Origin of the sequence: Fibrella forsythiae, assembly GCF_017353175.1 — a bacterium.
Lineage (GTDB): Bacteria > Bacteroidota > Bacteroidia > Cytophagales > Spirosomataceae > Fibrella > Fibrella forsythiae.
Genome location: NZ_JAFMYW010000016.1, coordinates 1 through 45,637 on the forward strand (window position 1 = coordinate 1; position 45,637 = coordinate 45,637).

Consider the following 45,637-nt stretch of genomic DNA (forward strand, 5'->3'; position numbering starts at 1 on the left):
GGCCAGCGTGGTGAGCTCACCCTGCCACTTGCGGGGCGCTTTCAGGGTATTGACGCTGGTAATGGCCCTATCGATCAGCCGGGTGTGATCCTGCAAAAGGGCCGCCTTCTGATTGGCCAGCAGCCAGGGCGTGGTGTGGTGGAAGTTGCCCCTGGCCCCGCTTTGCAGCTGGCCCTGGTAGTGGGCGTAGCTGAAGAAGCACTTGGGCGGCATAAACGAGGCCCACTGCTGACGGTGGCCGAACTTCTCTACCAGCTCCAGCTGGGTGATGCGCTGGGCGTACAGATCGTGGCAGGCCTCGGGGCTGGGGCACTTCATGCGCCCGTAGAGCACATCCCGCCAGATCAGGTTGAGAATGTCCTTGGTGTGCTGGGGCGAGAAGCGCTGGGCGGGCCACAGCTTCTCTCTGGCCACTTCCCAGAACGCCTTGGTCAAATAGCGCTTGGTGGCCTCCAGATCAGCAGGGGCGCTGGCTGATGCTGCCGTAGCCGCTGAGCCAGGCGCGCTGGTAGTTGGTTGAGAGAGCCCGCCAGTGGGCTCGGCAGTTCCTACGTGCCTCGCGCCACTGGCCAGGTCACCTCCCGTATCGCTAGAGGCCCCTACAGGCCCGCCCTGACTCGTTATCTGGGCAATGAGTGTGGATAAAGGGCCAGCCGCCCCGCCCCCCCCAGCCCCTTTTAAGGTGGCCCTACCGGGGTGGTGAGCCTTTGGGTCCGCCTCCCGTTTTAATGTCAGAATTTCAACGTCACATCGCACGCCCCGTGGAGACGGTGGCACCGGACTCAACACATCACCCAGATACTTATCCACCGTCTCCACACCGCCTTTAGGATAGTTAGTATTCCCTTTAAATGTGTTCTTATCCGGCGAAGTCTGCCGCATATGGGGGGAAAAGCCCGGGTGGGAGGCCCTGGAGAGGTCAATCAGGGGGATCGGCTCAAAGGCCTCGCCCAGCATAATCCACGGGCTTATCCACAGGGTAAAGTCGTGGCGGTGACCCCGAAACTGCTTGCGGACCAGGCCTGCTGCGATGAGCTTTTCCAAATGATCGTAGATGGTGCGCGTGCCCGCTTTGGTCAAGGTGGCCAGCAAGCGACGATTGGTGTAGAGCGGTGGCAGCTCAGCGGAGTCGATGGCCAGGGGGCTGCGCAGGTAAACCCGTAGCTGCTGGCAGTAGATGCTCACCAGAGCGTTAAGCGTAAGCAGCGAGCCGTGGCGGATTTTGTGAAGCAGATTGGCCTGAACTTCATTATGGGCCTGCACGTGCTGGTTGAGGCGGGTAAAGACGGCTTTTTCGGTAATGCTAAGCATAAAAGGGGGGCAAGCGGTTGGGGCGTAGGGGATGAAACGTTGGCGGGCCACAGGTGCAGCCCGCCAATCGCGGTTTCTGTCTAGCTGAAAGGGGCAAAACGCAGGGGGCAATGATCGTGCTGACCCGTCGGCTTGGACAGGTCACCACTGAATCTTGGACAAAGCGGCACTTTAGGTCATAAGCTGTCGAGGTACGTGCCGCACGCAGGCCAGGTGCCTGAGAATGACAGCAGGCTCCCCGCCCTCCAGGATGGGCACGCTCCCCAGCTGCTCCTGGACGATCTCGTAGGTGATCAGGGCGTGGGAGATCGTCACCCAGGCCTCATGGGTGAGCACCACCATACCGTACTCATGAGGGACCAGGCGCTCCACCACGGTAAGCAGCCTGGGGGGCACATACGTGGGCTGGCGATCCAACCAGCGCAGCATATCCTGATCGATGAGGCGGCGAACGGTAGCCAGGGCCTGCCCGCACACAAAGTGGGTCTGCCAGCGCTGGGCAGCATCGATCACCGTAGGAGCAATGGGGGAGGCCAGGGGGCCGGGGGCAGCGATGTGCTGCCTCACAAAGGTTTTTAAGAGCGAGTGGAAAGTAGCCATCACTAGAGGCGGTTAGTCGAGTGGAGGAAGTCGATCAACTTAGTTTGCACCAGTAGCCGATGGAAGCTGGCCGCTAGGAGCATCAAGGGCGGCTCCTGACTCCCAGGGGGCCAGGCGTGGACGTAGCCAAGGTACTGCTCCATAGCGGGGTCGTACTGGATCATACCCAGTAGCTGGGTGGTAGGCTTGCCAAAACCGTCTAGCTGGGGCTCCTCCGTTTGCCTGCGCAGCTCGCAGGTATGCTCGTCCAGGTGCAGCCAGTGCAGGGCCTCATGGGCCACAGCTTGGAGATTCGGGTCCACGGCTTCTACGTAAGGGCAGATTGAGCTCATGGCAGGTGCTTGTCTAGGGGGTTAGTGAAGGCCCTCTTGATGCGGGGTATGACCAGGGAGGCCACCACCAGTCCGATTACGGTAAGGGCTAACTCGTTCATAGGGTAGGCAGGGGGATCTTGGCCAGCCACAACAGCTGCTCGTAGTAGCTGATCAGCTCGTTTAGCGGAGCGGCCAATAGATGCGCCTCGGCCTCCTCACTAGAGCCGATCCAATGTTCGACTAAGCCTACCCCGGGGCTAATGCTCTGGTAGGGGGCGATGTAAATGGCCAAGGCTTTCCCAGACTGCCAGTGCTGGCGCTGGGCGTAGAGATCGCGCAACCGGTGCAGAATCAGCCGAATATCGGGGTCTTGCGGGGAGGGGTGTAACCGCTGGTTACTCCCGGTGTTGGCACTTTGCTTCTGGCTCTGATTAGGCATGGCGGTTGTGCTTGATAGAGGTGAGCTGATCCCGCATCAAGAGATCATACAGGGCAGCGCTGGTGGGCGAGCCCGAGAGGCGCTCTTTGAGGCGCACCCGGGCCAGGATCTGGTAGTCCTGAATTTGCTTAAGGCGGCCCAGGGTGACTTTTGTGGGGGGAGGGGGCGTGGCGCTTTGGCCAGGCTTGACTACATTTGTGCGATTCATGATCAACTTCGGTTGGTTTATAGCCCTGGCTCTGTCTGATACACAGGTCGGGGCTTTTTTATTGGGAAATGGGTAAGCTCTTTTAGATGGGCTTGTTAGCGAATCGGCCTGCTCAATCTATTTTGAGAGTAAGACCTCTGTGGCAGCCTCAACCAACTCAGTTAACTCAGGATCGGCTACGTGTAACGAATAGGCATTTTTCCAGCGAAACCAGTTAAGAAGGGTGTCAACCTTTGGTTGCAAACGAACAACCTCCTGTATTACCGCTAACTGACCAACATCTTCGGGAAGGCGGGCTTTGGCGGCCCTCATTCGCTCTTTATACATCCTTGAGGCGCTTACCTTTTGCATCATTTTTTTAGCCTTTAATTGAAAAAATGGGCCGATCAGGCATTGCTTGCTTGTAAACGAACGCCTTCGTAATATTTTTGTCATAACCCGAGGCCTCAAAAACAGAGACCCTTGTAATGACATCTCAAATATACAGGAGTGACTTGTAATTTTACAAGCAACTCTGTGTAAAATATTTACTTGTGACCCCCTTAGCACAGAAGATTAAAGAGCTTAGAAAAAGCAACGGTCTGAATCAGACACAGTTAGCTAAGAAACTAGGGATAACCCCCCAGTCTGTCTCCGAGTGGGAGAGTGGTAGAACAAGGCCAGACATCAGCAAACTTTTGGAGCTAGCTCATGCGCTGGACACTACAGTTGATGAGTTAGTACCATCAACCACCCAAAGTCAAGGCCAGTCCAGCAATAGAATAAAGCGAGTAATGGTGGATATAGGCATGTCTAAGAAACTGCCTTTAATCAGTATAAAAGGCCAAGCTAACGTCATTGAAAATAGCTTGGAAGGATGTCAACTCAAGTTTATCGAAGACTATTATCAACTCTACATTCCAGGCGTCGATCTAGACGAAGACAAACATGTTATAATTGAGATAGAAGGGGACTCGATGGAACCTGAAATCAAGAACCGGGCAATGGTGCTAGGAGAGCACATAACTACTGATAATGTCCGCTACGAGTCCAATGGCGTGTACGCGGTGCTATACGCTCACCGATTTGTAGTTAAGCGGATCAAGACTAATGACATTACTCAGAAAAAGCAGTTGATTTTATATTCAGATAATGACCGTTATGGACCCATGACCGTTGAGGCCACAGATATCAAATGTCTATGGAAGATTTCGCGGATTGTGGATTCATTGGTATATTAAATCAATCCTTCGTTGCTCCAAATCTCAATGCGACATACTAGACTAGTCATTCGTCAGACTGAGCTTCACTACGAGTTGACGTGTACCCTGATCCCAGAAACCGAACGCGAGCAACAAGCCATCACCCACTCAGAAGCAGGACTAGGTACAGAGGCTGAACAGGAGCTACTGGAACGCTACGTGGCTTTTATCCGTATGCCAGGCTATGAAGTCATTGAAGGGCAGATAATGGGCAGCACTTACCAGGCTAAAGTCAGAAACCAGCTTACCAGGTAGTCTACGTAGCCTGTGTGGTGCCTCCTTATATCTTTGAAACTTAGATAACCAATTATATGTCAGCGGAACAACAAGATATCAAGCGGCAGGTGGCCAACCTGATCCGGGAGGCTCGCAAGGCAAAAGGATTGACTCAAAAGGAATTAGGAGATATGATTGGTGTTGCCGAGTCAACCTTCAGTAGGTTCGAGAAGGGTGGCCAAAACCTGACTTTAGATACCTTGCAACGGATTTCGGTGGCGTTGGGTGTCAGCTTATTCATAGATTTCAAATAAGCTATTTTTTTGCCCCAATACTTGTATTATAATACAAGTATCTGTATATTTATAGAGTTGAAAGTCAACAAAAAAGCCCCAACGCTCAGCATTCGGGAAGATCGTAGCGAAGGGGCAGAAATCAATCACTTAACATCACTGTCAAATGAAGACCGTGCAAACTTACGCCCAATCTACGGGCAGAGCAACTCCCCTTGAGCCTACTGCTCAAACCTTATAGCAGCAAATAGAGATCCTGCAAAACGTGGTGCTGACCTTGAACAACCCGACATTTCGATTGAAGTATAGTTACGTGGCCACGGCCAGTGAGCAACAGTTGAGCCAGGCATTGACCCGGGTGATCGGAGAATTAGATCCGCTGCTGATAGAGGCGCTGGCCTAAGAAGCTATTCAATCGATTTACCTTATCAAGCCAGCTTATCACGGGATAGGCTGGCTTGTTGATTATAGAAAGCTGGAGAGGCAGTTCTACAGACAAGCGATCAATGTCGTACGCGCGTAAATCGTCTCACGAACTCAACGGTAACGCTGAAATAGGATGTTGATTTGCGAAATGGCCATTTGAGACGGTTGAATAAAGCTGACAACCGCAGCCAAGCAGGACAAGGTAATGTCTCGGAGAAACGGGCGTTTTTATGAGATGGGTATACTGTCAGTTGAAGTCATGACTATCACAATTTAATTTAGTCGAAGTAGTTCAATAACTTGCGGTATAATACCTAATCAGACTCAAAAAGCCCTAAACCCTTACTATACGTTGAGAGCTTAGGTATACTCCTATCTAATTGATTTTGACACCAACAGCTAGCTTCGGCCCATATCCTTTTTTACGGAATGGTGGCCAAATGGGAGCACTTATCCGTGCCTATGATTGGGCTGCATCTCCCCTGGGAGTACCCGATCAATGGCCTTCTAGTCTACGCGCATCGGTCAGCAACATGCTGAATACGGGTCTGCCGATGTTAGTCCTCTGGGGGCCAGATCTAATTTGTCTCTACAATGACTATGTCATTCCTAGTCTAGATCCCGCTACCCAGCATCCTGCTATCGGCAAACCTTCTGCCCAAATATGGCTACAAGCTTGGCCTGTCGTTGGCCCACTGTTGAAAGGTGTTTTGCAAAGTGGTGAACCGGTGACCTTTCAGGACGTACCGATGGTATTTTACCGCCACGGAAACACAGAAGAGGTATTCTGGACCTTCTGTTACAGCCCAATAATGACCGAAGACGGTCATATCGAGGGTATTCTTGCCACCTGCCTGGAAACCACCCAAGGTGTTCGGGCGCGACAGCAACTGGAACAAAATCAGCAAAAATTGCTGGCTTCATTCAATGAATCTCCTGTGGGCATCGCGATTATTAGTCGTGAGAAGCTCACGTTCCGGATGGTAAACCCATTCTATGGACACCTCGTTGGACGTATGCCTGACGAAATTATGGGTAAGCCACTGTTAGAGGCTTTGCCTGAACTAGCCGGGCAAGGTTTTGATCAGTTATTACAAGAAGTAATCACTACGGGTAAGCCCTTTATTGCCAACGAAATAGCCGTTGACATCGTCCGTAACAATCACTTGGAGACCATTTATGTTGATCTGACCTATCAGCCCCAGCGTGAAGCTGACAATCACATTTCTGGTGTCCTTATCGTTGCTATCGATGTTACTGAGCAGGTGAAAGCTCGGCAAAAAATTGAAGCAGGCGAAGCGTCATTACAGAGAGCCATTGAACTGGCTGAGTTGGGCACTTGGCACATCGATACGGTAACCGGGATAATTACTTGTTCTGAACGCTTGCGAAGCTGGTTAGGCTTAGAAGGCGCCATACTAAGAGCCGAAGCCTCTCCCCGCATCCATTCTAGAGACCAGGTGCGAATTCGACTTGCGATGGAGAAGGCGTTGGAAAGAGGGAGCCCTGGCCTTTTTGATGAGGTGTATACGATTACCAACGCGATTACGGGGCAGGACCGGATCATCCATGCCAGTGGGCAGACCTTGTTTGATACGGATGGCAATTCGCTTTCTATATCCGGCACGGCTCAGGATGTGACGGTCCAACAGCAGTTACAATTGGCGTTGGAGAATGAGGTACAGATACGGATAGAAGAATTGGCAGCTATCAATGAAGAGTTAAGGGCCACCAATAATAGGCTGGCCACCACCAATGACGAGTTGATTGAATCCACTGCCTTGCTTGTTCGCTCGAATGAAAACCTGCAAAAATTCGCTTATGTAGCCAGCCACGACTTACAGGAACCTTTACGTAAAATTCAGCAGTTCGGGGATCTGTTACAACGGCAGTATGCTGACTCAACAGGTGAGCAATTGGATTATCTACAGCGCATGCAGGGGGCTGCCAATCGCATGTCGATGCTCATCAAAGACCTGTTGAACTTTTCCCGCATCGCTACCCAGCGCGACGAGAGTGAAGTGTTGTCACTCAGTGACGTACTCGGTAGTGTTTTAACCGTCTTCGAACTTGTGATTGCGGAAACGAATGCTCGGATTGAGGTTGATCCATTGCCACAAATAAAGGGAGATCCTACTCAACTAAGTCAACTTTTCCAGAATTTGCTGAGTAACGCCCTGAAATTTAGTCGGGTTGATTCATCAGGAAGGCCTAGCATTCCCCAAATCGCTATTCGATATAAGTTGGTTAATGCCAATGATTTACCGCTTTCCGTAAAACCAGGTCGGTTCACAACTCAGTATCATTACATTGCTGTCGTTGATAACGGCATTGGCTTTGATGAGCGGTATCTGGATCGTATCTTTCAGGTATTCCAGCGGCTGCATGGCAAGATGGAGTTTACTGGTACAGGGATTGGTTTGGCCGTCGTTGAAAAAGTAGTCATTAATCACGGTGGAGCCATTACCGCCAGCAGCAAGCCAGGGGGAGGATCTACCTTTCAGGTTTACTTTCCTACTGGCTGACAACTGGGGAAATGGGCTCGTTTTAGACTAGCTTTACTTAACAAAAAAAAACGATGCTCACTGGGCCAATTATTATTATTGAAGATGATGCCGATGATCAATATATCTTTCAGAAGGTTCTTGGCGAACTGAATGTACCAAATACCATTCGTTTCTTTGATAACGGGCAGCTTGTCTTGAATTACTTGCAAGAAACGGAAGAGCAGCCGTTTCTAATTATCTGTGATATCAACATGCCCTTGATGAATGGGATGGAACTACGGCAGTATATTGAGACGGATGCACAGTTGAAAAAGAAGATAATCCCCTTCATTTTCATAACAACGAATGCTTCACCGGATCTAATCAAGGAAGCCTACCAAGTAACTATCCAGGGTTTTTTCAAAAAAGCCAATGGGTACGAAGAGACTAAACGCCAGTTAGAGCAGATCATCGGCTACTGGTCTCTGTGTCTTCATCCCAATAGCGAATGGTAAGATTAAGTATCATTAGCGGCTCTTCGGCGCTATAAAGCGATTTGACAGTTAAGAATTACAGTGTCTTAGTAAATGCTCCATTTTTGAGCCTATAAGCACTTCATCAGTCCTGTTTGTTAATCAATAAACCTTCACTTGCTTGTTAACGGCCTGTCTTGTCCCAATATGAACGAACGTTTATAGTGTGACAAGCATTGGCTGTGTCAGCTTATGGTCAGATAGAGGCGCTGCAAAACGTGGTGCTGACGCTGGATAATCCGACGTTTCGACTGAAGTATAGCTATGTGACTACGGCAAGCGAGCAACAGTTGAGCCAGGCGCTGGCCCAGGTGATCGGGGAGTTAGACCCGCTGCTTGTGGAGGCGCTGACTTAAACAAAACAACTTGATGTCTTTACTGCAAACCGGCTTATCTGACGATAGACCGGTTTTGGCGTGACGGCAGGATCAACTCTACAGCTGACTAGCTTGAAAGAGGGGTAACTAATTCGGATACGTGGCAACGCTACTAGGAGAAAAATATTATCAAGTCACTATATCCTTGCGCCCTTACATAGGGTTGCCAACCCTTTCAAAAATGCATTTTCTCACCGCCCAGTATCCGGAGGATGATTTACTTTGATTCTGATATCACCAGGCAACTGTATACGTGGCGCAAGTATAGAAGGGCTAGTAAATGTGTTCAGCAAACTACTTTACCAACCATTGACGCAGTAAGCCGCTAGCAATTAGATCGTCTAGTCAAGCAACGCAGTATATTTAGCCATTGATAACCCATACGCAGCAGTTCTAGGATGATACTGACAAATCACCTGTCTGCCGGGTCAACCAATCACATTTGCCATTGCTTTCTAGATTGAAAAAGGGTAAAACGATGTCCAGTTGAAGGGTAGTCAATGGCTTCTAGCATTTTCATGGCTTTGTAGATTGATGACCAAAAAGTTGACCCGGCTCTTAACCATTAGTAAGTACCTGGGCGCGCTTCAGGAGACAAACACCCTTGTGGAAATAAAATGGATTCTTTCATAAAGTAACCTTTAACCAAATTGAAAAAACCGCTACCCAATCAGGGTGATCAACCTAGTCATGAATCAAGCTTGAGTGAGCTCTCAATCGATGAATTTGATCTTCATGAGATAATGGAATATGTAACTGCTGCTACGTGTATTATCGCGATAATGAGAGCACTTTTCTTCACGTTTGCCCAACCATAGATCGATTAGATACCTGTCTTATCTATACCCCTCAATTCAAAATCAACGGTTAAACGCAATGGCATCAAAGCAGGAATTCGTAGACTTTGTAGTTGGGCAAATTCAACGAGTTGGGACGATAAGCACTACGAAAAGGCTTTATACATAGCTGGGGCTAATTCACTTATCTTAAAGAAAGACATCCATTCCACGTTAATCGATGCACTATCGTTGATGAGCAGCTACTGGCTGAATCTAAACCAGTGTGCTGTTTGACCAATGTACAATTGAGGTCTACCAGTCAAAGAACAGACTTCAAAATAGTTAGGCTATCTTTAGGCTTGCCATTTTGGCATTCACGCTTCAGCTTACAATTCATTTGACGCCCACTGAGCTACCCCTTGTCTGGATCGTTGACGATGATGATGACGATCAGTATTTCTTACAATATGCTTTCAAACAAGCATTGCCACACATCAAAACAAGGGTGTTGACGGATGGCTTGGAGCTGATAACGGCTTTGGAGCAAGAAACGATATTGCCAAAACTAGTCCTGCTTGACCTGAATATGCCTCGTAAAGATGGCTTTGAAGCGTTGCAGGAGTTACGTAGCATCCCCGATTATCAGCATTTGCCGGTCGTTGTCTTGACGACTTCTAATCGTCAGGAAGACAAAAGCAAGGCACTGCAATTAGGGGCTGATGACTTCATGACCAAGGCAGCTATTCAAAAAGAAATCCTTCAAATGATCAAACAATTAGCGGTCGATTGGCAATTAAACGAATAGCACTTTAAAGCTTATCGACTATTCGATGTCCGTAATTAATAGGCAATATCCTGAAACGAGGGAGGCCAATTTCAACCATGCTCGCGTTTTAGTTATTGAATCTAACGATACTTGTTGGCAACGCATTCAAAAAAGCATGGCAAAACTCTTGCCAAACGTGTTGCTCATCCGGGCCATTAACCGCGAGCAAGCACTTTCGTTGATACCAGAATGGCTGGATGACGAAAGAACAGTACCGAAGCTAGTATTGCTTGACCTCTACGTCCCAAATCGTGCGCAGGGTTTTCAACTATTGAATGACATTAGAAATCTGGCTGAACCACTCAACTGGATACCCGTGATCATATTCAGCAAATCTGATTTGCAAGCTGACATCAATGAGGCTTACCAGCGGGGCTGTTCCGCTTACCTAATTAAGCCTGCTTGCCTTCCTGAATGGCATGACTGCTTTAAACAGCTGCGTATGTTTTGGTGGGAAACTGCTGCACTTCCGCTAATACGACACGTATTTTAAAAGATTTAGCTTTTACGAATTGATAGGCGTTATTTTAAGCGACTAGCCTTTACAATCAAGGCCATGTTTCCCCGATGCTTTGCCGCGCACGTTAGCCGCCGTCAATGCCTCTATAGTTCGTGTGCTGATCTGCTCCCGCTCGTGTTCAGAGAGTACGGTGAGCATCTTAACCATCATCTTAGTAAGGTGGAGATCGTCAACAGCTCGGAAATTGACCTTGCTAGCCAATAGCCTAGATATAAACAACACGTGGCAGATTAACTTATCCAGCTTCGCTATGATAAGCGTCAAGGCTTTAACTTGACAGTTGAAGCCCATAGAGCTACCTACAGAGGCGGTGGTTTATAGGTAAACAAAAGACGGTAAATAGCCAAGCTGCGGGCCCGTATACAACAATCGTTTGTATAACAATCTGTTATGTAATCAAATCCTCCGGGAAAAGACTACTCCACCGGCAAGTAAACACTAAAGGTGGCTCCCTGATTAGGCTGGCTGGTAGCAGAGATGGCTCCGCCGTGGTTGGCGGCTACCTTCTCACAGATGGCCAGCCCAATGCCCGTCCCCCCGTAAGCGCTACTCTTGCCGTGCAGTCGCTGAAAGACCTGGAAGATGCGATCCACGTATTTCTGATCGAAGCCAATGCCCTTGTCAGTCACGTCAATCCGGTAGTACTGAGGAGCTACCTGCAAGGGCCGGACCGCCACCGGCAGGTCGCTAGCGACCAGGCGCTGACAATCTACCCGAATCAGGGGGCGGGTGTTGGGCTGACTGAACTTGAGGGCATTGCTCAGCAGGTTCTCAAAGAGCTGTTTTAACTGCGAGATATCACCCGAGATGGTAGGTAGAAACTCCACCTCTATCTGCGCCCGCGTCTCCTCAATCCGCATGTCCAGATCCGAGAGCACTTGCCCAACCACCTCAGCAAGCGAAACGGATGCGGTAGCCTCCTGCTGGGTCGAGATGCGCGAATAGGTGAGCAGATCCCGGATCAAAGTGGCCATTCGGCTGGCCGCCGACTGCATCCGGTCCAAATGAGCCATCCCCTCGCCCAGGGCCTGGGCGTGGTGGTTTCTTAACAACTCCCCAAAGGACTGAATCTTGCGCAGGGGCTCCTGCAAATCATGAGAGGCCACATAGGCAAACTGCTGGAGGTTTTCGTTGCTCCGGCGCAGGTCGGCCACCGATATCTGGAGCTCCTGGGTGCGCTGCTCCACCTGTCGCTCCAGTTCACCCTGCATAAGACGCCGAGCCGTAATATCCTGGGTGACCCCGGTTATACGAACCGGCTGACCGTCCGCCTCGTAGGCCGGTTGACCCGATATTTTCACCCAGTGCAGCGTTCCATCGGGCCAGGTAATCCGATATTCGCCCGTATACACTGTCCGGGCATCAACGGCCGTCGTCATCGCCTGCTGCGCCCGTTCCCGGTCATCAGCCACCATAATCGCCATCAGATCCGGGAAGGAAAAGGGCGTTTCGGCCGGTTGTCCATAATTCGCCCGGCCCTGCGCACTGATCTCCATGTTGCCCGTGGCCAGATCGAGCGTATAGGCTCCCAACCGACCCGCATCCATCGCTAAACTCAGGCGCTGATTGGCCCCCAGCAACTCCTGCTGAGCGGCTTCTGTCTTCTTTTTTGCCTTCACGATCTCCGTCACATCAGTAGCCGTAATCAGGATGGCATAGACGGTATCGGCCGCGTTACGAAGCGGCGTGTAGGAAAAGGCTAGATAGAACGTCCGTAGCACGCCATCAACGACTAATTCGGCCCGGTCGCTGTCGGTACGGTAGGCTACCCCCGTGGTGTACACCTGATCCAGGAGTGGTAAAAACGGCTGGCCTACCAGCTCTGGCAAGGCCTGAGCCAGCGGTTTACCCATCACCGAACGGTCTTTGCCCCAGATCGTTAGAATGCTCTCGTTGACCCGCTCGACAATCAGTTCCCGGCCTACCAGCAGACTAACGGCGACGGGCGACTGCTCGATGAGCTGCCGAAGCTGCTGTTCGCTTTGCTCCAGCTGCTGGCGGGCCACTACCTGGGGCGTGACATCAGTTACCACTTGGATCATCCCCGTTATGTGCCCATCCTCTCGCAGCGGGCGATACGAGAGGTCGTAATAGTAATCCTGACGGGCTCCGGTTCGGCTGTGCGGTATGAGGACTTCATGGCCATCAAAGTCAATACCTTCATCATAGACCTTGCGAGCCTGTTGCAGCGCGTATTGGCCCGCTAGTTCCGGTACGGCGGCCAGTAGCGAGTGGCCAATGACCTCCTCCCCCAGGCCCATGAACGATAACATGGGCTGGTTGATCTGCTCGATGATGAACTCATCTCCGCGTAGCACTAGCGTGGCGGCGGGCGACTGCTGAACAACGCTACGGAAGCGGGCTTCGCTTTCTTCCAACTTCCGGCGGGCCTCCACTTGCGCCGTTACGTCGGTGGCCACCTGGATCATGCCGGTTATCTGCTCGCCCTCCCGCAAGGGGCGATAGGCTACATCATAATAATAGTTTTTAAGAACCCCCGTCCGGTTATGGGGCACGGCGAGTTCAAGCTGGTCAAAGGAAACGCCCTCTCGGTACACCCGCTGCACCTGTTGCCAAACTACCTGTCCGTCCAGTTCGGGCATGATCGCCAGCAGCGGCTGATTAATCACCTCTTCGCTCCGGCCCATGAAGGCCAGCATGGACTGGTTGATCTGCTCAATGACGAAATTATCCCCGCGCAGCACTAGGGTGGCCGCCGGTGACTGCGCAACGATGCTGCGGGCGCGGGCCTCACTGCTCCGCAGGGCTTCTTCGGTCCGCGCCCTGCTCACAGCTTCCCAGGTCCGCTCGGCCGTTTCTTCCAGCAGGCTTAGTTCATGTTCGGTAAAGGCGTGGGACCCCTCAAAGTGTACAAACAGGACAGCCACCAACTGCCCAGCCTTGATTAAGGGCTTGTTAAGGGTGGCCCCCAATTGCAGCCGGGCGTGAGCGAGCTTTTCCGCCTCCGTCAGCGTGGGGTCTTGCGTAATGTCGGGCCGGATCACCGTGTAGCCAGCCTGCAAGCGGGTCATCAATTCAGCGCCGTAGTCTTCGTAGCGATAGCACCCCTCAATGCCCCGTACCCCATTGATGTAGTTGCGCGTGACCACGATGGTCTGCTCATCCTGCATATCTTCGGCGTAGCCCACCCGGCTGGCCCCGATGTACTCCCCCAGCGCGCAGGCGGCCTGGTACTGAATATCGGCCGGGTCACTCAGCAAACGTAGCCGGTCGCTGAGCGCTAGTAGAAAGGTCTGCTGCGGTTGACTAGCCAACCGGCCAGCTTCCCGAAGCTGTACGATCTCGGTGATGTCGTCGACGGAATGAATAATGTAGCTAACCTCACCCGCCGAATCCAGCACCGGCTGGTTAAAGAGCTTCCAGATTTTAATGTCTAACTGGCCCGTTTGCGGATTGATCAAATCGTAGCGCAGATCAGCCGTTTCGTGCAGGCGTTTGTCGTGCAGCACCTGGCGCAAGGATGCCTCTAGATTGCCCCTCTCCGACCGCTGCTGATTCTGGGCGTTGTCAAAAAAAGCCTCAAACACCCCTTTCCCCAGGAGCATCTCGCGCTGGGTGTAGGTGGCCTTCAGGTAGGCATCCGTTACGCCAACGATGGTAAAGGTTGGCGCATCTGGTAATAAAATCAGATGGTTGCCCGGAATGGCGTTCAGCACACTAAGGGTATCAAAGGGTAAAGGTAGCATGGGCAAAACGGGCAGGTAGGCTTACCCCAAATGTACATAAATCGGTGAAGCCCTTTTTGTAACCTACGGGCAAAACCAATATTTAGGCATTAATCTGTACCCTGCTCGTAGTGGGCTCATCCATGGTAGCAGCGGCAGCAACTCTCAAGAAAGAGCAACCTGGCGCAGGCTTTGCATACAGGCTCTGTAATGACTGCCATTACCGTCTTGTCTATCAACCACTTGAGAAATCATAGTTCACCAGTAAAATTGCCGTTCACAGGTAACAGGGTTTATTCAATGGCTGTAATGTTGCCACTGGAGAATACTATCTCATCAAGAGGCACCTATTCCTTTTTGACTACGCCTTTGAAAGTCTAAGCCAGATGGTGGTGCGATAAACTTTTCCTTAGTCTAAATCAGATTTCTAGGATCAATTCTACGAACCGCAGCAAGTAATCTCTCGTAAAAATCATAGCTAATGATGACGGCCATCATAGCCAGCTGACTTAAGAACTGCCAATTTTACAAATTGGCAGTTCCCTTTCCCCGCCAATACGATATAACTTACTCGTCTCGGTATGAAGCGCTTTTCGGTCTTGTATCTGCTCAAGGAGGACTTTCATCAGATTGGCTGCCAGACCCAAGCCGGGGCTGAATCCCTGTTGCAACGACTTTTAGCAGACCCCAAACGAACCCCAGTGGGCATTTACGATGCCAAAACTGAACTCTTCGCGTGGGAACCCTTTCGCCAGCGGGTTTACAATCAGTCTACTACCGGTGAGCAGGGAAAGCTGGGGGAGCAGATCATTACCATTGCTGAAGCCTTACGTTTTAGCGGTACCGGCGAGCAGCGTTCGCGACAACCAGAGTAATATGGAAGACGATTTACGACAGATTATCCATAATTTCAGGAGCATTTCTGGCCTTATTTGTTGCGCCATAGACCTGCTGGAAGGCAAATTAACGGAACCGGATCGGAAGGAATTTCGGGACATGCTAGGTCGTAATCTGCTCTACGCTCAGTCGATGTTAACGGATTTGAGCTCCAGTAAGTGGGCAGCGTCTGCTTTCTACAGGTCTGACGAACTGCTTATTGAATCAAGCCGCTTGCTGAATTATCTACACGCTAAAAATCGAAACAACCTTCCCGATCATCATCAAAAGCAGATGGCTTCACTCATTCAGACATTGCTATTTATAAGAAATTGGCAAGCTGAGGTAGAATTGAGGCAATTTGTTTAAGATCGTAACCGTTCGCAACTATCTATCCGTTCTAGCTTTCATTGCGGGATATAGAAGGCAGAACAGATAGATACCTTGTTCACAGGCAACCGATCTTTCAGATCGAAGGAAGCAAGAACAAGCTGTTTATCACCTATTCTAATAATCAATCGATAAAAAAGTAAAAGCAAATCAATCACCCTGGTTTCCGAGTTCGATTTGTATAAGCAGAAGTCGACTGACCTCTGTAGGTTTAATTAGCCCGTCTACATGCTCAACCAACCACCCTCTGCCTGGCCCTTTCTACCGCAGGGCGGCGAAATGGGGGCGCTCACCCGGGCTTTTGACTGGGCTCGCTCGCCGGTTGGACCGCCCGAGCAGTGGCCCCAAAGCCTGCGCACAACGGTCAGCATGATCTTGGCCTCCCGCTTTCCTACGTTTCTGTGGTGGGGACCAGAACTCATCCAGTTCTACAACGATGCCTACCGGCCCAGCCTGGGAGGGGAAGGGGGTAAACACCCCGCTGCGCTGGGTAGGCCAGGGGTCCAGACTTGGCCGGAAACCTGGCCTATCATTAAGCCCTTGATTGATCAGGTATTACGGGGCGAGGAGTCTACCTGGAGTGAAGATCAACTTATCCCTATGGAGCGAAATGGCCATTTGGAGGACGTGTACTGGACCTTTAGCTATAGTCCGGTCCGGGATGATCAGGATCAGATTGCGGGCGTACTGGTTATTTGCCAGGAAACCACCCAGCAGGTGGTCCGGCAGCGGGAGTTGACCCTGAGTGAGCAGTGGTTTCGGCACGTATTTGAGCAGGCCCCCGTAGGAGTGGCCTTATTCAGTGGACCCCACTATGTCATCACCCTGGCCAACCAGCGGGTCTTGGCCTATTGGGACCGCCCCTCAGATCAGGTAGTAGACAAGCCCTTATTTGAGGCGTTGCCCGAGACCAGGGGACAAGGTTTGGAATCCCTTTTACAGGGAGTGTACCAGACGGGTAATCGGTTTGTTGCCAAGGAAATGCCCATTACCCTAACGCGCCAGGGCCAATCAGCGCTCACCTATACTGACTTTGTTTGCGAGCCTGTCCGCGACAGGGAACAAGCTATCACCGGAATCCTGGTAGTATGCACGGAAGTGACCGAGCAGGTCCAGCAGCGACACGTTATTGCCACTGCCAACGAGGAACTAGCCATCTTTAACGAAGAATTGATGGCCAGCTACGAGGCCATGGCGGCAGCCAACGGCCAGCTCAGGGAGGTAAATGGGCAACTTAACCGATCTAACGAAAGTCTCCAGCAGTTTGCTTACGTAGCCTCCCATGATCTCCAGGAGCCCCTACGCAAGATTCAGGCATTTGGGGCCCTTCTTCAGGACCAATATAGTTCTCAACTGGGCGAGGCGGCCGACTACGTTCAGCGCATGCAGGTAGCGGCGGCCCGCCTGTCTAGGCTTACCCATGATTTGCTAAGCTTTTCCCGCATCTCCACCCAGCAGGATAGTCAAGAGCTTACCCCACTAAACAAGGTAATCGATCTAGTGCTAACTGATTTGGAACTACAAATCGGAGAGGCGCAGGCCGATATTGAGGTGAACTTGCTTCCCTCCGTACTGGGTGATGCCCGGCAGTTAGGTCAATTATTCCAGAACCTGCTTAGCAACGCGCTCAAGTTTCGCTGTTCCGCCACAAGGCCTTTAATTACGATCCGGTCTACCCGGATTGCGAGTACCACCCTACCCGGGCGGGTAAAACCAGTCCGGGTAGCTAAATTTTACTACCGGATTGATGTGACTGACAATGGCATCGGGTTCGATCAAGACTACGCGGAACGCATCTTCCAGGTCTTTCAGCGGCTGCACGGCAAGAGCAGCGCTTACGGGGGGACGGGCATCGGGCTGGCCATCTGTGAGAAGGTAGCTGCCAACCACGGCGGAGCCATCACCGCTACTAGCCAGCCCGGTCAGGGGGCTACATTCAGTGTATACCTGCCGATATGACTATCGGCTAGGTGACCTGGCTCCTTTGGTATGAAGCCAAAAAGTCGCTGAAGTCGCCCTCATACTCACACAGCAGGGTCATCAACGATTTGATGGCCATCAGATCCATCGGTTTAAGGACAAAGGCGCTGGCCCCTAGCTGGTAGCTCTGTTGCTGGTAGTCCAAATCCGTCCGGTTGGTCATGATCACCACGGGAACCGATTGCCACTGCGGATGGCGCTTCAACTGAGCCAGGGTTTGAAACCCATCTAACCGGGGCATATCCACGTCCAGTACGATCAACCCTGGCAGGTCATCCACTGACGTAGCTACTCCATCCAGCACGTCCACCAAATCGGCTCCGTCCCCAAATAACCGAACCCTGTACTGGGGAAGAAACAGGTCGAATACCTGTTGAACTAAGAATTGAAAGTCGGCGTCATCGTCGACCAGGTAAATCAGGCGGGGTAAACGCATGTAGCGGGGTAAAAAGTGAACGTCAGCATAACTTTTTTAGGCCCGCTCCAACAGGCATCAACTACTTAAATTGAGGCAGTGGGCCCTATTTCAAAGCGCACAACAAACAGAGTGCCAACCGCTGGTGTACTCTCCACCAGCAACCGGCCACCCAGCAGCGTACACAATTGCTTGACAATCGACAGGCCAATGCCTTCCCCCTTTGGCTGAAGCACCAGGGGTTCATCATTAACTGGTCCGCCTGCCTGACTGGCGGGTAACTTACCCTGCAACCGGTCAAGCAACTGCGGCGAAAGCCCGGGACCCGTATCACCTATACTGAACTGCCAGCCAGCGCTGTCGGCCAAAGGCTGCCAGCTCACCGTCACGCCCCCCGCCTGGGTGTATGTCAAGGCGTTGAACAGTAAGTTCTGCACCATTCGGCGCACCTGTACCACGTCACTTTCTACCTCTAGTTTAGCCAGCCCATCCGTTTTAAGCCACAGTCCACGCTCCTGGGCCAGGGGCTGGGCGTTCTTGACCAGCTCCTCCAGCAATTCAGCCACGTCAAAGCGAGCCAGTTGAGCCGTTTCCCGCCCGGCCTCCAGGCGGGAAAAATCCAGCAGGTTCGTCATCAGCTGGACCATCTGCCGAATGTTGCGCTGGATCATCTCGATCATCTTGCTCCGGTTGGCTTCATTGTTGGCCAGGCCCAGCAGCTGGGCAGCCGTAGCAATAACGCCTACCTGACCGCGCAAATCATGGGAAGCGGACCGGAGCAGTTCGCCCCGCTGTTGAAGGGAATCACGGAGCTGGGTCAGCCGGTGGGCGCTTTGCGAGGCCTGCTCCAGGGCCGCCAGCCAGTACTGCTGTTGCCCCTGCGTTTGTTTAAGCTCCGTAATGTCGAGCCCCGTCACGACCAGCCCGTCATCCTGCCGACTAACGGCAACGCCTACCCACCGCTCGTGCGGAGCGGTGGCCAGGCATTTTTCATCGTAGCGGGGTTGATTGGACTCGTAGACCTGCCGCAGCAATTCCAGGGTCTGCCCATCCCATAGCAGCGAACTGAACTGGGCAGCCGATTGACCCAGCAGCTGCTCTAGGGGCTGATCAAAGAACTGCGCTATTTTAGTATTGCCTACTACCAGCCTGAAATCTACGATCAGGTTGGGGTCAGTCGCATCGTGAACCGCTTTGAGGAGTCCAATAGAAGCTGGTGAGGCGTTCAGAACGGCTTGCAGGCTCTCCGCACTTTGCCGGCTCTGCTCCTGGGCCAGCACCTGCTCGGTGATGTCCCAGGCGATGCCTAAGAGACGGCCTGAAGCGGCATTCTCACCGGGCAAAGAGACCCCCGTGATTTTAAGGGTCCTTACCTGGGCATCAACTTGAATGCGTAGCACCTCCTCAAAGGGCTCATCGCTGTGCTGAAACTGCTCCAGGAGCCGCTGGGCGACGGCCTGATCAGCCTTTAGGGCCAGGGCCGGAAAGATGTCAAGCGTTATGGGCTGGTTGTCAACCAGGCCGAACAGCTGGTACATACCCTCCGACCAGCTAAAGTGGCCACTCTGCTGATTGTACTCCCAGCTACCGGCCCGGGTGAGCGATTCGGTCTGATGCCGAAGTGTCAAATTTTTAAGAGACGCCTCCCGTTCGGCCTGCTTGCGGGAGGTGATCTCCCGTCCCACCGTGGAAACGCCAATGACCCGCCCCCGTTCATCGTTTACAGGCGAGAGGACCAGTTCCAGACTTATTTTCCGTCCGGCCTTGCTGAGCCGCTCGGTTTCAAAAATAGCTACCTGCTGCGCCTGTTGAATTTTATCGATGTTGCCCAGGGCCTGGGCTAAATCCTGGGGCAGCGTCAGCATGGTCACTGGCTGGCCAATGACCTCCCCGGCCGAATACCCATACAGCGCTTCGGCCGCCCGGTTCCAGCTGGTAATAATGCCATCAAAGTTGGTGGTCATGATCGAATCCTGGGAGGATTCGACAACCGAGGCCAGAAAATATTTAACCTCCTGAGCCGCCCGGTACTCAGTGATATTAACAAAGGTAAAGACCACGCCATTGATGTGGTCTTCGGCCGTCCGGTAGGGTAGCACCCGCATCATAAACAGGTTCCCATCCCTGGTTCTTACCTCGCGCTCCAGGGGTTGCAAACTAGTCAGTACCCCTTCTGCGTCAGTTAGCAGGTGGGGGTAGTCCAGCCGGTTGGTAATGTCGCTCAGGGGCCGACCCAAATCGGCTGGAATCAGATTGAAGATCGTCTGCGTGGCGGGCGTAAAGAGGTTGACCCGCAGGCCCCGGTCCAGAAACAGCGTAGCCAGATCGGTCGAGTTGATCAGGTTCTGGAGATTGTTTCCCGTCACCGATACTTCCTCCACCTTTATTTTCAACTCCTGGTTAACCGTTAGTAGCTCCTCGTTGATGGATTGTAATTCTTCCTTACTGGTCTCCAGCTCCTCGGCCGCCGCGCGCAGCTCCTCGTTGATGGCTTGCAGCTCTTCATTGGACGCCTTTAGCTCCTCAGCCTGGATTTCGTGCTGCTCACTGGCAGCCCGCAGCTGAGCTTTCACGCGAATCAACTCATCTTCGAGTTGATAGGATACCGGATCCCGGACCATCAACTGGCTGGAGCCGTCGGTGGTTGGCTGGTTATCTGGTTCAAACAAGACCAGGATAAATCCCCGACCCGGATCCGTAGCCCCCAGGACCGGGCGCACATGGATGGTCAGGGTTTGCAACTGGTCTCCCAGCTGCACCCTTAAATTCCGGGCCTCCACCGGCGTTTGTTGCTGGGTAGCCTGGTAGAAAGCCGTGCGTAGCGCCAGGCGCAGTTCGGGCAGAATAAGCTGGAGCAAATTTCTGGACAGCTCCCCTCCGGCCAGGTGCAGGTAGCGCCCGGCCCGCGCCGAGACGTGCAGAATGTCGTACTCCTCATTGACGATCAGCGAGGGATGAGCATACTGTTCCAGCAGGTGCAGGTGCAAATCACCCAGGCTCAGCCGCCCGTTTCCCAGGCCCTCTTCCAGAGTAGGTGGTGGCGGGCCGGGCGGCATATCGGTGGACAAGCGGGCGGGCAATTCCGGTATGGGGTAGTACCGCGTGCTGACAGGTCGACTCTGATAGAGGTGCGTCTCCCGGTTCAGGGGAACAAACAGATCAGGGGCTCCATCGGGGGTCTCAGCCAGACCCAGCAGCAGGAAACCACCCGGCTTTAGGGCAAAGTGAAAGCAAGTTATTGCCCGCTCCTGAGCCGACCGGTTAAAATAGATCAGCATGTTGCGACAGCTGATTATATCCAGCCGGGAGAACGGGGGATCCTTAAGCACGTTGTGCTTGGCAAAGAGGATCATCTCCCGAATCTCCCGGCGAATGCGGTAGCGATCGCCCTCCCTGGTAAAGAAGCGATGTAACCGCTCGGGCGCTACATCAGCGGCATCATTTAGGGTATAGAGGCCTTCGCGAGCGATCGCAATGGCCGCCTCGTCAAGATCGGTCGCAAAGAGCTGCACCGCAGGCGCATCCGCCAGTCCCTGAATACGCTCCACGCAGAGCATGGCCAGTGAGTAGGCCTCTTCACCCGTAGCGCAGCCGGCTACCCAGATACGCAGGGTATCTTCCGCTCCCCGGTCGCGCAGTAGCCGCGACAAGGCTTCCTGATCCAGGGCCGTAAACGCCTGGGGGTCCCGGAAAAAATTGGTTACCGAGATAAGCAGATCTTTCAGCAGTACCTGGTTCTCACTGGGGTTCTCCCGCAGGTAAAGAACGTAGGCAGGCAGATCGGGTAGATTCAACAGCTTAGTGCGGCGGTCAATGCGGCGCAGCAGCGTTGGTCGTTTATACTGGGAAAAGTCGTGACCGGTTCGTAGGCGCAGCTGGGTGAATACCTCGCGCAGGGCTTGCTGCTCGTCCAGCTGCGCCGCTTCGGGTTCTGAAGGAAGTTGGTCAACGCCGCCTGGGTTGCGGTGATAGGCCAGTAGCCGGGCCGGAATTTGAGCAACCGGCAGAATGGCGTCAACCAGCCCGGTAGCGATGGCCAGGCGAGGCATTTCGGGAAAGGCCGCTTCACGGGGATTCTGGACAAAAACGGTCCCGCCCTGCTCCTTAATGCGCTTAAGGCCCATGGATCCGTTGGCCCCGGTGCCTGAGAGAATAACGGCAAATGACCTGGATCCCTGCGTGTCAGCCAAGGTGCGCAGGAACATATCAAGCGGGGCACGCTGGTCTTCGAGGCGGGCGCTGGCTAAGACGGCGAGATACCCATCACTCATGACCAACTGTCGCTCCGGCGGTATCACGTACACCTGGTTAGCCATCACCCAAACGCGTTCTTTTACCTGACTGACCGGTATCTGAGCCACCTCCTGCAACAGCTGGGTTATTTCCCCCTCGTAGCCGGGCAACAGGTGCGGCATCACGACGTAGGCCAGGCCCGAATCGGGCGGCACCTGTTCAAAAAAGGCGGTTAGGGCCTGCGGGCCACCCTCCTCCGCGCCGATACCGACGATAAACACCTCACCACTATCGGGCAGAGCGGAAGGTACTAGGGCTGAATTTGTCTGGCTCACAAGTAGGGTATCTATTTAAATACTGACCATTTAGTGGGCTGGTGCCAGATCATCGCTGGGTACCTGGTCTTCTTCGGCCAGCAGCGTGTCCTGACTTAGTACCTGATGCATCTGCACGGCCTGGCGCACGAGCGCATTGCGGGCCTGGGCCTCACCCGCTTTCTGAAAATAAAGCGCCGCCAGCTTGGGTTGATTGGCCTCAGCGAAATGGTCGCCCAGTTGGTTAAGCAGCATCATGCTCTCATCAGCGCCGCGAATGGCTTTGTAGAGGTTATCCTCCACGTTTTCGGTCAGAGCGGCTAACAGCGTACTGGCCGAATAGGCATGGCCGGTATGACACCGGTAACGAATGATGGTTTCCTGGGTCAGTTTTGTCAGTACACCGTGACATTCTGGGCAGCTAAAGGAACTGGGTGAGCCAAATTGGGCCATCAGAAGTCCCGCAGCCGTATCATCGGCCGCGATGCAGATTTCTTGTTTTAGTTGTTCATCGTCTTTCATAGCTGGCTTAGCGGCTGGTCCTATCTGCTGCTCCACTAGCTGAGTCAGCCGGGCGGCTAGTTCGACCAAAGACCCCTTATAATCAATGGCTACATGTTGAATGGCACTGTTGGGCATGGAAGGCACCTGGGCCTCACTAGGATCCTGCACCAGGGCTAGGCCACCCAGGTGCTTGATGGTCCACAGCCCGGCGGTGCCGTCGTCGAGTGCACCGGACAGAATCAGCCCAATAACCCGGTTACCATAGGCGTAAGCCGCCGAGCGGAAAAGCGGATCCACCGCAGGGCGGAAATGGTTTTCTTTAGGACCGTGAGTCACCCGGATACGGCCCTCTTCCACAAGCAGATGCTGATCGGGTAGGGCTACATAAATTCGGTTGGTCCTGATGGGCTCTCCATCTTGGACTAAGGCCACGGGAATGGTGTTCAACCGGCTCAGCACCTGAGGGAGCATGCCCCGCACCGAGGGGGCCATGTGCCAGACAATGAAAATGGCCGCCTCCAAATCAGGGGGCAAGTTAGCAATAAGTGTTTGCAGGGCCTCAAACCCGCCCGCGGACGCGCCAATGACAATAATGTTTCTTTTTTCCATATGCTAGCAGGGCCTTGTGCCTTTGACTTGTATTCTCCGTGGTCAAGGGAGTTCTACTTCTTTAAGGCTATAATATAGTGACCCTGCAGCGGCCGGGCCTTTTCAGACACTGGCACCGCTAAGTAATCGCCTAAAAAGGCCTGGCCGCCGCTGACACCTTGCTGTAGTGACCTCAACGGCAGGCTTGGTAAACAAATTTAAGAAGAATAGTTCAGGAATAACCGGTTGCGGCCGCAGTCCTATTGCGCGCACAGTACCCCGTAAAAGCGAGCCATACCAACGTTATGGCTCGCGGTAAGGTTATAGCCTAACTTTAACCAAAAATCACCTGTCTGCTTGGGGCGTAACGGGTTGATTGAGCTGAGGATCTCAACAGCGCTTTATGAACACGCCTAACCTGGTCTGCGTAGTTGACGACAACGAAGACTACCTCTTCCTTCTTCAGAGCCTGTTTCACCGCTGGCTACCTACCTATCAAGTACGCTGCTTTGTAGGGGGTCAGGCTTTTGTCAACGTATTGCCCCAGCTTGAGTCCGCCCCTGGTCTGATTCTTCTGGACCGGCACATGCCGGTTATGAATGGTCATCAGACCCTGGAGCACATCAGGCGTCACCCACTCACCGCCACGACGCCCGTAGTGATGATGAGCGCCCTGGCTTCCGCCCATGAACGAGCGGGCTGCTACCGATCGGGAGCCAACTCGTTTCTGCTCAAACCCCTTGATCTTATGAGCATGAAGGACACCCTGACCTTACTGTGTCACTACTGGCTGGAAGTGAATCAGTGAGTGTAGCGGAGTCCCCCAGGGCTATAGCCTATTGCCATGGTCACCTAACGCCCGAACCTACACCCTGCCTGTCGTATACGCCAATAATTCCTTCTCGGTTTGAAAGATTATCGTTTGTGATACCAGAAAATCCACCGTTGTGGTCACTCGCTTCAGCTGGCTGTAAGCGCCAACAGGTTTCAGGTCGTAAATGCCGTTGCTGATCACCAGCTCGTGTGTATTCCCGGGGTGACGAATGACCATACTATTGGTCAGTGAACCGTCCAGAATAATCTGAATGATGGTCGCCTGGAAATAGGGATACTGATCCAGCTCGCCGCAAGCCTGGTTCACCCATACCGTAGCGCCAACGGTGAAGGGAATCTCGGTCGGTTTGATCGTTAGTTTCATACATGGACAGGCCTAGATACCCTGGGTAGACGAATCAGTTTACAGTTAAGTGCCAGTCTAGAGTCAGCTTCTCGAGCATCAAGACCGAATCAGCCTGCCTGACAGGCTTGGTCAAAAAGTCATCGGCCCCCAATTGAAACGACTTATCCCGGTCTAGCTGCGCCTCAGAGGTCGTCAGAACCACCACCGGCAGGTGTTGGTAGGCACTGGCAGCCCGCAGCGCTTGTAAGGTCTCCAGGCCACCCTGACGCTGCATATTCAGGTCCAGTAGGATAAGCTTGGGCAAAACAGTCGCTAACGCTAGGGCAGGCAGAAGCTCATCACCGTCACTGAGATACCGGGCGGTAACGGGAGACACCAGGTGCGTAAGGGCTTCCTGGAGCAAACATTGATCATCCTGATCATCATCGACCACCCAAATCAGAGCCGGTACCGTATCCTCAGGCAGTCTCGAAGTTGGCTGAGGATGAGCCATATCAAACCATTGGGTACGAACCTGCTCATTTTTGGCTTTTAAGCTAATTAGTTTCCGGGAGAGCTGTTCATTGCTGGTGATCAGGGCCTGGATCCGTTCACGAATGGTCACACAGCTGGTAGCGAAGCGCGCCCGTACCAGGGTGTTGTGCAGTAGATTGATTCGTATCATAAGCTCTGTATATTGTGAGATAGCCAGGCCAGAAGCCCGGAAAGCAAAGGGCCGGCAAAGAAGCCCCGTGAACTGAGTAAGCGAAGCGTAAGCTAATTAATTGATAGGTAGTAATGCTACCCTAACGAGTTGGCCTAGCCGTAACCCATATCTAAGGGTAGAAAGATGCCGCCAGATTCTTCGCTAAGTAGCCTTTTCTGTCAATTTATATAAAAGTATTTCCCCTATCGCCTTCGAGTTATGATGGTTGTCAACTTATTAGGTGATAATTGTACTGGGCCTAGAAATAAACCCGGTTCTGGTTCACTTCAGTAGCTATAAACAAACATCCCCCCCCGCTATGACGGGGGGGGGATGTTTGTTTATAGCTACTGAAGTGACGCTTTTTGTGGTCCCTTCTTTCCTCAGTACATCAGGTCTGTCAACAGGATGACTGAGCGGCTACTGGAATCAAAGGCCACTCAATCAAGTTGAGCGGGACCCGCATGCCTGCCAGTGGGGCATGGCGGCCGAAAAGGAGAAACCACCCTATCGGTAACCCGGATGCTATTCTGTCCCTGACTTAAAGGGAGCAGACACAGTAACCAACAGAGTAGGCGCATGGGCAGCTATGCCCCGCCGCTCAGTGGCAGAACTGGTTTTGAAACGTACCTATGGAAACGGGTTACGACTAATCCGGTAGCTACTTGACGGGCCATGCAAGAAAGTGTTCAATCTAGATTAATGAATTTTGCCTAACAATTTTTAACTAAAGCTCTGACAATAAATAGTTTATAGTTAGAGAATTAGTTAAGTAAATATGCCCCATCCTGGGCAATGGATGCCCCAAAGATTCTGACGCGACGAAACGAGACAAATCACGCCTTGTCCCGTAACCATCTATAATCCAGTAGCTTGACTTTTCCTTTCCTTAAGTGGCATGGTTTTGACGATCAAATATTGAACAAGTACACACGGATAAAATGATAAAAAGGGTTCAGACGGCCCGATAACCGGCTGGCCATTGGCCATCTCACCGCTCCCTGCCTAAGTAAAGCTGCACGCGGCCACTTACCAGCAATGGGTAGCTAGCCAAGGAGGTCGTGGTGACAGCCTAAAAGATCAGTGACGCTATCCAGGTGGGACCAACCATGGATAAAACTGACAAGAGGTCAATGAATTGACGAATAACGGTCAATTCATTGACCGACAAGCGCGAAGCTTATCTGGATTACCGAAACAGAAAACCTGACTGGAGCCGCTACATCAGTCATCAATAAGACGCAGCGTAGCTGCAAACGGACTAGCCGCTGGCTGATTCTCTCCTGAACCAACTACCTAGCCACTTTAAGAAGGGCCATTTTCTGCCAGGTACTTAAGCTTTATCCTAACGGTGGGCCTTTCGATTACTCACCGGCCGCTGGTCCAATAGCCCGCTTTCAGCGGCGCTTAGGCCGTCTTTGCACATCTACGAATCATCAACTTACCCATTACTATGGAACACAACCCCTTGTACGCAAATCGTCCTTACGGACAAAGCGATTTCATTAAGCGCATCTCCTGGAGCGCCATCTTTGCCGGTGTGCTGGTAGCCATCGTCACCCAAATGCTGCTAACATTGCTGGGCCTGGGCATTGGCCTGGGTACGATTGACGCCACCGAAGAGCAAAACCCAACGGCTGGCCTGGGCACGGGAAGCGCCATTTGGTACATCATAAGTAGTTTGGTATCCCTGGCCGTAGGGGGCTGGGTAGCAGGTCGGCTGGCTAATACCCCCCGCTTATTCGATGGAATTATTCACGGGGTACTAACCTGGTGCCTGGTTACGCTGCTGACCGTGTACTTCTTGACGACGACCATTGGTAGTCTGATTGGGGGAGCGGGACGTTTACTGGGTAGCCTTGTTAGCACGGCCGGTTCGGCGGTTGCCTCAGCAGCACCGGGCATTAGCTCGGTGGTGGGTGGCCAGCTTAAGGAAAATGGCATTAACCTGGACAAGGTGGATCTGGGCGATCTGAAAGAGGAAGCCAATCAGCTACTTCGTCAAACGGGCGATCCCAATCTGAATCCTAACGCGCTGGAACGTAAGGCGGCTCAGGCGGGTAACCAAGCCGAAACGGCAGCCGATCGGGCAGCCAGCAATCCACAGGCGGCTGACGACGTAGCAGGCGGCTTATTCAAGCGCCTCTTCAAACAGGGAGCAGCTACAGTTAACAGCGTTGACCGGGAGGATGCGGTTAATGTTGTCATGAAGCGTACCGGTAAGAGCCGGGCTGAGTCGGAGCAGACCGTGGACAGCTGGATCAACACCTACCAGCAGGCCAAAGTGAAACTGGCTCAGACCGGCCAGGAAGCTACGGTAAAGGCCCGGCAGGGGGCTAATGCAGCGGCCTCCGCCGGATCAAAGGCGGCCATCTTTGGTTTTTTTGGTTTACTCATTGGGGTAGTTGCCGCTGGTTACGGGGCCAAACTAGGTACCGATTCCAAAGACAATGCGCTTGATCGATCTGCGCAGTAACTGATTGATTCAGGCCCGGCGGATTGGTCCGCCGGGCTATTACATGAGCTCTAGTTCGTTTCATCTATGTTAAGCCTTGCCTATACTACTGATTTATTAAGCCAGACTATTGACCAGTTAACCGGTGAACCGGCTCAACTGACGCCCCAGGCGGGTCTTGCCCGCATTGATGAGTGGCTGTTTCCCCTCTCAGAGGCAGAGAATATGAAGCCGGTAGCCGCTGCGTTGACTCAGCTCAAACTGCTGCTTCAGGCCAGTCCCGTCGATGAGAAAGCCATTCAGGCTCAGCTGGGCACCGTAGCCGATGCGTTATCATTATTAAGCGCCGATATGGGAAGCGAGGGCGAAATGCCCGGCCTATTTGATGCGCTGGCGTCGGCCCTACGCCAAACAGGGTCTGTTTCTAGAGAAATTAATCAATCACCAGCATAGCGACACGCTTCTAAAGCCTACTATCCGGTTGCTACAGACTGCTGGTCCTATTGGTCAAACTGTTATCATCCTAATCTGTCCAGGAACGTGTAGTCTATAGCCTTTTAACCGGGTTTCAACCGCTCTGCCTGAACGCGGTTAAACGCTTAGTTGTTGTACCAACATATACGTACATGATGGCGACAAACGGGCAACATATTTATCTGGTGGATGATGACGAGGATGATCAGTTTCTGCTTCAGGGCTTGATCAAGGCTCATAGTCCAGCGACCAGCGTCCAGGTTCTGGGCGACGGTGAGCAGCTGCTAAAGGCCCTTGAGGCGGCCGAGTCGCTGCCCACTCTGGTGCTACTTGATCTGAATATGCCCCGCATGAACGGCATGGAAGCCCTTGAACGCATTCGAACCAGCAAGGCTTATGCTAATCTGCGGGTGATTATCCTGACGACCTCGGACAGCGAGCAAGACCGGCAAGCGGCACTGCGACTGCGGGCCAGCGATTACCTGATCAAGCCGGGCTCCCATCACCAGATGAATCAGCTCGTGTCGGCCATCAAACACAGTTGGTTATAGCGCTAGCTAAGTCGGCTCCCTTTTTGTCAAGATGAGTCAACTTCGTATGGTCCAAGCCGGTGAGTTAGTAATCCACTGCCTACCTTACTGGTTCAGCTTCAGCCAATAGCGTAAGACCAGCTCCAGAGTCGCCTGGCTATTGACCCCGCCAATACCTTTTACCAAAAACGAATTTGCCCCCGCTTCGTAGCAACCATCAATTTCCTGAATCGGGGCATGGGCACTCATCATGACGATGGGAACCGTCACGTAATACGCCTGACGACGAATATGAAGCAGCGTCTGGTAGCCATCCAGGGCAGGCATATACTGATTAAGCAAAATCAGGCGTGGCTTTCTGAGCCGGGACAGCTGGTCGACAAACGCTTGGCCATTGCTGAAGCAGCACACCGGATAATCAGGAAAGAAACGGCGCAGTGTGATCTCAAGCAAAAAGCGATACTTGTCAGAATCATCGACAATACAGATTAGCCGGACAGCTATCGTAGGGGTTTGCAGCGTAGTTACCTGAAAGAACGGCGCGTCTGGTTATGTGTCGATGAGGCCAACCACTTGTTAGCGTACGGATAGCACTCAATCGGCTTGACATGGATGCATCGGGGACAAGGCGTTAGACTGGTTTATTCGCCTTGAATGGCAATTAGCCACCTGAGCCATCGACCAGTCTTAAGAGACCGGCGGCCACCTTAAATTTAGTCGATCAATTAATGGCCCCGGGCAGCCCTGCCTGCTGCCAAAGACTGGTAACTAATGTTTACGAACTATCTCAGTGATGATTCGTTCAACTTCCTTGACCCACTCCATTTGTTACGCCAGCAATGCCGACAGACTATACCCCACTAGAGCCGGATGAATTCAACGAGTTTTATCAGGTAGGCTTTAGGGCTATGAACCAGGGATTCTGCCTGTTGGAGAAGGTGGATACATCCCCAGGTGAGGCCACTGATTTTCGTTATCTACTGGTCAATCCCGCCTTTGAACAGCGATCCGGCCTGCACCAGGTGATGGGTAAAAGGCTTCGGGACGTAGTGCCTGGCATCGAAGAGCACATAGTGGCCTATTACGATCAAGTCGCCCTGACGGGGGAGCCGGTCGAGTTTGAGACGTACGTTGCCACGCTGAAAGCCTGGATTAGTGCCTACGCGTTTTGCATTCGTCAGCAGCAGCCCGCCCGGATAGCCGTTCTTTTCACCAATATTACCGCTCGCAAGCGGGCTGAAAAAGCGCTTGGCCAGCGCGAGCAGCGGCAGGCCTTCCTGCTTAGACTGAGCGATGCACTTGGCTCCCTGGCAGATCCTGTTGCTATTCAGGCCACCGTAACCCGGATGAGCATGGACTATCTGGAAACTGACCGCAGCTATTACTGCGAGATAGAAGGCGACCAGGTAACCATTCGGCGAGATGCATACCGGGCTGGATTGGCATCCGTGGCGGCGGTGTATTCCCTGAGCCACCTGCCCCTCTTTAAAGCCTTGTCCCAGGCTGGTCGTCCCATCGTGGTAGAAGATGTTACTACGACAAATTTGTTCGATGAGGCGCTGAAACAGCTCTGTCTGAAGTTCGGCATTTTGTCTTGCCTTAATGTGCCGGTACTCAAGCAGGGTCAGCTGATCGGTAATTTTTGTCTCGCCCAGCGCGCGCCCAGGCAGTGGACTATCCTGGACACAGAACTAGCCCAGGAACTAGCCCAGCGCACCTGGGCAGCCATTGAACAGGCACGGGCTGAGATGGCCCTGCGCGAATCAGAGAATCATTTCCGCTTGACCATTGAAGCCGCCCGGGTTGGCACCTGGGACTGGAACCTGATGACCGATGAGGTAGTGTGGAACGAACAGCACTTCTGGCTCTTTGGCATGGAGCCCCGCCCCGGTCCGGTCAGTCCCAGCGTATACATGGATCATGTGCATCCCGATGAGCGCGAGCGGATTGGCCAGTTGTTGCAAGCGGCTATCGATAGCCTGGGCATTTTCGATACGGAGTTCTGCGCCGTGCTCGAGGACGGTTCTCAGCGGTGGATGAGTGGGTACGGGCGCGTGGTGGAAACGATCCAGGGGCGGGCCACCCGCATGAGCGGGGTGATGTTTGACGTGGATAAGCGCAGGCGGGCCGAGGACGCGCTTCGGCAGGCCGACCGCCGCAAAGACGAGTTTCTGGCCCTACTCGCCCACGAGCTGCGTAACCCCATGGCTACCCTGAGCAGCACCCTGCGGCTACTGGAGGTAACCGGCGGGCAGCACCCGAGCCTACCCCTGTCAATGGCCATTGCCCTGATGCAGCGGGAGGTGACCCACCTGGTACGCCTGGTGGATGACCTGCTGGACGTCAGTCGCATTAGCCAGGGCAAGATGCTGCTCTCCATCGAACGGCTGGATCTGGCGAGCTTGGTTGGCCAGGTCCTCCAGACCGCCCGCTCCGAGTTTACCACCGCCAGTTTAAGCTTGACTATATCACTTCCTGAAGGGCCTCTCTACCTGGCGGGAGATGCTGCCCGGCTTCGGCAGGTGGTGAGCAATCTGCTCCACAACGCCCTTAAATTTACCCCTCCTGGTGGTCAGGTCTGGCTGAGTCTGGACAGACTGGCTACCGAGGCAGCTCTACGGGTAAGGGACACCGGCGTTGGTATACCAGCTCATGAGCTGGGGCGCATCTTTGAGATGTTTGCCCAGGTGGATACCTCCCTGGGACGCTCACAGGATGGTCTGGGCCTGGGCTTGACCCTGGTGCATGAACTGGTTAGTCTGCACGGGGGCCGGGTCGAAGCCTTTAGCGCAGGAATGAGTGAGGGTAGTGAGTTTGTGGTCTTTTTGCCCCTCCTGCCTGTTTCTGCAGAAACAGTCACGGCGGTGTCTACGCTTGAGCTGATAAAATCAGCTGTGCATCGGCTGCTGCTAATTGACGATAATGCGGATGCGGTGTTAAGTTTGTCCTTGCTACTGGAACTGGAGGGCTACGAGGTCACTACGGCCACTAGTGGTGAAGAGGGGATCCAAATCGCCGGGGCGCTTAAGCCAACCGTTATTCTGTGTGATATCAGCATGCCAGGGATGGATGGCTACCAAACCTGCCAACACATTCGCCAGCAATCCTGGGGAAAGTCCCTATTTATGATTGCGCTAACGGGCTATGGGCAAGAGGATGATAAACGGCGCACCAGGGAGGCTGGCTTCAATGCTCACCTGGTTAAGCCAGTGGATATAGCGGATTTGAGCACCTTGCTCAGTGAACTACCCCTTCCTACTTAACCTTAGGGTGCAGCTGATCCGGGCCAATGCTCAACGGAGGGCAGTACGCTGGCCACAAGCCTGCCTGGCTGCGCTAGACCTCCTTTGTCTAGTACCTTGCAACCAGGCTAGATATCGCCGACTCTTTGCTAGCTGATCTTACTGATGCCAACCAGATGAAAATTAGTGGCCAGTACCTCTTAGTAGTCTATCCGCAGTTGTCGGTCTAACGCCAGATCTTGGAGCATCAGCACGGCATTAGCCTGCTTTATCGGCTGAATAAGAAAGCTCCCTGCGTCAACTCGTGACGACATGTCCCGTTGAAGATGCGCATCAGAAGTCGTTAGAATCGTCACCGGCAAGCGGTAGAAGGCAATGGTGGCCCGCAGTCCTTGCAGGGTGTCCAACCCGCTCTGATACTGCATATTCAGATCCAGCAGAATCAGCCTGGGCAGTACATCTGACCACCTGTCATCAACCGAAGCGTCGATTATCCCAGCGCGTATCACCGCCGGGGATGCCTCCCGGAGCGAATAGAAATCATCCGGCTCATCATCAACTACCCAGATTAGGGATGGATGAGCCAGAACCGGGCCCAGCCTATTTAGGGGGGAGTAGACCCGGCCGAAGGCCCAACGCATAAACAGCGTAGTAGCCAGCGAAAATGCATGTATCATGGGTATACAGGTTGGTCTCCCATCAGTGAGGTGAGCAGCGCATATCGGTCAAAACAAGTACCAGTCCACCTCTCTGGATTAGGCAGATGGCCAGCCAGAGCCAGAAAAGTGGACTCTATCCTTTCCCTGCTCGAGGTAATTGGGAAAAGACCATTGGCGCGATCTATATATCTTGTCGGTCTGCACGGGTAACAGGGCCAGTTTGGGAAAGAACCTACCAGGGTCATAGTACGCTGTCGTGTCGGAGTGAAGCGGGCCTGCTGGCGCTGGCTGGTGCGCTATTTGAAGTGCGGTCATTGAGGCTTTAGGGTGCAGTAGATAGGCTACCGGGAGAAGGGCTTCAATCGGCTTCGCAACACCGCCTGTACCCGCTCAAGTGGTAATCCCAGTTTATGAGATAGCCCAATGAGGTAGGATAGCACATGAGGTGCTGTTAAGGGGTAGCTGTCCTGCTCTTGCCAGGCCTTAACCAGCACGTTAGCCAAAATCACTTCCGAATGGGAAACAGGTAGGTTGGCCAGCAAAATGACACCCCACAGACGGGGCGCGTATTGCTGATAAAAGGCGTAATAGGCTTGCTGATCCTGGCCAGAACTTAGCTCATTGGCAACTGTGTTAGGTACCATCTTGTAACTTATTTGCGCTTATTGGCCAATAAGCCACTGACATCCCTACAGGCGCAGCGATGTCAGTGGGTAAAGCGGCAGCAAAGGGCCGTACGTAATCCTGATACGTAGTGGCGTTATCCGGAATAAACCCAAACCGGATAACGGCCACCAGGGGGCTAACTCACCCACCACCAGTAAAGGTATAGGGGCTAAAGTCCTTAAATTATGATGCGTATCAACTTCATTTATGATGGCTGTACCCATGACTTGGAGCGCAGCAGTGGCATCTACAACCTGAAACAAGCCGGTGTTTACAGTCAGCTCGGCAGACTCACGGCAACTATAGATTTTTTGACCCTGCAAATGAGCCTCCTTCGGCCTGAAACAGACTTACTTGCCTGCACCTTTTGCGAACTACTGGCTACTCCCTTCGTCGGTAAGGTCCGCCTTAGCCAATCACAGGCCTTTGTCATCAGCCCGTTGACGGGCTAACCTGTTTATAGCCTGGGGATGATTAGCGGGGCTATTTCTGCACTTGTGAGCGGGTGAATAAGGTTAATCTTGCCCTTAGGAGCACCTGCGCCCGTTCAGTAGGCAGTCCCTCTCTATAAGCTAGTCCAATAAGATGGGACAGCATATAAGGACTTGTTAATGGATAAGTATCCTGCTGCTGCCAGGCCTTGATCAAGGTGTTGGCCAGTACGACTTCTGCCTGCAAGGAAGGCAGGTCGGCCAGCAAAATAATGCTCCATAGCTTAGGGGCGTACCGCGCATAGAAGTCGTAATAAAGTTGCTGATTGGAACCAGATCTGTGACCAAAGGGCAGGGGGGCAGGCTTCATCTGGCAAGTGCGTTAAACCAACAGGCAATACGTAAGAGGTAGGGTGGCCTTAGTGGCCACCCCTTACCACTTATAGAGTAGTCACTCGTTGAAGAGTACCACAACTAGATAATTATGCAGTTATGATCTGTTCTTCAGGCAACAAAAGTAGAGGGGTTGGCCCTCAGCTATTTATGATGATCGTCAACTTTAACTATGATGGTTGTAGCTGTAAGTGGATGGCCAGACGACCAGGGTTTCACCCGGGGATCTGGCCGGTCCAGTGGAGGACAGACCAGATCCGGTCCGCCCTGACTTAGTTATAACCGCTTGTTTGCCGTAGTGAACCACCCCAGATAAAACCCTCGAAGAGGCGAAGGGGGTGGCGACCCGCCACGTAGTGCTGGGTTAAGTCGATGTTTTTGCCCAGGCTTTCATACAGGTTAAGCTACTTACCCGGAAAGCGCCTGATGTCAAGCCGCCTGAAGACAACGCCCAAAACGGACAACCAACCAACGGGGGTTAGTTGTCCGTTTTGGGCGTTGTCTTCAGGCGGCTTGAGAGGGCCGAAGGAACCAGCTTCTGGCTGGCCATCAACTTCTCATTATAATCCCCGTAACCTTGCCACTTATGGTCGATATCCCCTATTTGCCAGCCCTGAGTGGCCGCCCAGGTTAGCAGCGCCTCTTTCGACTTGTTAGCTCCTCCCCCCGCTTGGGAGCAGATAATCAGTGAGCCTGGGGGCTGGGTGGCCAGAAACTCGGTGGCCTTAGCAGTCATACCCGTGCCGTTAAGAATCAAGTAGTTGAAGGTGCCCACCGGGGGCTTGTCCACGGTGAGAAAACTGCCAAAGTCAGGCAGACCCTCAAAGCAGAGCCAGGCCGCCGTGGGACTGAGCAAAAAGGCGCTGATATCTTTGGAGCCCAGGCTCAGCTTGCGCCACTGGGTTCCTCCCAGCTGGCTGCGCAGCTCAAAGCCTCCTGAGGCATTAGCCAGACCAATTCCGTAAAACGGCTGCGTACCGGTCAAGTGACCAGGGGTAAAATAAATATCGGACAGATAGGGCCTCCCTCAGTGCCCTGGGGTCCAACGCCCGGCTGTGTAGAAAGGCCAGACCCCGCTCATCGGCCAATGGCTGGTGGTTTTGAAGCTGGTAGGCAGGCGTTTTTCCTTGGACCGCCTAGCGCTTAGGGGCTGGCCCCGAACAAGCTGCTCCTGCAAACTCTCCAGAAAGGCCAGGGCCTGGGCGACGCCCTGGCAGGGTCCCAGCAGCAGAGCCAGGTCAATGATGTTGCCGCCCTTGCCCGTACCAAAATCAAACCAGGCTCGACCGTAACCAGAGACGTGAAACGAGGCATGGCTCTCACTGCCGTAGGGCCGCTTATGCCAGGTATCCTTGGCCGTACGGCGCGTGGGCTGATGGCATAGCCGGGTCAGCAGCTCATTGATATCTAGTGATTTAGCATCAGAAACCGTCATAAACGAAGAAAAGCAAGATACTAATCCACATTACTATTAGTAAAATGCTAATTTATTACTGAATAATGCAATTTTGTAACTAAGTTTTTAGTTATCGCGCCCCTTGCCACCTCTTTTTCATTAGCATTTTCCACTGCGCTTTAGCAGTAATAAAGGTAATATTTAGTAGTTTTTTTTAATTAAAGGATTGCGCCACAAAGTTACGGTCGCAAAGCGCCACAAAATTACGGTGATTACGCCACAAAGTTACGGTGAATAAGCAGCTTAACTAGCTGTAAATCAGTGCTTATCCACACCTTTGTATCGCCATTTCCGTAATTTTGTGGCGCTTTTCAATGCAACCCACTGATAATCTGAACCTTAGGTATAGGCGGCGCACTATGGTAAAGCAGCAGTCCCTTGGTACCTTTCTCCTCAATGCGGGCATCAGTGTAGACTGAATGCACTAATTTCCAGACCTTTACGAAATTTGAACGAAAGGCACGAATGCGGTCATAGTCCCCGCCGAATTGATCGTAAATGGTCTTCCAAGCCAAAAACTGCGGTTTTCCGTCTGGTATGCGGTGCAGACGATGAGCCAGAAAGCAGTACAGATCCAGGGCCGTGGCATTATTGGACAGGGCCGCCAGGTGCGTCTTGGCCAGGGGCACCGGATGATCAGAGAGGTGCTTGAAGTATTCCTGGGAAAGGGTGATCTGGCTGGTCCACTGGGTTCGTTTGGTGCGGGTAATAATGGGCACGGTATCGCCGGTCTCCTCCTGCTCATCCAGGTAGAACGTTCGCAGGACACAGTTGGCCAGCCGGTGCATCTGATCCTGGATTACCTCCAGCTGATTCCCCCCATCGGTTAGGCCGATGTCTTTGAGGAATTTGGCCGGATTGTTGGCAATCTCAATGGTGCGCGTCTGCTTCTGGATAGCAATCGTGTTCAAGTTAGCTAGCAGCACCCGGGCCTTGGGGCCATAGGGCAAGCCGGAATACGTTTCCTCGCCCGTTAAGGGGTCTGGGAAGGCCATCGGCGTGATGTAGAGGACAAACTTGCCTGATTGCTGCTTCCATAGCTTGTGGGGCTCCTGCTCGGGCTCACGGCGCGGAAAAAACGTATGACACATAGCCGCCGCCTGAAAGAGCAGCTCCCGATCATCGGGCTCCTCCTGAAAGCTCTCATACACCAGCTTGGATCGGCGCTTGGCTACCTTGGATAGATCTTGCTTTTTGTCGGTCATGATTGTTTAGGAAAACACGTCGTTAATTAGCAGGTTCTCCCTCAAGGCTCATCTTCCCGCCTAAGCTTCTCCAGGACCGCTTCCACGATCCAGTCATGGGTCGATACCCCCATCTTGGGGCTACCCGGCTTGCGAGGCCTTCTGGCGCGCAGCCGATCAATGTCTTGAAATATGCCCACCGACAAGCGCACGTTAAAGAACTTTGGCTTGTCGCGGTCTGTAGGCTCGATCTCAGGGCCTTGGGGCGCTACGGCTCCCCCCCGGTTGATAATGGCTTCAATCTCAGCCTCAGTTGGCTGCTTTTTACGCGGCGGTGGTAGCGAGGTTGCCATGCAAGATGTGGTTAAAGAGTGCGTCTAGTTCAGCGACTGCCTTGCGGTCAGGTTCGTCCATCTCAAAAACGGCCAGGCCTTTACTGGCTGAATTGGCAAAGGCTTTTCTATTACTGATGGCAAAGGGCAAAAAGGTGAGCTGCGGATAATCCTGCAAGGCCTGGGCCACTTCTCGGTTGTCAGCACTTTTGATATCGGCTTTGCTCAGAAACGAATAGGCCGTAAAGGGCTCCGCCCTACCCGCCTGTATCTCATCGATCAGGGTGGCCACCTTAGTAACGGTCCACAGATCGTAAGAGCGCGGGGCAAACGGCGAAAGGTAGATATCGCACACAAACATAGCCGCCCGTTGCGAGGTCGTATCCCGGCCACCCGTATCGATAACGATGTGATCATACTTGGGCCTAAGCGCCTCAATCTGTTTGCGGACGTTGATGCCCGTCAGTTGAACCAGCGTGTAGCCGCACTTCTCCAGATTGCTCTCCCGCCAGGCCGTAAAATCGGCAGCACTGCCCTGATCATCCGCATCAACCAGCAGCACATCAGCGCCCTGCTTAACCAACCAGGCGGCCAGATTGGTGGCAATGGTTGTCTTACCAACCCCGCCCTTTTGTGACCCTACTAAGATAACCATTTTTGGTATTGGTTTTGATAGCGCAATTAGTAGCGGTTCCAGTTAGAAAACAAGTATTTTTATTCTATGCTTTTTCATAGTGGATTCAGTTAAGGAACCAGTATAAAAAACAGTATAAAAAATCATACTACTTTTTATACTAAAAACAAGTGCCGTTCATACTGATCTCTGCCTCTTACTGAGCAATAAAAAGAAGGAGGGAACGGCAACTATCACCTGCTGGCAAACCCTCTATGCGCCTAAAAGCTGGCCTGCTCTGCTACTTGATTGATTGACTACCATTCGGTTCCGCTTGCTGATAATACTCCCCTTGAAGGAGGCTAAATTTCGAACAGATACCATTCGCCTAAAAATCTGACCATCAGCCCTATATAAACCTATTTATTTCGGACCAGCAGTAATAAGTGCGAACTATTTCGAACTATTTTATTCTATATTTGTCATAACGTTTAATCAGCCGTTGGCCAACGGTCCATTACCACCTGGCTACCGGTTGTAAACAAAAGCCCTCTGCTTGCAGGCAGAAGGCTTTCGGTACGCATTGGATTACTTAATCATGTCGATGGTAGGACATCAACATCGAAAAAGCAGTCCGTACCAGCGTCCCCATCGTTGAGATCAGGGGCTGGTACTGTTTAAGCCGATTGGATAGTTTACGCATCCAATTGACTTTCGGCGCTCGCTGCATGGTGGTACATGTTTTGAGTGTCAAACAATCCGTGCACTCCGCGCACGACAACGGGAGCAAGGGTCTGGTGGTACAGACCTTACACTCCCCTAAGTTAAGTAATTATTGCTTGCTTAAGCCCCAGCTATCCTAGTTGGGGCTTTTGTTTTTGCTACCCATATTAACAGGGTAAAGCAAGCAAATATATAAACTAGTAAATCATGTCGGTATATTTAACATAGTAAGAACGAGCATTCTTAACATGTTATGAATTGGATAATTCCCTTATTTTTGCCCCAGCATCCTGCTCCGAGTCTGATCCAGCTGCCACCGGCCGGGTAGGGGAGAAGCCTCAAACCACCTCCCATGAAGTACGTCCCCTACTACCGCGTCTCCACCGCCAGCCAGGGCAAGTCGGGCCTGGGCCTCGCCGCCCAGCGCGAGATCGTCACCCGTTTCTTAAAACCCCACGATGAGCTGCTGGCCGAGTTCGTCGAGATCGAGTCGGGCAAGCGCGCCGACCGGCCCCAGCTGGAGAAAGCGATCGCCGCCGCTAAACAGCAAGGGGCGCGCCTGCTGATCGCCAAGCTCGACCGGCTCAGCCGCAACGTGCACTTTATCTTCTCGCTGCGCAATTCCGAGGTCGACTTCGTGGCCTGCGATATCCCCGATGCCAACACGCTCACGGTGGGCATCATGGCCGTACTGGCCCAGCACGAGCGCGAGCTCATCGGCGAGCGCACCCGTTTGGCCCTGGCCGCCAAGAAAGCCCAGGGCCACCAGCTGGGCACCCCCAATCTGACGCCCGCCATCAGTGAGCTGGGCCGAGCTGTGCACCAACAGAATGCCCGCCAGCACCCGGCCAACGTGCAGGCCGCTGAGCTCATTCGGCTCTATAGGCGGGAGGGGCTCCCCTACCAGGCCATAGCTGATAAGCTTAACGCCATGGGTTTTCGCACCCGGCGGGGTAAGCCCTTTCTGGCCATGAGTGCCCAGCGGCTGGACCGGCCTGCCTGAGCGGCTTCCCCCGGGAAGGCCCTGCCCGGAGCGCCCCTATTGTAGTAACCGCGCCTCGGCCCAGGGGTGACAACGCATCGGGGTTGTCATGGACCTGGCCTGGGCCGCTGGCAGCTGCCTGAAGGACCCAATCAGGGCACCAATCACCTCTTTACAGACCGGTCACTACTGAAGCAGTGAGGCAGCGGTCGGCCCCCGATGTAACCACTCTGTCATATATCACCGGGGAATGGCATTACAATTGTAATGAAGGGGTAGTGCGTGGCGGGGTCCTGTCTGGGATTTGGGTACAAGTGAGCGAATAATTTTGGGTCATCTACCTGTAAATGAGCAAGATGACCGTTTTTTGCGGTGAGAAAATGGGAAGATCCACCGCTGACCTTGGGTAAGCAAAAAATCCGGGTTGATCCCGGGCGGGCAAAACAGGCCTGATCCAGGGACCAAGAGCCCTGGTTGGGCCCGTTTTCCGCTCTCACCCTGGCCAGGCTACAACGGTTCATCCCACCAACATTGTAGTAACCTCACCTCGGCTCACGGGTGACATCGGCCCTTCAGGGGTAAGAGCGACCCTCAGGCCACGGAGGGCGGGGGCAAGCAGGCTAGAGCACCCCTGCCGGAGCCCGTTTGCTCCGCTTACAAACCGGTCACTACTGAATGAGTGAGGCAATGGTTCAGCGGCCCGCTCGTGCTATGTAACCAGTGAGTCATATATCACCGGGAAAGTGCATTACAATTGTAATGGCCTGGTAGTGCGTGGCGGGGTCATACCTGGGATTTGGCCTGCGATGAGCGAAGAATTTGAGCTTAGTTAGCTTATGATGAGCGAGTTGACCGTTTTTTGCGGTAGAAAAGTCGTAAGATCCAGCGCTGACCTTGGTTGGGTGAGAATTAGTGTTGGCGAAAAGCGGGACAAAAAGGTCTAATAGGACATTAGAAAAGCATTTTCTAGCCTTGTTTAGCTTCAATATCCCCTATTCTACAACTGGTTTAGAACAGCACGCTAGCCGCTAACTGCAGTAACCTGCTTTCGGGCTATAAGTGACATAAGCGATCTGATAGCTAAGTTCACTGGATTATCCCTCGAAGGGCTGGTTAAGCAAGCGTGATAGACCTGCTGGAGGCGGCATGATTCGGCTCACTAATCGCCGCTCAGTGAGTCCGCCAGCTACCTACCAGCTACCCCTGTGATGTAAACACTTTATCATGCTTTTAGCTTGGCCTAGCTACCCGCCTGCGCCATTCCCAAAAGCAACTGCAATTTTCTGCTTGCCAGGGATGGTAAGAGGGTCGAAAGCTTAGCTTTTTTGAGTAGCATGGCCGGGGTATGCTAGCCGATCCAGGCCGTGCGGCTAAGTACTTCTTACACTATATTCCTTGCCAATAAAGGGAGTCGGTCATATAGCTGGCTGATGATCATCATTGTTAGCCTGCAAAGAAGCGGCAACCTTGCTATTCTATAACCGCCTTTTCACCAGCCCATTTATGCCCTCAACTCTGGAAGATCTACGCAATACCGGGGCAACTGACCTGCTAAAGCAATTAGAGCAACGGGTTGAACAGCTCACTGCCCAGTTAGCGCAGCGGACGGCGCAGGTCGAGGCGCTTCAGCTGGCTGGCTGGGGCCAGCCAACGGCCTTGTTGGCCCACATTGTTGAGCACACGGCCTTGGCCATTGGCATTGTCAGGAAACCCAATTGGGTCATTGAGCTAGCCAACCCAGCCATGTGTCTGCTTTGGGGTCAGACGGAAGCCCAGGTACTGGGTCAGCCTTTACTGAGCCTGCTCCCCCAGGCCAGCCAGGATCTGGAGCAGGCTTTACGGGAAGTCTTACAAACGGGAAAGCCCCTGCAACGTAGCGAGTACGCCCTTCCCGTGCGCTTAGGCGATACAATGGCTATTCGCTACCTGGATCTTAGGTATGACCCTCTCCCTTCCAATGATGGAGTATTACAGCGCATTAGTTTAACCGCCGTTGATGTGACCACCCGGGTTCAGACCCGCCACCAGGCGGAGAAACTGCTAACTGAAAAACGGGAGCTTCACCAGCTGGAATCGAACTTTGTGACCCTGGCCTCCCATGAGTTTCGCACGCCAATGGGGACTATTCTCTCATCGGCCTCCCTGATTGGCCGTTATAATGGAGCCGATGATGCCGATAAACGGGAGCGTCACGTGCAACAAATTAAGACGGCCGTAAACGCGCTGAATGAATTGATCACCGATTTTCTGTCGTTAGGAAAATTAGATAAGCTAGGCCAGATGCAGCCGCTGGTACTATCCCTTTTCTGCGGTGAAACGATGGCCCAGACGCAGGCCATCGCTAAAGCTGACCAACGATTTATTTACCGGCATCTGGGCGGTGATCCGGCGATTACTACTGATGGGAACCTGCTGAAAAAAATTTTGGTCAACCTGCTGGTCAATGCCAGTAAGTATTCTTCGGAGGGGAAAGTCATTGAACTGACCACGCGTACTACGGACGCGCTCCTGCTGATCCAGGTTCGGGATGAAGGCATTGGTATTTCAGACGTGGATAAAGAGAACCTGTTTATCAACTTCTTCCGGGGGCGCAGCGCCGTTCACGTGCAGGGCACAGGCCTGGGACTCTATATCGTTAAACGCTACGTCGATTTGCTGGGTGGAACTATCACCTTTACCAGCCAGCCTGGTCAGGGCACCATCTTTACCGTCGAACTACCCCTATAGCCCACTGCTTATGAAGACCATTCTGGTCATTGAAGATCACCCCGAGATGCGGGCCAACATCACAGAAATTCTGCAATTAGCTCCCTACCAGGTGCTCCAGGCGGCCAACGGGAAGCAGGGAGTCGATCTGGCCCGGCGGCAACGGCCCGATTTGATCCTGTGTGATGTCATGATGCCTGATCTGGACGGCTACGGGGTATTGCACATCGTGAGCAAAGACGCCGAGCTATCGGGAGTCCCCTTTATCTTTTTGACGGCAAAAGTGGAGACGACTGATTTTCGCTTTGGAATGAACCTAGGGGCAGATGATTATCTGACCAAGCCCTTCGACGATGTATCCCTGCTCAACGCCGTAGAACTGCGCTTGAAGAAGGGCAAACAGGGCCAGTCCATGAATATTTCCACTCAAGCTCAGATCAAGCTGGGCCTGGCCGTCCAACAACTGGCCGATGCCCGGGACCAGTTGTGCGAGAACTTCCCCTCCCAGGAACACAAAAAAAAGCAGGTGCTCTTTAGGGCGGGCAACTCACCCAGCTCACTCTATTTTATCCGGCGCGGTCAGCTAAAGCTGTTCTCCACCGACCGCCTGGGGAATAGTTACATCACGGGACTCTACGGCGCAGGCGATTTCGTAGGCTACCAGCCTTTGCTGGCCGCTACCGCTTACAAAGAGTCAGCCGAGGTCCTTGACCAAGCCGAGGTGTGCGTCATTCCCAAGGCGGATTTTCTCTACCTGATTCAACATAATCGGCCAGTGGCCACCGAATTCAGCCGGATGCTGGCTCAGGATCTGGCCAACAGTCATGATAGGCTCCTGAAACTAGCTTATCAATCGGTCCGTCAACGGACGGTTGATGCGCTACTGCTTGTTCAACGCAAGTTCTATGCCGATCGGCCGCCTGTCCTAACGCTGACCCGCGAGAGCTGGTCGCAGCTGGTCGGTGCCTCCATCGAAACCGTGATTCGCACGCTGCGTGATTTGCAGAAAGCCGGGCTAATTGACCTAACAGGAAGTCAGGTCACCCTGCTGGACATTGACAGGCTAAGTCGGTTAAACCACTAAGCTAACAGGCCTCACCGGATAGGCAACTCTGCCTGCTACTCAGCACTCATCACTTACTGATCCAGTAAGCTATACTGGTCACGCCTGGTATCGATTACCAAAATCGAATGCATAAAGAGCGTTTGCCTGTCATTCCCCCAATGCCCAGGGCCATCATTCGTCTAAGCTGGCTCTCCGTAGTCCCGCCGTATGAAGCCCGCTCCCAAGTAGCGCTGGTCACCGAACCTGTGGTGGGACATGCGTATTGCTCAGCCACCTTCAGGCTAGATAGGGTCAAAAAAAGCCCCGGCCTACAGGACCAGGGATTTCTACTACTTCCGTAAAGATAAAACAATGTATGTGGGTAGAGAACAGGCCCGGAAGATAACCCCTTTAATCGCTTTGGTTTAGTGAGCCTACGGGAGTGGCCACAAAAGCCCTGAATCAGTAGCAGGCAGGAATTTTTATCGCTATACACTCAGACTTAGAGAGAGCTATGCAACTGTAGCTGCTCCAGCGCTCTCTGCTGTCTCGCTCCGGTGGCGGGTGTAATGACGAATAGCCGCGCTCAGGGGATAGGTATCTTCGTCTACCCCCCAGCGGGCCAGGGCCAGCTCGGCGGCCTCTTTAAGGAACCGGGTGGTCTCCAGTCGCAGCTCGATTTCCTCGCGCAAACGCTGGCGGAAGATACTCGTCACAAAGGTGTTGAAGGCCACGGCCCGAGCCGGGGTGATTCCCTCGATGCACCCCGCGCGCATCTGCCACTCGGGAATCTGGATCTCCAGGCGCTCGGTGAGCGCCCCATCGGCTACCGACTGGCCATCGGCACTCCGGCGCTCGCGCTGAAGCAGGGCGAAGAGATAGGCCGAGTAGGGATTGAAGGGCTTGCGCTGCTCGCGGGAGACAAACAGGGCCTCCCCTTTGGTGGAAGCCAGGATGATGCGTTTAACCAGGGGCGTAACGGGCAAAGAGAGACTACGGCAACTAGCAGAAGACGACATGGGGAAGGGCAAGGCTACAGCAAGACTCAATAAAGCTAGGATCTGGTCAGGGGGACTAACAGGTCACCACGCTCACGCCGTGATAGTTCTGACCTGTTAGTCCCCCTGGGGAAAGTGGCTTAGTCCAGCTCGTAGGGCTCATCAGGATAATCGTCTTCCTCCTCATCGCCGTCCTCCTCAACGGAACGGTGACGATCCTGATAGGTAGCCAGAATCGACTGGCAGCCCTCTAGGATAGCCTGCATAGCAGGCGTAAGCTGGCCCGCCGTAGGACCAGAGGCAATGACCAGTTGGCCCGTGGCGGGCTCAAAGCTGGCGGCGACAAATTCATCATACCCATGCTGGCGACAGAGCGCCCCCAGGGCCTGGGTAAACGCGGGAGTTGGAGAGAAAGAGGGCATAAAAAGAGGTGAGTTAGCTGGGGAAACGGGCAGTGGATAGAAATATCCACAACCAGCTTACGAAGCTAAATCGCCTCTTTTGATGCATCGCAATAACTTGAGGCCAGTTACACTTTTTCTTACAATCCCTTATAAACCAGCCAGTTGCTTGGCACGGGTTAACTCCCCAAAAAGCCGCTTTTTGTGGTAGCGCGACAGGCCAACTAGCCCCTGATCCTGAAGCAGCACGCCCTGCCGGGTGATGGCCTGCACCTGCTGGGGATTGACGGCTACGGATTTAGTGATACGAGCCATAAAGGGAAAGCGCTGGCACATCACCCCCAGCGTGTAGCCGTAGACCAGGGGCCAGCGCTGGCCCCGCAGGTGAACGCGGGTGTAATTGTCAGCCGCCTCAAAGCGCACAATCTGGCTAAGGGGCAAGGGCTGGCCCAGCCCGCGAAGGTGCAGGCTAGGTAGGGGAGCAGGGGACGACCTGATGGGGCTCATGCAAGGGAAAACTAGACCTATCGGAAGCAGGGTCCTAATGCTTGGTAAGCCAGGCCCGCTGCCCTTGTGCTGATTATAAACAGATGTATCTTTGTTGTCGTGAATTTTCCTCTTTTGCCCGGTTTGCGTGTCGAGACGCAGCCGGGCTTTTTTGTGGGCTACACCCAGCTGGCCACCTCGCCCGTATAGCGGTAGAGGGCGTCCATCTCCCCCACCAGCCGATCCCCGTCGCGCTTGTCGTAGAACTGCACCTTGCGGAAGCGACCGCCCTCCTGGGCCCTAACCCGCCGCTGGAAATAGCCAAACATCTTACTGCGCTTGTGGGGACTGTCCCAGGGAAAAATCACAAACGTAGCCTTACTGCCATCAAGGCGAATCAAAAGCGCCTTGATAAAGGCATCGGTGTAAACCTGGGGGGGA

Annotated in this window: 46 protein-coding genes; 20 read left to right on the plus strand and 26 right to left on the minus strand. The window is 53.2% G+C overall.

Annotation, left to right across the window (positions count from 1 at the left end):
- The 6 genes from J2I46_RS30400 to J2I46_RS30425 form a co-directional block, all read right to left on the minus strand.
- Positions 1-1,311: hypothetical protein (locus J2I46_RS30400; RefSeq protein ID WP_207332876.1), on the minus strand; the 1,311-nt coding region annotated here is incomplete at its 3' end.
- Between the two features lie 171 nt (positions 1,312-1,482).
- Positions 1,483-1,911 (minus strand): hypothetical protein, encoded by a 429-nt coding sequence (locus J2I46_RS30405; RefSeq protein ID WP_207332877.1) that lies wholly within the window; start codon positions 1,909-1,911, stop codon positions 1,483-1,485.
- Between the two features lie 2 nt (positions 1,912-1,913).
- The gene (locus J2I46_RS30410) at positions 1,914-2,243 is read right to left on the minus strand and encodes a hypothetical protein (protein ID WP_207332878.1); all 330 of its coding nucleotides are present in this window, start codon (positions 2,241-2,243) and stop codon (positions 1,914-1,916) included.
- A 97-nt stretch (positions 2,244-2,340) separates the two neighbouring features.
- Positions 2,341-2,664, minus strand: coding sequence for a hypothetical protein (locus tag J2I46_RS30415; protein WP_207332879.1), 324 nt, complete (start codon positions 2,662-2,664; stop codon positions 2,341-2,343).
- Positions 2,657-2,872 carry a hypothetical protein gene (locus J2I46_RS30420; RefSeq protein ID WP_207332880.1) on the minus strand — a complete coding sequence of 72 codons (216 nt, stop codon included), beginning with the start codon at positions 2,870-2,872 and terminating at the stop codon, positions 2,657-2,659. The genes J2I46_RS30415 and J2I46_RS30420 overlap by 8 nt, the downstream gene beginning before the upstream one ends.
- Before the next feature lie 117 nt (positions 2,873-2,989).
- Positions 2,990-3,307: a hypothetical protein gene (locus tag J2I46_RS30425; protein WP_207332881.1), complete on the minus strand. Its 318-nt coding sequence runs from the start codon at positions 3,305-3,307 to the stop codon at positions 2,990-2,992.
- Between the two features lie 98 nt (positions 3,308-3,405).
- Between J2I46_RS30425 and J2I46_RS33405 the strand changes: the two genes are divergently transcribed.
- The 8 genes from J2I46_RS33405 to J2I46_RS30465 all read left to right on the plus strand — a co-directional run bounded on the left by J2I46_RS33405 (position 3,406) and on the right by J2I46_RS30465 (position 10,542).
- Positions 3,406-4,092 (plus strand): XRE family transcriptional regulator, encoded by a 687-nt coding sequence (locus J2I46_RS33405; RefSeq protein WP_207332882.1) that lies wholly within the window; start codon positions 3,406-3,408, stop codon positions 4,090-4,092.
- A gap of 27 nt (positions 4,093-4,119) precedes the next feature.
- On the plus strand, positions 4,120-4,368 hold the full coding sequence (locus J2I46_RS30435; RefSeq protein WP_207332883.1) for a hypothetical protein: 249 nt from the start codon (positions 4,120-4,122) through the stop codon (positions 4,366-4,368).
- Between the two features lie 56 nt (positions 4,369-4,424).
- The gene (locus tag J2I46_RS30440) at positions 4,425-4,643 is read left to right on the plus strand and encodes a helix-turn-helix domain-containing protein (RefSeq protein ID WP_207332884.1); all 219 of its coding nucleotides are present in this window, start codon (positions 4,425-4,427) and stop codon (positions 4,641-4,643) included.
- A gap of 845 nt (positions 4,644-5,488) precedes the next feature.
- A complete protein-coding gene (locus J2I46_RS30445; protein ID WP_207332885.1) occupies positions 5,489-7,573 on the plus strand; it encodes a PAS domain-containing sensor histidine kinase in 2,085 nt (694 codons plus the stop codon).
- Positions 7,574-7,626: 53 nt separating this feature from the next.
- Positions 7,627-8,049 (plus strand): response regulator, encoded by a 423-nt coding sequence (locus J2I46_RS30450; RefSeq protein WP_207332886.1) that lies wholly within the window; start codon positions 7,627-7,629, stop codon positions 8,047-8,049.
- Between the two features lie 200 nt (positions 8,050-8,249).
- The gene (locus J2I46_RS30455; protein WP_207332887.1) at positions 8,250-8,423 is read left to right on the plus strand and encodes a hypothetical protein; all 174 of its coding nucleotides are present in this window, start codon (positions 8,250-8,252) and stop codon (positions 8,421-8,423) included.
- 1,167 nt (positions 8,424-9,590) lie between these two features.
- Positions 9,591-10,028: a response regulator gene (locus J2I46_RS30460; RefSeq protein ID WP_229380037.1), complete on the plus strand. Its 438-nt coding sequence runs from the start codon at positions 9,591-9,593 to the stop codon at positions 10,026-10,028.
- A gap of 25 nt (positions 10,029-10,053) precedes the next feature.
- The gene (locus J2I46_RS30465; protein WP_207332888.1) at positions 10,054-10,542 is read left to right on the plus strand and encodes a response regulator; all 489 of its coding nucleotides are present in this window, start codon (positions 10,054-10,056) and stop codon (positions 10,540-10,542) included.
- Between the two features lie 42 nt (positions 10,543-10,584).
- Here J2I46_RS30465 and J2I46_RS30470 read toward each other — a convergent pair whose 3' ends face one another.
- Positions 10,585-10,860 (minus strand): recombinase family protein, encoded by a 276-nt coding sequence (locus tag J2I46_RS30470; protein WP_229380038.1) that lies wholly within the window; start codon positions 10,858-10,860, stop codon positions 10,585-10,587.
- Positions 10,861-10,985: 125 nt separating this feature from the next.
- Positions 10,986-14,276 carry a PAS domain-containing protein gene (locus J2I46_RS30475; protein WP_207332890.1) on the minus strand — a complete coding sequence of 1,097 codons (3,291 nt, stop codon included), beginning with the start codon at positions 14,274-14,276 and terminating at the stop codon, positions 10,986-10,988.
- Between the two features lie 560 nt (positions 14,277-14,836).
- Here J2I46_RS30475 and J2I46_RS30480 point away from each other — a divergent pair.
- The 3 genes from J2I46_RS30480 (at position 14,837) to J2I46_RS30490 (ending at position 17,480) form a co-directional block, all read left to right on the plus strand.
- Entirely contained in the window at positions 14,837-15,130 is a 294-nt protein-coding gene (locus J2I46_RS30480; RefSeq protein WP_207332891.1) for a hypothetical protein, read from the plus strand.
- 1 nt (position 15,131) lies between these two features.
- Positions 15,132-15,500, plus strand: coding sequence for a hypothetical protein (locus J2I46_RS30485; RefSeq protein ID WP_207332892.1), 369 nt, complete (start codon positions 15,132-15,134; stop codon positions 15,498-15,500).
- A gap of 249 nt (positions 15,501-15,749) precedes the next feature.
- Positions 15,750-17,480 (plus strand): sensor histidine kinase, encoded by a 1,731-nt coding sequence (locus J2I46_RS30490; protein WP_207332893.1) that lies wholly within the window; start codon positions 15,750-15,752, stop codon positions 17,478-17,480.
- 7 nt (positions 17,481-17,487) lie between these two features.
- Here J2I46_RS30490 and J2I46_RS30495 read toward each other — a convergent pair whose 3' ends face one another.
- The 3 genes from J2I46_RS30495 to J2I46_RS30505 all read right to left on the minus strand — a co-directional run bounded on the left by J2I46_RS30495 (position 17,488) and on the right by J2I46_RS30505 (position 23,576).
- The gene (locus J2I46_RS30495) at positions 17,488-17,937 is read right to left on the minus strand and encodes a response regulator (RefSeq protein ID WP_207332894.1); all 450 of its coding nucleotides are present in this window, start codon (positions 17,935-17,937) and stop codon (positions 17,488-17,490) included.
- A 65-nt stretch (positions 17,938-18,002) separates the two neighbouring features.
- Positions 18,003-22,484, minus strand: a complete 4,482-nt coding sequence (locus J2I46_RS30500) for a CheR family methyltransferase (protein ID WP_207332895.1) — start codon at positions 22,482-22,484, stop codon at positions 18,003-18,005.
- Positions 22,485-22,514: 30 nt separating this feature from the next.
- Entirely contained in the window at positions 22,515-23,576 is a 1,062-nt protein-coding gene (locus tag J2I46_RS30505; RefSeq protein ID WP_207332896.1) for a chemotaxis protein CheB, read from the minus strand.
- Positions 23,577-23,958: 382 nt separating this feature from the next.
- On the opposite strand from J2I46_RS30505, the gene J2I46_RS30510 reads away from it, so the two are divergent.
- Positions 23,959-24,363, plus strand: a complete 405-nt coding sequence (locus J2I46_RS30510; RefSeq protein WP_207332897.1) for a response regulator — start codon at positions 23,959-23,961, stop codon at positions 24,361-24,363.
- A 57-nt stretch (positions 24,364-24,420) separates the two neighbouring features.
- Here the strand turns inward: J2I46_RS30510 and J2I46_RS30515 are convergent, their stop codons facing one another.
- Together J2I46_RS30515 and J2I46_RS30520 are read right to left on the minus strand one after the other, a co-directional pair.
- Positions 24,421-24,753, minus strand: a complete 333-nt coding sequence (locus tag J2I46_RS30515; RefSeq protein WP_207332898.1) for a hypothetical protein — start codon at positions 24,751-24,753, stop codon at positions 24,421-24,423.
- A gap of 34 nt (positions 24,754-24,787) precedes the next feature.
- Positions 24,788-25,399: a response regulator gene (locus tag J2I46_RS30520; protein WP_229380039.1), complete on the minus strand. Its 612-nt coding sequence runs from the start codon at positions 25,397-25,399 to the stop codon at positions 24,788-24,790.
- Positions 25,400-26,873: 1,474 nt separating this feature from the next.
- Between J2I46_RS30520 and J2I46_RS30525 the strand changes: the two genes are divergently transcribed.
- The 3 genes from J2I46_RS30525 (at position 26,874) to J2I46_RS30535 (ending at position 28,900) form a co-directional block, all read left to right on the plus strand.
- Positions 26,874-27,896, plus strand: a complete 1,023-nt coding sequence (locus tag J2I46_RS30525; RefSeq protein WP_207332899.1) for a YrzE family protein — start codon at positions 26,874-26,876, stop codon at positions 27,894-27,896.
- 66 nt (positions 27,897-27,962) lie between these two features.
- The gene (locus tag J2I46_RS30530; protein WP_207332900.1) at positions 27,963-28,328 is read left to right on the plus strand and encodes a hypothetical protein; all 366 of its coding nucleotides are present in this window, start codon (positions 27,963-27,965) and stop codon (positions 28,326-28,328) included.
- Positions 28,329-28,501: 173 nt separating this feature from the next.
- Positions 28,502-28,900, plus strand: coding sequence for a response regulator (locus J2I46_RS30535; protein WP_207332901.1), 399 nt, complete (start codon positions 28,502-28,504; stop codon positions 28,898-28,900).
- Positions 28,901-28,984: 84 nt separating this feature from the next.
- Here the strand turns inward: J2I46_RS30535 and J2I46_RS30540 are convergent, their stop codons facing one another.
- Positions 28,985-29,398 carry a response regulator gene (locus J2I46_RS30540; RefSeq protein WP_262898073.1) on the minus strand — a complete coding sequence of 138 codons (414 nt, stop codon included), beginning with the start codon at positions 29,396-29,398 and terminating at the stop codon, positions 28,985-28,987.
- 320 nt (positions 29,399-29,718) lie between these two features.
- On the opposite strand from J2I46_RS30540, the gene J2I46_RS30545 reads away from it, so the two are divergent.
- Positions 29,719-32,142 (plus strand): hybrid sensor histidine kinase/response regulator, encoded by a 2,424-nt coding sequence (locus tag J2I46_RS30545; protein ID WP_207332903.1) that lies wholly within the window; start codon positions 29,719-29,721, stop codon positions 32,140-32,142.
- Between the two features lie 179 nt (positions 32,143-32,321).
- Here the strand turns inward: J2I46_RS30545 and J2I46_RS30550 are convergent, their stop codons facing one another.
- On the minus strand, positions 32,322-32,798 hold the full coding sequence (locus J2I46_RS30550; protein ID WP_207332904.1) for a response regulator: 477 nt from the start codon (positions 32,796-32,798) through the stop codon (positions 32,322-32,324).
- Between the two features lie 323 nt (positions 32,799-33,121).
- Positions 33,122-33,424 carry a sigma-70 family RNA polymerase sigma factor gene (locus J2I46_RS30555; protein WP_207332905.1) on the minus strand — a complete coding sequence of 101 codons (303 nt, stop codon included), beginning with the start codon at positions 33,422-33,424 and terminating at the stop codon, positions 33,122-33,124.
- Positions 33,425-33,631: 207 nt separating this feature from the next.
- On the opposite strand from J2I46_RS30555, the gene J2I46_RS30560 reads away from it, so the two are divergent.
- A complete protein-coding gene (locus tag J2I46_RS30560) occupies positions 33,632-33,898 on the plus strand; it encodes a hypothetical protein (protein ID WP_207332906.1) in 267 nt (88 codons plus the stop codon).
- Positions 33,899-33,929: 31 nt separating this feature from the next.
- On the opposite strand, the gene J2I46_RS30565 is transcribed toward J2I46_RS30560, so the two are convergent.
- The 6 genes from J2I46_RS30565 to J2I46_RS30590 all read right to left on the minus strand — a co-directional run bounded on the left by J2I46_RS30565 (position 33,930) and on the right by J2I46_RS30590 (position 37,897).
- A complete protein-coding gene (locus tag J2I46_RS30565; protein WP_207332907.1) occupies positions 33,930-34,247 on the minus strand; it encodes a hypothetical protein in 318 nt (105 codons plus the stop codon).
- A 501-nt stretch (positions 34,248-34,748) separates the two neighbouring features.
- A complete protein-coding gene (locus J2I46_RS30570) occupies positions 34,749-35,255 on the minus strand; it encodes a hypothetical protein (protein WP_207332908.1) in 507 nt (168 codons plus the stop codon).
- A gap of 42 nt (positions 35,256-35,297) precedes the next feature.
- Positions 35,298-35,705, minus strand: coding sequence for a hypothetical protein (locus J2I46_RS30575; RefSeq protein ID WP_207332909.1), 408 nt, complete (start codon positions 35,703-35,705; stop codon positions 35,298-35,300).
- Positions 35,706-36,037: 332 nt separating this feature from the next.
- Positions 36,038-36,931, minus strand: a complete 894-nt coding sequence (locus J2I46_RS30580) for a replication protein RepA (protein ID WP_207332910.1) — start codon at positions 36,929-36,931, stop codon at positions 36,038-36,040.
- A 41-nt stretch (positions 36,932-36,972) separates the two neighbouring features.
- Positions 36,973-37,263 (minus strand): hypothetical protein, encoded by a 291-nt coding sequence (locus J2I46_RS30585; protein ID WP_207332911.1) that lies wholly within the window; start codon positions 37,261-37,263, stop codon positions 36,973-36,975.
- Complete coding sequence (locus tag J2I46_RS30590; protein ID WP_207332912.1) at positions 37,235-37,897, minus strand: AAA family ATPase; 663 nt, start codon at positions 37,895-37,897, stop codon at positions 37,235-37,237. Before J2I46_RS30590 ends, J2I46_RS30585 begins: the two co-directional genes overlap by 29 nt.
- Positions 37,898-38,930: 1,033 nt before the next feature.
- Here J2I46_RS30590 and J2I46_RS30595 point away from each other — a divergent pair.
- The 3 genes from J2I46_RS30595 to J2I46_RS30605 all read left to right on the plus strand — a co-directional run bounded on the left by J2I46_RS30595 (position 38,931) and on the right by J2I46_RS30605 (position 43,350).
- Positions 38,931-39,581, plus strand: a complete 651-nt coding sequence (locus tag J2I46_RS30595) for a recombinase family protein (protein WP_207332913.1) — start codon at positions 38,931-38,933, stop codon at positions 39,579-39,581.
- 1,482 nt (positions 39,582-41,063) lie between these two features.
- Positions 41,064-42,287, plus strand: coding sequence for a sensor histidine kinase (locus J2I46_RS30600; protein WP_229380040.1), 1,224 nt, complete (start codon positions 41,064-41,066; stop codon positions 42,285-42,287).
- A gap of 10 nt (positions 42,288-42,297) precedes the next feature.
- The gene (locus J2I46_RS30605) at positions 42,298-43,350 is read left to right on the plus strand and encodes a response regulator (RefSeq protein WP_207332914.1); all 1,053 of its coding nucleotides are present in this window, start codon (positions 42,298-42,300) and stop codon (positions 43,348-43,350) included.
- Between the two features lie 473 nt (positions 43,351-43,823).
- Here J2I46_RS30605 and J2I46_RS30610 read toward each other — a convergent pair whose 3' ends face one another.
- The 4 genes from J2I46_RS30610 to J2I46_RS30625 form a co-directional block, all read right to left on the minus strand.
- On the minus strand, positions 43,824-44,330 hold the full coding sequence (locus J2I46_RS30610) for a hypothetical protein (protein ID WP_207332915.1): 507 nt from the start codon (positions 44,328-44,330) through the stop codon (positions 43,824-43,826).
- 119 nt (positions 44,331-44,449) lie between these two features.
- The gene (locus J2I46_RS30615) at positions 44,450-44,731 is read right to left on the minus strand and encodes a hypothetical protein (protein ID WP_207332916.1); all 282 of its coding nucleotides are present in this window, start codon (positions 44,729-44,731) and stop codon (positions 44,450-44,452) included.
- A gap of 129 nt (positions 44,732-44,860) precedes the next feature.
- A complete protein-coding gene (locus J2I46_RS30620; protein ID WP_207332917.1) occupies positions 44,861-45,217 on the minus strand; it encodes a LytTR family DNA-binding domain-containing protein in 357 nt (118 codons plus the stop codon).
- 158 nt (positions 45,218-45,375) lie between these two features.
- On the minus strand, positions 45,376-45,637 hold a 262-nt coding region (locus J2I46_RS30625), incomplete at its 5' end, for a hypothetical protein (RefSeq protein WP_207332823.1).

Excerpts from the sequence above, each read along its gene's own strand:
- J2I46_RS30405 (WP_207332877.1), bottom strand. The coding sequence starts at position 1,911 with ATGGCTACTTTCCACTCGCTCTTAAAAACCTTTGTGAGGCAGCACATC.
- J2I46_RS30410 (WP_207332878.1), bottom strand. The coding sequence starts at position 2,243 with ATGAGCTCAATCTGCCCTTACGTAGAAGCCGTGGACCCGAATCTCCAA.
- J2I46_RS30415 (WP_207332879.1), bottom strand. The coding sequence starts at position 2,664 with ATGCCTAATCAGAGCCAGAAGCAAAGTGCCAACACCGGGAGTAACCAG.
- J2I46_RS30420 (WP_207332880.1), bottom strand. The coding sequence starts at position 2,872 with ATGAATCGCACAAATGTAGTCAAGCCTGGCCAAAGCGCCACGCCCCCT.
- J2I46_RS30425 (WP_207332881.1), bottom strand. The coding sequence starts at position 3,307 with ATGACAAAAATATTACGAAGGCGTTCGTTTACAAGCAAGCAATGCCTG.
- J2I46_RS30435 (WP_207332883.1), top strand. The coding sequence starts at position 4,120 with ATGCGACATACTAGACTAGTCATTCGTCAGACTGAGCTTCACTACGAG.
- J2I46_RS30440 (WP_207332884.1), top strand. The coding sequence starts at position 4,425 with ATGTCAGCGGAACAACAAGATATCAAGCGGCAGGTGGCCAACCTGATC.
- J2I46_RS30445 (WP_207332885.1), top strand. The coding sequence starts at position 5,489 with ATGGGAGCACTTATCCGTGCCTATGATTGGGCTGCATCTCCCCTGGGA.
- J2I46_RS30450 (WP_207332886.1), top strand. The coding sequence starts at position 7,627 with ATGCTCACTGGGCCAATTATTATTATTGAAGATGATGCCGATGATCAA.
- J2I46_RS30465 (WP_207332888.1), top strand. The coding sequence starts at position 10,054 with ATGTCCGTAATTAATAGGCAATATCCTGAAACGAGGGAGGCCAATTTC.
- J2I46_RS30470 (WP_229380038.1), bottom strand. The coding sequence starts at position 10,860 with ATGGGCTTCAACTGTCAAGTTAAAGCCTTGACGCTTATCATAGCGAAG.
- J2I46_RS30475 (WP_207332890.1), bottom strand. The coding sequence starts at position 14,276 with ATGCTACCTTTACCCTTTGATACCCTTAGTGTGCTGAACGCCATTCCG.
- J2I46_RS30480 (WP_207332891.1), top strand. The coding sequence starts at position 14,837 with ATGAAGCGCTTTTCGGTCTTGTATCTGCTCAAGGAGGACTTTCATCAG.
- J2I46_RS30485 (WP_207332892.1), top strand. The coding sequence starts at position 15,132 with ATGGAAGACGATTTACGACAGATTATCCATAATTTCAGGAGCATTTCT.
- J2I46_RS30490 (WP_207332893.1), top strand. The coding sequence starts at position 15,750 with ATGCTCAACCAACCACCCTCTGCCTGGCCCTTTCTACCGCAGGGCGGC.
- J2I46_RS30495 (WP_207332894.1), bottom strand. The coding sequence starts at position 17,937 with ATGCGTTTACCCCGCCTGATTTACCTGGTCGACGATGACGCCGACTTT.
- J2I46_RS30505 (WP_207332896.1), bottom strand. The coding sequence starts at position 23,576 with ATGGAAAAAAGAAACATTATTGTCATTGGCGCGTCCGCGGGCGGGTTT.
- J2I46_RS30510 (WP_207332897.1), top strand. The coding sequence starts at position 23,959 with ATGAACACGCCTAACCTGGTCTGCGTAGTTGACGACAACGAAGACTAC.
- J2I46_RS30515 (WP_207332898.1), bottom strand. The coding sequence starts at position 24,753 with ATGAAACTAACGATCAAACCGACCGAGATTCCCTTCACCGTTGGCGCT.
- J2I46_RS30520 (WP_229380039.1), bottom strand. The coding sequence starts at position 25,399 with ATGATACGAATCAATCTACTGCACAACACCCTGGTACGGGCGCGCTTC.
- J2I46_RS30525 (WP_207332899.1), top strand. The coding sequence starts at position 26,874 with ATGGAACACAACCCCTTGTACGCAAATCGTCCTTACGGACAAAGCGAT.
- J2I46_RS30530 (WP_207332900.1), top strand. The coding sequence starts at position 27,963 with ATGTTAAGCCTTGCCTATACTACTGATTTATTAAGCCAGACTATTGAC.
- J2I46_RS30535 (WP_207332901.1), top strand. The coding sequence starts at position 28,502 with ATGATGGCGACAAACGGGCAACATATTTATCTGGTGGATGATGACGAG.
- J2I46_RS30545 (WP_207332903.1), top strand. The coding sequence starts at position 29,719 with ATGCCGACAGACTATACCCCACTAGAGCCGGATGAATTCAACGAGTTT.
- J2I46_RS30550 (WP_207332904.1), bottom strand. The coding sequence starts at position 32,798 with ATGATACATGCATTTTCGCTGGCTACTACGCTGTTTATGCGTTGGGCC.
- J2I46_RS30555 (WP_207332905.1), bottom strand. The coding sequence starts at position 33,424 with ATGGTACCTAACACAGTTGCCAATGAGCTAAGTTCTGGCCAGGATCAG.
- J2I46_RS30560 (WP_207332906.1), top strand. The coding sequence starts at position 33,632 with ATGATGCGTATCAACTTCATTTATGATGGCTGTACCCATGACTTGGAG.
- J2I46_RS30565 (WP_207332907.1), bottom strand. The coding sequence starts at position 34,247 with ATGAAGCCTGCCCCCCTGCCCTTTGGTCACAGATCTGGTTCCAATCAG.
- J2I46_RS30575 (WP_207332909.1), bottom strand. The coding sequence starts at position 35,705 with ATGACGGTTTCTGATGCTAAATCACTAGATATCAATGAGCTGCTGACC.
- J2I46_RS30580 (WP_207332910.1), bottom strand. The coding sequence starts at position 36,931 with ATGACCGACAAAAAGCAAGATCTATCCAAGGTAGCCAAGCGCCGATCC.
- J2I46_RS30585 (WP_207332911.1), bottom strand. The coding sequence starts at position 37,263 with ATGGCAACCTCGCTACCACCGCCGCGTAAAAAGCAGCCAACTGAGGCT.
- J2I46_RS30590 (WP_207332912.1), bottom strand. The coding sequence starts at position 37,897 with ATGGTTATCTTAGTAGGGTCACAAAAGGGCGGGGTTGGTAAGACAACC.
- J2I46_RS30595 (WP_207332913.1), top strand. The coding sequence starts at position 38,931 with ATGAAGTACGTCCCCTACTACCGCGTCTCCACCGCCAGCCAGGGCAAG.
- J2I46_RS30600 (WP_229380040.1), top strand. The coding sequence starts at position 41,064 with ATGCCCTCAACTCTGGAAGATCTACGCAATACCGGGGCAACTGACCTG.
- J2I46_RS30605 (WP_207332914.1), top strand. The coding sequence starts at position 42,298 with ATGAAGACCATTCTGGTCATTGAAGATCACCCCGAGATGCGGGCCAAC.
- J2I46_RS30610 (WP_207332915.1), bottom strand. The coding sequence starts at position 44,330 with ATGTCGTCTTCTGCTAGTTGCCGTAGTCTCTCTTTGCCCGTTACGCCC.
- J2I46_RS30615 (WP_207332916.1), bottom strand. The coding sequence starts at position 44,731 with ATGCCCTCTTTCTCTCCAACTCCCGCGTTTACCCAGGCCCTGGGGGCG.
- J2I46_RS30620 (WP_207332917.1), bottom strand. The coding sequence starts at position 45,217 with ATGAGCCCCATCAGGTCGTCCCCTGCTCCCCTACCTAGCCTGCACCTT.